A 56,797-nucleotide genomic window follows, 5' to 3' on the forward strand; every position below is an offset into this window, starting at 1 on the left:
AGGCCTGGAACACCTTGCGCACGATCGCCAGCGCTTCCGGCGAGGTCACCCGCAGGCCGTTGACGGTCTGCTTCTCGATGCCGGCGGCCGACAGCTCCGCATCCAGCTGCGGGCCGGCGCCGTGCAGCACGATCGGGGTCAGCCCGACTTCCTGCAGGAACGACAGCGAGGAGGTCAGCGCCTCCAGATCGTCGCGCAGCACCGCGCCGCCGACCTTGACCACGGCGAAGCGCTTGGCATCCAGCTGCGAGAAGCGCTTGAGGTACTGGCTGATCTCCTTGGCGCTGGCCATGCTCGAGAGCAGGCGGACGATGGTCTGGCGGGTTTGCTTGTTGGCGTGCATGGCGGTGATGGCGGTTCCGTGATCCGGGATGGAAGGGCCGTGGCCCCGGCGGCGCGTGCTCAGCGCACGCCGTTGATGATGCGGTCCACCGAGGTGGCGTAGCGCTGCAGCTGCTGCAGCGTCACGAACTCGTCGGCGGTGTGCGCCTGGGCGATGTCGCCCGGGCCATAGACCAGCGCGGTGTAGCCGCCGGCCGAGAACAGCGAGGCCTCGGTCCAGAAGTCCACCGCATTGCCGATGGGCAGGTGCAGCGCATCGGCGACGTCGCGCGCGGCCAGGCGCTTGTCCTCGGCGCGGGCGATCTCTCCGGAAGGCAGGCTCGGCCCGCGGAAGGTCTCCTCGAAGTGCGCGGCGGCCGGATCGGCGAAACCGGCGAAGGTCGCCAGCAGCGCGTCCACGTCCATCGACGGCAGCGGCCGGAAACCGAACCGCAGCTCCGCGGCCGGCGCGATCATGTTGGCCTTGATCCCGCCCTCGACCCGGCCGATGTTGAAGCGCAGGCCGGTCAGGCCGCCGAAGCGCGCATGCGCCAGCGACTCGACATGGTCCAGGGCCTTGCCGCCCCAGCGCATCGCCTGGTGCAGCGCGCTGGCCGACGGATCCTGCTTGCCCGACGCATGTCCGGCGCGGCCGGCGAAGCGCATCAGCACCGAGCTGATGCCGCGATGCGCCAATACCGCTTCGCTCATCGTCGGCTCGGCCACCAGCACCGCCTCGTAGGGAATGCGGCGTTGCAGGAACGCGGCGATGCAGCGCGGATCGTTGGCTTCCTCGTCGCTGGAGAACAGGAACGCGGCATCGCCGTCGCCGGCATTGGCCGCCGCGACCAGCGCCGCGGCCGCGCCCTTGATGTCGCACACGCCCAGGCCGATCACCCGGTCGTCGGTCCGCCGCATCAGGTGCGGGTCGGCGCTCCAGTGCGGCGAGTCCGGCACCGTGTCCAGGTGCACGTTGAACAGGTACTGGGGCGCGCCGCGCACCGCGTACAGGCTGACCGCCCCGGCGCCGTGGTCGATCACCTCGACCTGGAACCCGGGCAGCTGCGCGCGCAGGTAGTCGAAGATGCCGCCGGTGCCGATCGCGCGCGGCGGATTGCGGGTGTCGAAGGACACCAGCTGGTGCAGGTGCGCGAGGGTGGGTTCGAGCAGATCGGTCATGGCGGGTCAGGCAGCCGTGGCGCTGGTGCGGTAGAGGTCGGGATAGGCGATTTCCATCAGCGACTGCGGCCGCGCCGGCGCGGCGAAGCCGTGCCGGGCGTACAGCGCATGCGCGTCGGAGGTGGCGAGCATGAAGCGGCGCAGGCCCTGCAGCTGCGGGTGGGCCATGATCGCCGCCACCAGCTGCTTGCCGTAGCCGCGGCCGCGGTACGCATCGAGCACGAACACGTCGGCCAGGTAGGCGAAGGTCGCCCCGTCGGTGATCACGCGCGCGAACGCCACCTGCCCTGCGCCCTCGACGTAGCCGCCGAAGCACAGCGAGCCGGCGATCGCCCGCTGCACCGTGTCCAGCGGGATGCCCAGGCACCAATAGGCCTGTTCGCTGAGGAAGCGATGGATCAGCGGCAGATCCAGTTCCTGCTTGTCGATGCTGATGCGCAGTGCGTGCATGGGTTCCATCAAGCCAGTTCCTTCTCCCACCGGGAGAAGGTGCCCCGAAGGGGCGGATGAGGGTACGGGCGAAGCCTAGTGAATCGAATTTCGCGCGAGCGGGTGAAGGTGCGGGGAAGCTTGCAGGTCGAAATGTTGCGAGGCTTCGCCCGCACCCTCACCCCAACCCCTCTCCCGAAGGGAGAGGGGCTCTATCCTCAGCGGTTGACCTGCGCGTACAGCGTGGAGCTCATCCCGAACAGCTTGATGAAGCCTTCCGCCTCGGCCACGCCCCAGTCCGCCGACTGCGCGTAGGTCGCGCCCTTGGCGTTGAGCAGGTGCGGCGACTTCACCGCCACCGCATCGACGCGGCCGCCGCGGGTTTCCAGCGTGACTTCGCCGTTGACCTTGGCCTGCGAGGAATCCAGGAACGCCTCCAGGTCGGTCTTCAACGGATCGTGGTAGAAGCCTTCGTAGACCAGCTCCACCCACTTGCGCGCCACCTCCGGCTTGAAGCGGTTCTGCTGCTTGGTCAGCACCGCATCTTCCAGCGCGCGATGCGCGGCCAGCAGCGCGATCAGGCCCGGCGCCTCGAACACGATGCGGCCCTTCAGCCCGATCACGGTGTCGCCGGTGTACATGCCGCGGCCCACGCCGTACGGAGCGAACAGCTTGTTGAGCTTGGCCAGCAGCTTGGCGCCTTCCAGCGGCTTGCCGTCCACCGCCACCGCTTCGCCGCGCTCGAACTTCAAGGTCACCGTCAGCGGCTCGATCGGCCACGCGCTGCGCGGCGCGCACCAGCCGCGGGTGCCCTCGCCCGGCGCTTCCCAGCGGTCGATCTCGCCGCCGGACATGGTCACGCCCAGCAGGTTCTCGTTGATCGTGTACGCCTTCTGCTTGGCGCGCACGCCGAAGCCGCGCTCCTCCAGATACTTCTGCTCGTAGGCGCGGGTCTGGGTGTGCTCCTTCTGGATCTCGCGGATCGGCGCGACGATCTCGTAGTCGCCCAGCGCCTTGACCGCCAGGTCGAAGCGCACCTGGTCGTTGCCCATGCCGGTGCAACCGTGCGCGATGATCTTGGTGCCCAGCTCGTCGGCGCGCTTGAGCGCGGCATCGACGATCAGGTACCGGTCGGACACCAGCAACGGGTACTGGCCCTGATAGCCCTCGCCGGCCCACACGAACGGCTTGACGAAGCCGCTCCAGATCGCCGGGCCGCCATCGACGGTGACGTGGCTGGCCGCACCCAGCTCGGCGGCGCGCTTCTCGATGAAGTCGCGCTCCTCGTCGTCCACACCGCCGGTATCGGCGAACACCGTGTGCACGGCGTAGCCCTTGGCCTGCAGATAGGGAATGCAGAAGCTGGTGTCCAGGCCGCCGGAGAAGGCCAGGACGATGTCCTTGGTGCCGGGATTCGGGATTGGGGATTCGGGATTGGTGGAAGCGGTTTGCTGCGACATGGGGGAATCTCTCTGCGGTTGACTAAATGGGAGCGGGGGCGGGATTCGACGTTGCGAATCCCCACTCCCGAATCACGAATCCCGGCGGCCCTGGCCTACCAGGGCCGCCATGATCGCCTTCTGCACATGCATCCGGTTCTCGGCCTCGTCGATGGCGATGCAGTTCGGCGAATCCATCACCGCGTCGGTGGCCTTGACGTTACGGCGCAGCGGCAGGCAGTGCGAGAACACGCCGTTGTTGGTCAGCGCCATCTTGCGCTCGTCGACGATGAAGTGCTGGTACTGGTCGCGGATCGGCTTCTCCGGCGCCCAGTTGCCGAAGAACGGCAGCGCGCCCCAGCTCTTGGCGTAGACCACGTCGGCGCCGGCGTAGGCGCTGTCGATGTCGTGGCTGACCTGCAGCGAGCCGCCGCTCTCGGCCACGTTCTGCGCCGCCCAGTCCATGTAGCGCTGGTCCAGCACGTAGTCCGGGGTCGGGCACAGCAGGGTCACGTCCATCCCCAAGCGGGTGGCGATGGTCAGCGCCGAATTGGCCACCGCGGTGTTCAGCGGCTTGGGATGGTAGGTCCAGGTCAGCACGTACTTCTTGCCGCGCAGGTCCTGGGTGCCGAAATGCTCCTGCAGCGCCAGCGCGTGCGCCAGCTCCTGGCACGGGTGGGTAATGGTCTCCATGTTGATCACCGGCACCGGCGAGTACCTGGCGAAGCTCTTCAGCACCAGGTCCTCGCGGTCCTTGGACCAGTCCACGAACTTCGGGAACGCGCGTACCCCGATCAGGTCGACGTAGCGGCCCAGCACCCGCGCCACCTCGGCGATGTGCTCCTCGGTGTCGCCATCCATCACCGTGCCCAGGTCGAACTCGATCGGCCACGCGTCCTTGCCCGGCTGCAGCACCACCGCATGCCCGCCCAGCTGGAACGCGCCCAGCTCGAAGCTGGTGCGGGTGCGCATCGACGGGTTGAAGAACACCAGCGCGATCGACTTGCCCTTCAGCTCGCTGCCCAGCCTGTTGCGCTTGAACAGCGCGGCCTGGGTCAACAGCGCGTCCAGCTCGGCCCGGCTCCAGTCCTGGGTGTTCAAGAAGTGCTTCAGAGACATCGATCCATCCTTTGCTGCGTGGAGCCACCGCGGTGGTGGCGTGCGCGGGACGCGCTGTAGTTCTTTACGGGTGAAACCTTTCCGGGGTATGAAAACAAAAAAACCCAGCCTCGGGCTGGGTTTTTCAGAACGAACGGCACAGCGCTCCGGTTACCCAGCCAGGATGTGGGATTCCGGTCGACGCGCGCGCGACGTCATGCCCGAAGCCATGCGTGCGGCGCTGAGATCGTGCTGGGGCAGGTTCGCTTTCATCGGCGCGCATCCTCGCACGCGCACGCCGCAGGCGCAAGCGCGCGCGCTCATCGCGGCGGCACCACGACCGCGTCGGGCACGTACGGCGCCACCGACACGCGGATACGCAGCCGGTTGCCCGGATCCTCCGGCAGCCGCGAGCGGTACTTGGTGCCCTTGTAGACATAGTCCACGTCGTAGGCGATCGGACGCCGGAACTCGCGGCCGACCTCGACGGTGCGGCAGTTGCGCCCGCTCGACGCCGGCGCCGGCGCGGCGGCGGCCGGCGCCGGTGCCTCTTCGTGGCGGCGGCTGAAGATGTCCTTGACCGAATCCATCAGCCGGTTCAGGCGGCTGTCGTCCTCCGGCTTGGCCGGCGCCGGGGTCGGGGCCGGCGTCTGCACCGGGTCGCATTGCTGTTCGGTGCGGGTGGCGCGCAGGGTCTGGTAGACCGGCTCCACGTTCAACACCTGCGCGTAGTCGAGCTTGACGTTCTCGATCACCACCACGCGGTTGCGCGCCTCGCTGTCCTGCGCCCAGGCCGGCGCGGCGCATGCGAACAGGCCGACCAGCGGCAACAACAGGTACGGACGCATCGGCACCGGGCTTCGAAGGACAGATCGATCAGTGTAGGCATCGCAGCTTGCGTCGGGCTGAACGCAAGCCTACGGCCCCGTGGCCTGTCCCGGCCTGTCCCGGACAGCTCCATTTCCGGCGCAGTTCGCACCGATTTCGTGCGTATGCCGACAAGAAAGCGCTAGGAAGACGACACCTGCGATGGCGCGGCGGCCGGCGCGCGCAAGCGCGGTTCTTCGGGTCGGGCCAGGCAGGTCGCCAGCCGGCGCGGTGCGACTGGACCTGGCCATGTCCGTCGCACGGCGCGCCGCCGCCCGCTGGCGACCTGGCGGACACGACGCGGCCCAGCCCGGAAGGGATGAGACGCCCTGGGCCGCTGCCGGTAGAATCGCAAGGCTTCCCCACGCCCGATGCCGATGAGCCTGCGCCTGCACAACAACCTGACCCGCCGGGTCGATGTCTTCGAACCGCTCGATCCGGTCGCCGGTCCCACGCTGTATGTCTGCGGACCCACCGTCTACAACTATGCGCATATCGGCAACGCGCGCGGCCCGGTGGTGTTCGACGTGCTGGCCGCCCTGCTGCGGCGCCGCTACGGCGCGCTGCGCTACGCGCGCAACATCACCGACGTGGACGACAAGATCAACGCCGCCGCGCAGGCGCAGGGCGTGCCGATCGCCACCATCACCGACCGCTTCGCCGCCATCTATCGGCAGGACATGGCCGCGCTGGGCGTGACCCCGCCGGACCTGGAACCGGAGGCCACCGCGCACATCCCGCAGATCGTGGCGATGATCGAGCGGCTGATCGGCAGCGGCCACGCCTATGCCGCCGAGGGCCACGTGCTGTTCGCGGTGGCCAGCTTCGCCGGCTACGGCAAGCTGTCGCGGCGCGACCCGGAGGAGATGCTGGCCGGCGCCCGCGTCGAGGTGGCGCCGTACAAGCGCGACCCGGGCGACTTCGTGCTGTGGAAGCCGTCCAGCGACGACCTGCCGGGCTGGGACTCGCCGTGGGGCCGCGGCCGTCCCGGCTGGCACATCGAATGCTCGGCGATGGCCGCCGCGCACCTGGGGCCGACCATCGACATCCATGCCGGCGGCGTGGACCTGCAGTTCCCGCACCACGAGAACGAGATCGCGCAGAGCGAATGCGCCCACGGCGGCGCCACCTTCGCCCGGTTCTGGTTGCACAACGGCATGCTCAACTTCAGCGGCGCGAAGATGAGCAAGTCGCTGGGCAACATCGAGACCGTGCACGACCTGATCGCCCGGCATCCGCCGGAAGCGCTGCGCTATGCGTTGCTGAGCGCGCACTACCGGCAGCCGCTGGATTGGTCCGATGCGCTGATCGAGCAGTGCAAGAACACCCTGGACCGGCTGTACGGCACCTTGCGCGCGCTGGACGCGGTCCAGGCCACCGCGTCGATTCCGCAGGCGATCGAGGCTGCGCTGGAAGACGACCTCAACACGCCGCAGGCGCTGGCCGAAGTGGCGCGGATCGCCACGGCGGCGCGGCAACTGCTCGCGCCGGCCGGCGGTCCCGACGCAGCGCGCGACGCACAGCTGCAAGCGCAATTGCAGCAGGCGAAGTCCGAGCTGCTGGGTGCCGGCCTGGCGCTGGGCCTGCTGCAGCAGACGCCCGAAGCCTGGTTCAACCGCGGCGTCGGCGACGGCGACGACGCGCGCATCCAGGCGCTGATCGACGAACGCAGTGCCGCCAAGAAGAACCGCGACTTCGCCCGCGCCGACGCGATCCGCCAGGCGCTGGCCGACGAAGGCGTGGTACTGGAAGACACCGCGCAAGGCGTGCGGTGGAAGCGCGGCTGAGCTCTTCCCTTCTCCCATCGGGACCACGGCCCCCTTTTCGGGGGAAGGTGGCGCGTAGCGCCGGATGAGGGTACGGGCGAAGCAACCGGCGTCGATTTTTCACGAGGCTGCGCCCGTACCTTCACCCCAACCCCTCTCCCGGGGGGAGAGGGGCTTTACCGCTTGATCTTGGATTTGCGATGACCGATACCGATTTCCCGCTCGAACATGGCGCTCGAAGACACCGCGCAACGCTGAGTCCTCCCTTCTCCCATCGGGAGAAGGTGCCCCGAAGGGGCGGATGAGGGTACGGCAGCGCCGATAGGACGGCGGGCGAAGCGGCTGCCGTCGATTTCTCGCGAGGCTGCGCCCCTACCCTCACCCCAACCCCTCTCCCGGAGGGAGCGGGGCTTTACCGATTGATTCTGGATTTGCGATGACCGATACCGATTTCCCGCTCGAACCCACGCCCGCCGACGCGCAGGCCGCCATCGCCGAGGAATTCGGCTTCTTCGGCGACTGGTCCGAGCGCTACCAGTACCTGATCGACCTGGGCCGCAAGCTGCCGGCGTTCCCCGAGGAGTGGAAGACCGAGCAGCACCGCCTGCACGGCTGCCAGTCGATGGTGTGGATCGTGCCCGAGGGCGATGCGCAGCGGCTGGTGTTCCATGCGATCAGCGATTCGGCGATCGTCTCCGGCCTGATCTACCTGGCGCTGCGGGTCTACTCCGGGCGCAGCGCCGCGCAGATCCTGGCCACCGCGCCGGACTTCGTCGCCGCGATCGGCCTGGGCAAGCACCTGTCGCCGACCCGCAGCAACGGCCTGGCCGCGATCCTGGCATTCATCCAGGACAGCGCGCGCGCGCAGGCATGAGCGCCCCGCTCCCGCCCGCACAGAGCCTGCGCACGCTGCTGGCGCATCCCGGCTTCGCGCTGGTGCTGGCCTATCGCATCTGCGCGATGCTGTCCTACCAGATCGTCGCGGTCACGGTCGGCTGGCACATCTACGAGATCACCCGCAATCCGTTCTCGCTGGGGCTGATCGGACTCGCCGAGATCCTGCCGTTCTTCTGCATCGCGCCGTTCGCCGGTTACCTGGTCGATCACCTGCCGCGGCGCCGGCTGGGCATGCTCGCCAGCCTCGGCCTGGTCGCGACCGCGGGCGTGCTGACCGCGCTGACCCACGGCTGGCTGCCGGTGCAGGGCGTGTGGCCGATCTACGCGGCGATCGCGCTGACCGGCGCGGCGCGGGCGTTCCTGTCGCCGGTGTACAACGCGTTGTTCGCGCGCACGCTGCCGCGCGACGCGTATGCGCGCGGCGCCAGCATCGGCAGCGTGGTGTTCCAGACCGGCATGGTGATCGGTCCCGCGCTGGGCGGGGTGTTGGTCGGCTGGGGCGGCAAGGGCCTGTCCTATGGCGTGGCCATGGCGGTGGCCGGCGTGGCGATGCTGTCGCTGTTGCTGCTGCGCGTGGCCGAGCCGATCAACGACGGCCCGCGCGCGCCGATCTTCCGCAGCATCGCCGAGGGCGCGCAGTTCGTGTTCTCCAACCAGATCATGCTCGGCGCGATGGCGCTGGACATGTTCTCGGTGCTGCTCGGCGGCGCGGTGTCGATGCTGCCGGCCTTCATCCACGACATCCTGCATTACGGTCCGGAGGGCCTGGGCATCCTGCGCGGCGCGCCGGCGCTGGGTTCGGTGCTGGTCGGGCTGTGGCTGGCGCGGCGCCCGCTGCAGCGCAATGCCGGCCGCATCCTGCTGCTGGCGGTCACCGGCTTCGGCCTGTGCACCATCGCCTTCGGCCTGTCGCGGCATTTCTGGCTGTCGGCGGCGATCCTGCTGGTCTACGGCATGTGCGACGGGGTGTCGGTGATCGTGCGTTCGACCATCCTGCAGCTGGCCACGCCGGATGCGATGCGCGGGCGGGTGTCCTCGATCAACGGCATCTTCATCGGCTCGTCGAACGAATTGGGCGCGTTCTACGACGGGGTCATGGCGCGACTGATCACACTGGTGCCCGCGGTGGTACTGGGCGGATGCGTGACCTTGGTCGTGGCCGGCGTTACCGCCTGGAAAGCGCCGAAGCTGCGCAAACTGGACCTGCGCGAACTGCAGTGACGGCGCAGTAGCCGCCGCGGCGCGCTCAGCGCGCCGCGGCGGCGTCCACGCGCTCGTCGGCGTTCCACGCCGCCGCGCAATCGGGCACGTTCGCCGGCTGGGTCAACCCGCCCTTGCCGGCCAGGAACCGGCAGGTCGCCGCGAACACCGCCGGCACCGCCTTGGAGCGGATCGGCGAGGCCAGCACGTGATTGCCGGCGCCGGGAAAATCCACCGCCTGGCGCAGCGCCGGCGGCGTGCCCAGTCGCGCGAACATCGCCTGCATCGCCGCCACCGACACCGTCGCGTCCTGATGCTGCGCGTCGCGATAGTAGTAGCCGAGGAACACCGGCACATGGATCCGCGCATAGGTCGCCGGCAGCATGCCGCCGCGGGTCAGCGCGGCCAGCGCGCGGTAGCCGTCGACATGGGTGGCGTCGGCCCAGTAACCGCTGTCGACCGGGTAACGCATGACCGGATCGCCGCCGTTGCGCGACCACAGCAGCAGCTGCGCCCCCCACGGCCACAGCATCGGCTGCAGCTGCTCGCCGTGCTCGCGTACCAGCGGCGACCACAGCACCAGGGCCTGCACCTGTTGCGGGTGCGCGGCCACGGTCTGCAGCGCCAGTGCGCCGCCCATCGAATTGCCGATCACCACCACGCGCCGGCCCAGCACTCGCGCCACCGCCAACGCCTCGGCGGCGCCGCCGAGCAGGCGCGGTGCATCGATGCCGCGCAAGGCGTCGGCGGCGACCAGCCCGTGCCCCGGCAAGCGCGGCAGATACAGATTGCAGCCGAAGCTGCGCGCCAGGCGTTGGTGGGTCGGCGCGCCCTCGCCCTGGCTGGCGGTGAAGCCGTGCAGATAGACCATGGCGCAGTCGCGGCGTCCCGGGTGCGCCGGGTCGGCCCAGACGATGCGCGCCTGATTGTCCGCACGCAGGCCGGCAGTGGTCCGCTCGCGCGCGTCCAGCCAGGCCTGCAGCACGAGCGGATCCTGCGGCACCGCCGGCAACGCGACCTGCGGCAGCGCCGGGCTGACCCGCGGCCCCACTGCCAGCACCGCCAGCAGCACCAGCAGGAGCAACAGCGGCCAGCGCGCATAGCGCCAGACGCGGGACGTGCGCGCGCGTGGCGGCGGCGCCGCAACGGACACCGGTGCAGAGGTCATGCGCACCTGTCCGCAGCCTGCCGCGGATGGCGCCGCGCCCGCGGCGACCACAGCGGCGTGGCTTGCGTAGCGCCCTCGGCGCCGGCAGCACGGACCCGCCACGTCGCGAAAGCGTGCACGACCACGACGGCCACGTGCTGCGGCGGGCAGGAAAGGCGATTGGCGAGCATCGGCAGGCGGCGGCAGCGTGGCCGTCCGCCACGCGTCCAGTCTGCGGCGGCGGCATGACAGGCGCATTTAAACCCGGTCGCGGTCCGGCATGCGCGGCGAGGATGCAACGGCGCAACCTCGCCCTTTTCGGCTTGCGCCTGCACCGCCGCAGGCAGGTCCAGCGCATTTGTCTACAAGACGCGCAGAGCCCGCTCGCACACGCCCGCCTGCGCTGCAGCGACGTCGATTTGCTTGCGTCCCAGGGGCGAACTACGCACGCCGTCTCACTCGCCTGCAGCAGGCGGCGCATGCGCGCGCCATGGCCGGATCGCAGCGCCGCGCTGCCGAAAGGTTCGCGAAAGCCATGCCTGGAACCGTTGCGCCCGGACCAGCGGCAGGGTCCTTGACGGAACGCCAGGTTCGCCGCTTGCCTGCATTTTCCCGTGCGAAGTTCATACGGAGAGAAGTGAAATGGAAGGTTCGCTTTTTCGCAGCGAGGTGCTGGACGCACCCAGCCAGGCATGGCTGGGGACAGTGCGATTGGCCACGCCGGTCTCGACCCAGGCATGGACGGTCGCCGCGCTGCTCATCGGCGCCGCGATCCTCGCCTGGCTGTTCGCCGGACACTACACGCAGCGCGTCCACGTCACCGGCCTGCTGGTGCCGCGCGCCGGCCTGATCAGCCTGACCGCCAACACCGTCGGCGTGGTCGACCACGTCGCCGCCGCCGAAGGCGATCGCGTCGTCGCCGGGCAGATCCTGGTGTCCCTGTCCGGCGAACACACCAGCAAGGCGCTGGGCAATACCGCGGCCGGCGTCAGCACGCAACTGCAGCGGCAGGCCGTCAGCCTGCGCCAGGACATCGGCGATGCGCTCACCCTGCGCGACAAGCAGGCCGAGGACAACCGCGCCCAGCAAACCCTGCTGAAGGATCAGCTGGCGCAGATCGACGCGCAGATCGCGATCGAGAAGAAACAGATGGCGCTGGTCCAGGACCTGGTGAACAAGTGGTCCGGGCTGGTGGCCGGTGGCTACATCCCGGCGCTGCAGGTCGAGCAGGAACAATCGGCCCTGCTCGCCGACGAATCGCAATTGCGCTCGCTGCAGCAGCAGCACGCCGGCACGCGCCAACAACTGAGCGCGCTCGACGACCAGTTGACCCAGCTGCCGTTGGCGGTCTCGGCCAAGCTCAACGAACTGCGCCGGCAACTGGCGCAGGTCGAACAGGCGCTGGCCCAGAACGAAGCGACCCGCGCCAGCGAACTGCGCGCGCCGGCCAGCGGCATCGTGTCCTCGCTGCTGGTCAAGCCCGGCGCGTCGGTGTCGCTCGGGCAGCCGCTGCTGGCCATCGTGCCCGACGGTTCGCGGCTGCAGGCGCAGCTGCTGGTGCCCAGCCAGGCGGTCGGCTTCGTGCATCCGGGCGTGGAGGTCACCCTGCACTACCAGGCCTTTCCCTATCAGAAATTCGGCCTGCAGCATGGCGTGGTGCGCAGCGTCTCGCGCAGCGCGCTGATGCCCGGCGAGGTGACCCTGCTGCTCGGCGGCGGCACGCCGCCATCGACCGACTCGCTGTACCTGGCGCGCGTGGATCTCGCCAACCAGAACGTGCAAGCCTACGGGCAGCAGCAGCCGCTGCGCCCGGGCATGGCGCTGGAGGCGGACATGCTGCTGGACCGGCGCCGCATCGTCGAATGGATCTTCGAACCGCTGTACGGCATGGGGCATCGCTGGAGCAGCGGTTCGTGAGCCGCCACGCCGAGGATCGCAGCGCGAACGACGACAGCCTGCATGCCGCTCGCGCGCAGGGCACGCCGCGGCTGCGTTTCTGGCGCGCGCGCGGCCTGCCGAACGTGCTCCAGTCCGAAGCGGCCGAGTGCGGACTCGCCTGCCTGGCGATGATCGCCGGCTACCACGGCCACCATACCGACCTGGCCGCGCTGCGCCGGCGCTTCACCCCGTCGCTGAAAGGCATGACCGCGCGGCGCCTGATCGAAGTGGCGCACGCGCTGGGGCTGCAAAGCCGGCCGCTGCGGCTGGAGATGGACGAACTGGGCCAGTTGCAGACGCCGTGCGTGCTGCATTGGGATCTCGACCATTTCGTGGTCCTGCACGAGGTCGGCAGGAACAAGGTCACCCTGCACGATCCGGCCGTGGGCGTGCGCACCCTGCCGCTGGCCGAGGTCGCACGGCATTTCACCGGCGTCGCCATCGAGTTTTCGAAAGGCCCCACGTTCCAGCGCCAGCGCGAGGCGCCGCCGGTCTCGCTGCGCTCGCTCGCCGGTTCGATCCGCGGCCTGGGCCGCGGGCTCGCGCAGATCTTCGGCCTGGCGCTGGTGCTGGAGCTGTTCGCCTTGCTCGCGCCGCTGTTCATGCAACTGGTGGTGGACCAGGTCATCGCCGACGGCGACCACGACCTGCTGACCTTCCTCGGGCTCAGCTTCGCCCTGCTGATGGTGCTGGAAACGCTGGTCTCCGCGTTGCGCAGCTGGACGGTGATGTGGCTCAGCACCCACTTCAACCTGGGCTGGACCGGCAACGTGTTCCAGCACCTGATGCGGCTGCCGCACGCCTACTTCGGCGCGCGCCACCTCGGCGACATCGTGTCGCGCTTCGGCGCGATCGACGCGATCCAGCAGACCCTGACCACGCGCTTCGTCGAGATCCTGCTCGACGGGCTCATGGCCGGCATCACCCTGGTCGTGCTGTTCGTCTACAGCCCGCTGCTGTCGGCCATCGTGCTGAGCGCCGTGGCCCTGTATGCGGGCCTGCGGCTGCTGTATTTCCGCATCTACCGCGAAGCCAACCTCAGCCAGATCACGGTGACCGCCAAACAGCACAGCCGCTTCCTGGAAGCGGTGCGCGGGGTGCAGACGATCCGCCTGCACAACCAGGAAGCCGAGCAGACCGGGCGTTACCTCAATGCGGCGGCCGACACGCTCAACACCTCGATCGCGGTGCAGCGCCTGGACATGCTGTTCACCGCGCTGCAGGGCCTGGCCACCGGCGCGCAACGGCTGGGCGTGCTGTGGCTGGGCGCGTGGCTGGGGCTGAAGGGCCAGTTCACCGTCGGCATGCTGACCGCGTTCGTCGCCTACGGCGACCAGTTCAGCAGCCGCGTCGCCAGCCTGATCGATTACGCGATCGAGCTGCGCATGCTGCGCCTGCAGGCCGAGCGCCTGGCCGACATCGTGCTGACCGCGCCGGAAGCCTACGCCAGCAGCGAACACGTCGGCCCGCTGCCGGAACCTGGCGTGGCGTTCAACAAGGTCGGCTTTCGCTATGCCGAAGGCGAGCCGTGGATCCTGCGCGAGTGCAGCTTCGCGGTGCGGCCGGGCGAATCGGTGGCCATCGTCGGTCCGTCCGGCTGCGGCAAGAGCACCTTGATCCGGCTGCTGCTCGGCCTGCTCGACCCGCAGCAGGGATCGATCGAGATCGGCGGCATCGATCTGCGCCGGCTCGGCAAGTCGCGCTATCGCGCGATGACCGCCAGCGTGATGCAGGACGATCACCTGTTCACCGGTTCGATCGCAGAAAACATCAGTCTGTTCGACGCCCTCGCCACGCCGCAGGACATCGAGGACGCAGCGCGCCTTGCCGGCGTGCACGAAGACATCGTGGCCATGCCCATGGGCTATCACAGCCTGGTCGGCGACATGGGTTCCTCCCTTTCCGGCGGACAGCAGCAGCGTCTGTTCCTGGCCCGCGCGCTGTATCGCCGGCCGCAGATCCTGGTGCTGGACGAAGCCACCAGCCACCTGGACGTGGCCATGGAACGGCGGCTCAACCACGCCATCAAGGCGCTGAACATCACCCGCATCGTCATCGCGCACCGGCCCGAGACCATCGCGCATGCGGACCGTGTCATCGAGTTGTGCGAAGGGGCAGCCGTGACGCGTCCGCTGCCGCGCCACGCGGCTCCCATCGCAGCGACGTCGTCCATCGGAGACGCGCCATGAGACCACGCCGGCTCCTGGCGGGCGTCGGCGAGGACGCCGCGCCGCGGCCTCCGCCGGGAACGCGTGGCGCTCGCCCATCCCCGCTCCTTTCGCCCTCCACGAAACCATGAGGTAACGCCGTGTCGTCATCGGAAGCGTCATCCCTGAAGGTCGTCAACAACTTCGTCGACGTGCAGCATCTGCCGGAACTGGCCAGCGGTCGCGGCGGCTGGGCATACGGCGTCTACCCGGGCCTGCTCGGCGACGCGCATCCGTCCTGGCACATCCACCTGTGCGGCAGCCGCAACGCACAGGACCGGGCCATCCACGACGACGTGCTCAACGCCACGCCGGGGCTGGAATCGCTCAACGACGTGTGGCGGCACATCCGCGAAGAACTGGCGCCCGACTACGGCCTGGTCCGCGCCTACGCCAGCGGCCACACGCACGGACAGGACGGCGCCGCGCATCACTACGCCAAGCCGTCCGACCAGGAGCGGGTCGCCCTGCTCTACACCAGCACCGAATGGAAGGACGGCTGGGCCGGCGAAACCGTGTTCTACGATGCCGCGCGCGAATGCATCTCCATCCGTCCGCGTCCCGGCCGGCTGGTGCTGTTTGACGGGACCATCGTCCGTGCGTCGCGCGCCCCGGCCCGCGATTGCCCGACGCTGTGCACCACCCTCGCGTTCCACATGCGGCGCATCCGCCGCTAGACCAGCACAGCAAGAGACGACTTCCGATGCAGACCACCATGCCACGCAGCGCGCTCGTGGCGGCGCTCCTGGCCTTCGCCGTGGCGCCGCACGCGGCGAAGGCGGACGCTCTCGGCCGCAGCCGCGCCGACCTGGGCGAACCGTTGCGGATCCCGATCGCCGACGACAGCGGGCATCCATGGACGCTGCAAGGGCGCCTGTGCCGCCCCGAGGGCGTGCATCGCCCACGGCTGGTGGTGATCGCGCACGGCTCGCCGGCGAAAGCGTCGGAGCGGCCGGGCATGACGCTGGAGAGCTGCAGCGGCGAATCCGCGCAATGGTTCCTGCACCGGCACTACGCCGTCGCGCTGGTGCTGCGGCTGGGCTACGGCGCGACCGGCGGCCCCTGGACCGAAGGCTACGACGGCTGCGACCGCGCCGACTACGCCAAGGCCGGCCTGGAGACGGCGCGGCAGCTCAAGACGATCGTGGATTTCGTCACCGCCCTGCCCGGCCTCGACCCGGACCGCGCCATCGTCGTCGGCCAGTCCGCCGGCGGCTGGGGCACGCTGGCCTACGACAGCCTGCCGCATCCGAATGTCGCGGCCTTCGTCAACATGGCCGGCGGCCGCGGCGGCCACTTCCACGATCGGGCCAACAGCAATTGCGCGCCGGAAAAACTGGTCGAGGCGGCAGGCCGCTTCGGCACGACCGCAAGCACGCCGATGCTGTGGATCTACACCGGCAACGACAGCTTCTTCGACCCGGCGCTGGCCGCGGCGCTGCATCGCGCCTTCGTGCAGGCCGGCGGCCGTGCCGAACTGGTCGCGCCCGCCGCCTACGGCGACGACGGGCATCACCTGTTCTTCGGCCGCCGCGGCTCCGCGATCTGGGGACCGCCGGTCGATGCCTACCTCAAGACGCTGGACGCTGCGGCGTCCCCATGACCTCCCCGACCACCCGCGCAGAGCACACGATGACCATGCAATCGATCCGGGACATCATCCAGACCATCGGCCTGCACACCGCGGCCGAGAACATTCCGCTGATCACCAAGAAGGGCGGCGCCTACACCTGGCTGTTCGACCTGCGCCGGGTGTTCATGCAGCGCGAGGCGCTCGAGCAGATCGCCCACGCGTTCTGGGAGCGCAACGCCAGCCGCGAACCGTTCCAGCTCGGCGGCCTGGAGACGGCGGCGATCCCGCTGCTCACCGCATTGCTGCTGACCGCGCCGAAAGAACGCGGCGCGGTCAACGGCTTCATCATCCGCAAGGACCGCAAGACCACAGGCCTGGGCAATGCGATCGAAGGCGAGGTACTGGACCTGCCGATCGTGCTGGTCGACGACTCGCTCAACTCCGGCAACAGCGCCGAAAAGGCGCGCGCGGTCATCGCCATGGCCGGCCACCCGCTGGGCGAGGTGTTCGTGGTGGTCGATTTCCTGTCCAGGGCCGGCATGCAGTGGCGCAAGACCCACGGCATCGCCGTGCAATCGCTGTTCACCCTGAAGGACTTCGACCTTCCGCCGGACCACAGCACGCCGCACCCCACGCAGGCCTACCGCGAGCTGTGGCGAACGGCGACACCGGGCGGCTTCGCCTATCACGTGGTACCGAAGTCCGCGCCGCTGCTGGTCGGCGACACCATCTTCCGCGGCTGCGACGCGGCGAAGATGCAGGCGTTCTCCGCCGAGACCGGCGGGCTGCTGTGGGAATACCAGGTGACCGGCGCGGCCTATACCAAGAAAGGCATCTGGTCGTGCCCCGCCCATCACGACGGGCGCCTGTACTTCGGCGCCTACAACGGCACCGTCTATTGCCTGGACGCGCAGAGCGGCGAGGAGATCTGGACGCATCCGGACGGCGACTGGATCGGCGCCTCGCCACTGCTGCTGCCGCAGCACAACCTGCTGTATGTCGGCATCGAGTACGTCCGCCCCTGGGCGCAGGGCAGCCTGGCCGCCTACGACATGGGCACGGGCGAGAAGGTCTGGGAACATCAGGTCGAAAAGCTGCAGCACGGCTCGCCGGGCTATTGGGAAGGCGGCGACCTGGTGATCTGGGGCAGCGCCGATCACGAGACGCTCGCGCTCGAGGCCAAGACCGGCCGCATCGTGTGGCGCTTCCCGACGCGGCGCTCGGTGAAATACGCGCCCGCCGTCGACGAACAGCGCCGGCTGACCGCCTTCGCCTCCTTCGACAAGTCGATCTACCTCCTCGACGTGGCCACCGGCGAGAAGCGCGGCGAATGGCAGACCGACGAGATCTGCTACACCACGCCGCTGTTCGCCGGCAACAAGCTGTTCTGCGGCTCCGGCGACCGGCATCTGTACGTCATCGACGTGGACACCATGCAGCTGCTCAAGAAGATCAATCTGCGCGCGCGGGTGTATGCCTCGCCCAAGCGCGTGGGCAATCGGGTCATCGTCGGCAGCAATGGCGGCCGCGTCGTGGAGATCGACATCGACACGCTCGAAACCAAGGGCGTGCTGCAACTGCCGGATGCGGTCACCAACGGCGTCGCGGTCTCGCCGGACGGCCGGCGCATCTTCGTCTCTACCTACATGAACCATCTCTACGCGTTCGAGCGCTTGCGCGAGGCCGGGGAAGGCGCGGCCGGCCAGGCGCTTGCCGCGTCGTCGTAGCGCAACGCGCGCGGCAGGATCGATCCGGACGCGCGGCCAGAAACGGCGTGCCGCCGGATCAGCCGAAGCGAGGACGGTTTTCCCCGCAAAACATGTCAAAGGATCAACATGAGAACGCTCGATATCATCGAAATCGACATGGTCGCCGGCGGCACGCGCGCTTCGATCGGCGCGCACCCGTTGTCCACCTCGATCCATCACGCCAAGGCACACAAGAAAGTGCACCACGCCAAGGCCAAGGCCCATCACCACCACGCGGCGATGCACAAGTCGGCCGCGATGCAGACGGTCGCGGAGTTCGATGCGCCGATCGAGGCCGAAGGCGGCGAAGGCGGCGAAGGTGGCGAAGGTGGCGAAGGTGGCGAAGGTGGTGAGGGTGGTGAGGGTGGTGAGGGTGGTGAGGGAGGCGAAGGCGGTGAGGGTGGCGAGGGAGGCGAAGGAGGCGAAGGCGGCGAAGGAGGCGAAGGCGGCGAAGGTGGCGAAGGCGACGGCGGCGGCGGTTACGACGACGGCAACGATGCGGACGGCAACGGGCCGGCCGATACCAACATAGGCAGCAGCCACCAGACCAGCGATGGCAGGACGGTTTCGATCACCTACCAGAACACGCAAGACGGTTCGAGCAGCGACAATCCGGTCACGTCCAAGATGGCCTCGGCGCTGAACTCGGTGCTCGACAACGACGATGGCGTCAACAGCATCGACATCTCCGCCACGACCAACGGCAGCCACACTCCCAACTCCGCCCACTACACCGGCAACGCCGTCGACATCAACATCATCAACGACGTGCACGTCGGCACCAGCGGCACGGGCTTCGACAACGCGCAGGCGCTGGAGAATGCCGCGATGAACGATCCCAACGTCAGCTACGTGGAAGGCCCCGCCGGCAATTTCATCAGGTCGAGTCCCACCGCAGACTGGACCGCCGCCAGCCGGGAAAGCGGCGACACGACGCACGTCCATATCAGCGTCTTCAAGTAACCCGGATCCCAGTCCCCTCTTCCGGGCCGGAACCGCTCCGGCCCGGAAGACAATCACCTATCGGAGATTCCCCATGAAGTCCTCCTGGCTGCCGCGCATGTGCATGGCGTCGCTTCTCGTCTTCGCCGCGCAAGGGTCGTTGCAGGCGATGCAACCCGCACCCGGCAACGAAGCTCAACAGGCGCTCGCCTACGTCCTGAAGAACGACATCGTCCTGGCGAGGACGTTCGGGGAGTGCCCGAACCTGACATTCACCCGTAGCGCCGCAAAGGGAGCCCACACGTTCCTGATCGAGGGTAGCTGCGACATCAAGGACAATCCCGAGGAAGATGCGGACTGTCCCGCCTACCACGTGCACGCGAGCGGGACGATCGACACGCCGTCGCATTGGACCGTCCGCCAGTTGCAGTTGAAGCGGGTGTGTTCCAGCGAGGGAGAGCAGGCGCAACGCCGGATGTGATCGTTCGGCACGCTGCTCATCCTTGCGGAAAGCGCGATTGCCGGAGCCACGCGTGGCACGCGGCACGCAGTGCCGGCTACCACGTCGCGCCGGCCTGCGGCCGCAAGCGACCCTCGGCGTGGCGATGCTCTCCGGTTCCCGGGACGCATCCGTATGCCGCTCTGCATGAACCATCTCTACGCGTTCGAGCGTTTGCGCGCAGCCGAGGAGACCACGGCCGGCCGCACGCTTGTCGCGTCGCCGCAGCGCAGCGCGCGCGGCAGGATCGATCCGGGCGTGCGGCCATGCGCCGTGCGGCCGGATCAGCCGAAGCGAGGACGGCTCCTTCCCCGCAACATGTCAAAGGATCTACATGAGAACGCTCGATATCATCGAAATCGATATGGTCGCCGGCGGCACGCGCGCTTCGATCGGCGCGCACCCGCTCTCCAGCTCGATCCATCATGCCAAGGCGCACAAGAAGGCGCACCACGCCAAGGCCAAGACCCACCACCATCACCACGCGGCGATGCACAAGGCGGTGGCGATGCAGACCGCCGCCGAGTTCGACGCACCGATCGAGGCCGAAGGCGGGGAAGGCGGTGAAGGTGGCGAGGGCGGTGAAGGTGGCGAAGGTGGCGAAGGTGGTGAGGGAGGCGAAGGCGGAGAAGGCGATGGCGGCGAGGGAGATGGCGGCGACGGTGACGGCGATGGTGACGGTGACGGCGGCGATGGCGATGGCGATGGCGACGGTGGCGAAGGCGACGGTGGCGCCGGCAGCAACGCCAATCCGGCCACCTCCGCATCGGCCAGCGGCACCACGGTGACCTACACCGCGGCGGACGGCTCCACCCAGCAGGTCACCGGTACCCACCCGAACCGCGACAACAACCCGCTCGACATCCGTTCCGGCAGCTTCGCCGACGACCACGGCTCGCTCGGCAACGATCGCGGCTTCGCGATCTTCTCCAATCCCCAGGCCGGGCTCGACGCCGCAGTGGCCAACATGAACCGGATCAACGACAACAACAACGGCACCGCCACGCTCAGCCAGATCATCAGCACCTGGTCGCCGCCGAGCGAGAACCCGACCGCGGAGATGATCACCACCATCACCACCAATTCGGGCCTGAATCCGACCGACCAGTGGAGCTCGTTGACCAGCGCCCAGCAGAGCGCCTTCGTCACGGCCTACGGCCACCGCGAAGGCTGGCACGGCAACTGATTCACCCTGCGGTGAGGCCGGGATGCGCATCCCGGCCTCATTCACCACGACACGCTACGGAGATCCCCATGACACCCCGATCCCTTTCGCTGTTCGGCCTGCTCGCCTTCGGCATGGCCGTCGCGCAGGCCCACGCCGCCGGCAGCGACGCCGCTGCCTGCACGCGCGCGTTGCAGCAGGCCTTCGCCGCCTCCGCCAGCGCGGCCACCCTGCCCGCTCCGTGCACGCGCATCGGCCCGGTCGCGCTGGGCATGCGCAAGCAACAGGTCCTGGCCGCGCTCGGCCAGCCGGACGTCACCCGCGCCGATGCCGCACACCCGCAGACGCTCAGCGTCGTGTACCTGTACCCGCGCGAGCTCAACGCGCAACTGGCGCGCCATCCGCGTCCGGCGGGCACGCTCGTCCACAGCCAGTTGGCCGTGGGCTTCCGCAACGACCGGGTCACCAACCTGATCGCCTTCGCCGATCCGAACGTCCCCTTGCCCTTCGACCTGCTCGGCCAGCCGGCCGGCACCCACATCGACCGCCTGCTCCAGGCGATCGGCGGCCGCCCGCAATGGAACGACAGCCGCGACTACGTGCAGTTCGCCGCCATGCCGCTGGGCGTGGACGTGGATCCGGACACCTCGGCCATCGTCGGGCTGAACATCGCAGCGAGCAAGGCGGACCTGGACAGCTTCGGCCTGCCCGGCCTGCAACTGCTCAAGGATGCGAAGAGCGGCCTGGTCAACGGCGTCCGCTGAATGCCGGCGTCGTCCCCGCGGCGCGGTGAGCGGCGTGCGCCGCAGCGCGGCGCGGGTGGGCCGAATCGGGATCGGCGGCGTTCGCGAGACCTGCGCACGCGCCATGGCCGACGCACCAGGCGAAGCGGCCGCACGTGGCGCGGACGCCATCGCCACCGGGCTCCCGTCCACCGCCGCGGCACCGGCTCGCACGCCTGGCGGCCGGTCGACCGGGCCCGCCGGATCGGCGCGGACGGCCAGAAAGCACAAGGCCCCGCGCGAGCAGGGCCTTGGGCGAACGCAGACGCGGGTGTTGGCGAGTCAGTCGCCCTGCTGCTTCTGCAGGTGTTCCCAGCGCTCCTGCGCATCGATGGTGCGCTCGGCGGTCAGGCGCGCCTCCAGGCGCTCCAGGCCGATCTCTTCGCCGGTATCCACGCAGTAGCCGTAGTCGCCGGCATCCAGACGCTTGAGCGTGCTGTCGATCTTGCCGATCAGCTTGCGGTAGCGGTCGCGGGTGCGCAGTTCCAGCGAGTTCTCGGTCTCGCGGGTGGCGCGCTCGGCCTCGTCGCCGATGTCGCGGACTTCGTCGCGCAGGTTCTCGATGGTCTGCTTGGATTCCTCGACCAGGTCGGCACGCCAGTTGAGCAGGCGCTGGCGGAAGTACTCCTGCTGCAGCGTGCTCATGTACTCCTCGTCGCCGGCCGGCTTGTAGCCCTTGGGCAGGATCGGACGACCGGTCGCTTCGTCGGTCTTGTACTCGACCACCTTGTACTTGGCCGGCTTGGCGGGGGTGTTGGACTTGGCGGTCACCGCGACGGCGACCTTGCCGGTCGGCTTGGCGATCGGCGCCTTGGGGGTGGATTCGGATTTGGTGGGGGTTTTCGCGGAGGATTTCGAAACGGACACGGGATTCTTATGTGGCGGGGCCGAGGGCGCAGCGGGCTTGGCGGCGACCGGCTGGGAAACCGGTGCTGCGGCGGGCGTGGCGGCCTTGGCCGGGACAGACTTGGCCGGCGCCGGCTTGGCAGCCGGCTTCGGTACGGATTTGGACACCGCCGGGGCGACCGGGGCGGTGGCCTGCTTTGGCTTCACTGCGGGCGTGGCCTGCTTGGCTGCGGCTGCCGCCTGCTTGGCGACCGGCGCGGCGCTGGATTTGGCGGCGGCTTTCGCTGGCTTGGCGGCCGGCTTGGCCGGGGCCTTCTTGGCCGGCGCGGCGGCAACCGGCTTGGGCGCCGGCTTCTTCGCCACCGCCTTGGCTGGCTTGGCCGGGGCCTTCTTGGCCGGCGCCGGCTTGGCTGCCGGCTTGGCCACCGGTTTCTTCAGCGGCTTGGCAGCAGCGGACGCCGTCGCCTTCTTGGCAACGGGCTGGACGGGCTTCTTGGCGGCCTTGACGGCCTTCTTTGCAGGTTTTTTAGCAGCCACGAATCGCTCTTCCTTGGTTTCCCCGGGGCCCGGGAAAGCGGGCCTTTATAGCCTACCCTACCCCCAGCGGCAACCACACCGTCTACACGCCGGTGAACGACAGGCCGGTGAGCGACGGCCCGTTGCGCAACTGGCATATCATGGCCGGGTGATCGCCCGCGCTCTCATCGCCTTGCTGCACCTGTACCAGCGCTTCATCAGCCCCCTGCTGGGCCCGCGCTGCCGCTTCGTGCCCAGTTGCTCGGCCTACGCGGTCACCGCCATCGCCCGCTACGGCGCGCTGCGCGGGGGCTGGATGGCCGCCCGCCGCGTCGGCCGCTGCCATCCCTTCCATCCCGGCGGGTTCGACCCGGTGCCCGATCCCGCGGCGCCGCCGGCCTGCCGCTGCCCAGGAAAACACTGAATGTCCTCCTCCACCCTCATCGTCAACGCCCGCCTGGTCAACGAAGGCCAGGAAACCCAGGGCGACCTGCGCATCGCCGACGGCCGCATCGCCGCGATCGCCCCGCACCTGGCCGCCCGCGAGGGCGAGACCGTGGTCGACGCCGCCGGGCGCTGGCTGCTGCCCGGCATGATCGACGACCAGGTGCACTTCCGCGAACCCGGCCTGACCCACAAGGGCGACATCGCCAGCGAGTCCGCGGCCGCGGTGGCCGGCGGCCTGACCAGCTTCATGGACATGCCCAACACCAACCCGCCGACCCTGGACGCGGCGGCGCTGCAGGCCAAGTACGACGCCGCCGCCGGCCGCGCCTGGGGCAACTACGGCTTCTACCTCGGCGCCAGCAACGACAACCTGGCCGCGATCCAGACCCTGGACCCGAAGACCGCACCCGGGATCAAGGTGTTCATGGGCGCCTCCACCGGCAACATGCTGGTCGACAACCCGCAGACCCTGGACGCGATCTTCCGCGACGCGCCGACCCCGATCATCACCCATTGCGAAGACACCCCGACCATCGACGCGACCCTGGCCGCGTTCAAGGAAAAGTACGGCGACGCATTGACCCCGGACATGCATCCGGACATCCGCTCGCGCGAGGCCTGCCTCAAATCCTCGCAACTGGCGGTGTCGCTGGCGAAGAAGCACAGCACCCGCCTGCACGTGCTGCACATCTCCACCGCCGACGAACTGGCGCTGTTCGCGCCCGGCCCGATCCAGGGCAAGCGCATCACCGCCGAGACCTGCATCCACTTCCTGCGCTTCGACCGCGCCGACTACGCGGCGCTGGGCAACCTGATCAAGTGCAACCCGGCGATCAAGGACGCCAGCGACCGCGAAGCGCTGATCCGCGCGCTGGCCGAGGACGTGATCGACGTGCTCGCCACCGACCACGCGCCGCACACCTGGGAAGAGAAGAGCAAGCCGTATGCGCAGGCGCCGTCGGGCCTGCCGCTGGTGCAGTACGCGCTGGTCGCGGCGCTGGAGCTGGTGCACGAAGGCCGGCTCGGCGTGGCCCAGGTGGTGCACAAGTTCGCGCATGCGCCGGCGCTGCTGTTCGACGTGCACGAGCGCGGCTTCCTGCGCGAGGGCTATCACGCCGACCTGGTGCTGATCGACGATACGCCCTTCACCGTGCGCCGCGAGGACATCCTGTCCAAGTGCGGCTGGTCGCCGTTCGAAGGCCGCACGTTCCGCTCCAAGATCGCCGCGACCTGGGTCAACGGCGCACTGGCCTGGGACGGCGCGCGCCTGGTCGGCAGCCCGAACGGGCAGCGCCTGGCGTTCGACCGCTGATGCGGCGCGCACGCGTGCCGGGCGCCGCGCTGGCGCTCGGCCTGCTGGCGTCGGCGCTGGCGATCCCGTCGCTGCAGGCGCAGGCCGGGTCCGCCGCCAGCGCCGACACGCGCAGCGTGTTCCCCGCCAGCGCCTCGCAGGGCGCGCTGGTGATCGGCAAGGTGGCGCCCGGCAGCCGCGTGCAGTACGCCGGTCGCACGTTGCGGGTCAGCGGCTACGGCAGCGTGGTGTTCGGCATCGGCCGCGACGAACGCGGCCCGTTGCGGATCCTGGTGCAGCGCGCCGACGGCGGCAGCGAGAGCATCGACATCGCGGTGACCCCGCGCGACTGGCCGCTCGAACGCGTCAACGGCGTGCCGCCGAAGACGGTCAACCCGCCGCCGGCGATCGCCGAGCGCATCAAGCGCGAACAGGCGCAGGTCACCGCCGCGCGCGACCGCGACGACGACCGCACCGATTTCGCTACGCCCTTCATCTGGCCGGTGCAGGGCCGCATCAGCGGCCGCTTCGGCAATGCCCGCGTGTACAACGGGCAACCCGGCGCCGGCCACTCCGGCATGGACATCGCCGTGCCCACCGGCACCCCGGTCAAGGCGCCGGCCGCCGGCGTGGTCACCTTCGCCGCGCCGGACCTGTACCTGACCGGCGGCACCGTGCTGCTCGACCACGGCTACGGGGTCAGCTCCAACTTCCTGCACCTGTCGCGGATCGACGTGAAGGTCGGCGACCGCATCGCCCAGGGCCAGGTGCTCGGCGCGGTCGGCGCCACCGGGCGCGCGACCGGTCCGCATCTGCATTGGGGGATGAACTGGTTCGACGTGCGCATCGATCCGCTGTTGGTGCTGGAGCGGACGAAGTAACCACTGGCGGTTCGCCTGCTGCGGCGCGCGGCGGCGCGTTCTTCATCTCCGTAGCCGAGGCGTTCGTCTTGCGCGGTTCGACGTGCGCATCGATCCGCTGTTGGTGCTGGAGCGGACGAAGTAACCGTCTGGCGGTTCGCCTGCTGCGGCGCGCGGCGGCGCGTTTTCATCGCGCGGCCGAGAAGTTCGCCTGGCACGGCGCGTCTCGCGATGTGCGTATCGATCCGCTGCTCGTACTGAAGCGCACGAAGCGACTGCTTTTGTGGGAGCGACTTCAGTCGCGGTCGGCGCAGCGGTGAACCTTCCGGCTTCGGACATGGTCGCGGCTGAAGTCGCTCCTACAGTGCACGCGGCAAGTGCCCACGCACCTTGTAGGAGCGGCTTCAGCCGCGACAGACACCATCCGCAAACGCACTTTCGCAGCTTACGAAATTCCTGCGTCAACAGCCTGCGCTACGCCAGCGCATCCTCGGCCTGCAACAGCCGGCCCAGCACGACGTGCGAAGGGCTGTTGGCCAGGTCCAGCGGCATCACCAGCTTGGGATTGGGATGCGGCAGCGGCGTCGGCGTGGCGTCGGCAGCCGCCTCCAGCAGCAGCGAACCATCGTCCTCCGCCTGCGTGGTGACCGGCAGCGGCTCCAGGCCCAGCCCGGCGCGCACCGCATTGGCGCGCGCGGCCAGCGCGTCGTCGCCGACCGCGGTCAGCGACGCCGCCAGCATGCCCGCCGGCGCGCCTTCCACTGCGGCCAGGCGCTGCGCTACGTCGCCGAGCGCCTGCTGCCGCTGCGGATGCAACAGCTGCCACACCTCCTCCCACAGCGCCTTCCAGTCCATGTCCGGAAACGGCAGGTGGGTCGGCCCGCTGAGCACGATCTGCGGCGCCAGTCGTCCGCTGGGTTGCGCATCGCATTCGGCCAGGGCGCGATACACCACCTCGCTGCACACCATGTGCGAGGGGTTGTCGCGGACCAGATGATCCAGCGCCTCGCGCACCACGATCCGCGCCAGCCAGTGCTGCGGCCACTTGCCGCGGATCGCCACCAGCACGCCCAGCGTGGCCAGGCTGTCCAGCGGATACGGAACGCCGAGCAGCGACTGCGCCTTGGCCAGCACGCTGGCGCGATCGGCATCGTCCAGCGCGACGCCGGCATAGCTGAGCGGGCGATAGGCGTCGATCAGCAGATAGTTGCCGGTATCGGCCAACCGCTGCTGCAGCGGATAGCGGCGCACGCCCTTGGCCGCGGCCTCGATCAGGTCGCCCTGGTCGGCCACGATCGCGGCATGGCTGTAGATGCTGTCGCCGCACCAGGCGATCAGTTCCGAGACCGGCCCGCGGCCCAGTTGCAGCAGGATGTCGGCGACGCGCAGTTGCGCGGGATCGATCGGGGAAACGGCGGGACGTGCGGTCATGGCGGCGACTCCTCGTGGGGGGACGTGATGGGGGATACGCTGACCCGGTTGCGGCCGGCGGCCTTGCTGGCGTAGAGCGCGGCGTCGGCGCGCTGCAGCAGCGACTCGATGCTCTCGCCCGGCTGCCATTGGGCCACGCCGACGCTCAGCGTGCATGACAGCGTCTGCCCGCCATGCTGCAGCGGCTGTTCGTGCAGATGCCGGCGGATGTCCTCGGCCACGCGCTGCGCCGCGGCGAGCGTGGCGCCCGGGATCAACACCAGCATTTCGTCGCCGCCCTGGCGGCCGAGCGTGTCGGTGCTGCGCAGGCGCGCGCGGGCGCAGGCGGCGACCCAGCGCAGGCAGTCGTCGCCGGCGGCATGGCCATGCACGTCGTTGATGCGCTTGAAGTGGTCGATGTCGATATAGGCCACGGCCAGCGGCTGCGCGGCGGCCGCGGCGTCCAGCAGCGCCTGCGCCAGGCGCTGCTGCATCGCCGCGCGGGTCAGCATGCCGGTGAGGCCGTCCACCGTCGCCAGCCGGTTCACCCGGTCGCGGTCGCGGCGCAGTTCCAGCATCTGTTCGGCCAGGCCGATCGTCACCAGCAGGCACGAACTGGCCAGCGCCAGGCTGATGCCGTGCGCCACCCAGGGCGTGGCCTGGTCCAGGCGCAGCCATCCGCTCAGTTCCAGGCAGCGCAACACGCAGAACGTCAGCAGCGGCGCCCACGACGCCAGCAGGTGCCAGGCGTAGCGCTGCCCGCGCAAGGCGAGCAGCAGCGAGCACGGCAGCAGCAACATGGCGCCGACGATCAGCGTGAGGTTGCCGAGCAGGCTCAGCCACGCCGCCGTCGAGATCGCGCACGCCGCGGCGATGCACAGCAAGAGCATGGCGCAGGCCTGCAGCACCCGGTCCAGCCGCGGCAGGTGCCGGTGCATTTCCAGCTGCCGGCGCTGGAAATTGATGATGAAGAAGCCGCCGAGCGCCGCCACGATCCGTATCGGCGCCGGCGAAGAAGCGAACAGGATGTCCAGGCCCGGCACCGCCCGCGCTTCGCCGCCGATGCCCAGCAGATACAGCAGCACGCACAACACGTTGGCGGTGAAGTAGCCGTAGACCCGCTCGCGCAGGCGTGCCCACAGCGCGATCGCCAGGATCGCCAGCACCACGGTCGAGCCGATGATGAAGGCGCGCCAGCCGACGTAGTGCAGGTCGTCGCGGTGCACCTGCGCCAGCGGCGCGATCGACACCGGCATCGGGATCGCCGCCGGCGCATGCACCCGCAGCCACACCGAGGCGCCCTGCGGCAGGCCGTGCGGCAACGCGATGACCAGCGCGCGGGTCGAATAGCGCAGGTCGGCATCGGCGCCGTACAGCGCGTGCCTGGTCGGCGCGGCCTGGCCCGGCACCCAGGCCTCGACCTGGGTCAGGTACGGCGCCTGCAGCACCAGTTGCGGATCGCCGTCCGCGCCGCTCGCGCGGTCGGCGCGGCCGCGCCACCAGGTCGGCGTCTTCAGCGGCTCGTACAGGGCGCTGCCATGCGCACCGTCCTGCACTTGCGCCAGATGCGCGCCCGCCACCACCTCGGCGGCCGGCGGATCGGCCGGCAGGCGTTGCAGGTGCACGCGCTGCGCAAGCGCGCCTTCGGCCACGCACAGACACAGCAACAGCAGCCAGCGCGAGCAACGGCACAAACGCGTCATACGTCGATCAGGGCCGGCCGGCGCGATGGGGACGGGCCATGTGTCCGGCATGCAACCGCTGGCGCCTGGCGCCACGACGGGCGCGCCGCTCGCCAGCGGCGCCCTCCCCCGCCTGGACGACGGCCACGACAGAGCGACGGAACGCGCTTGAGCGCGCCCGGTACCGCGGCATCGTGCGCTCGCTCATCGGCCTACATCCACTCGGTCTTCCTCGTCGCGTCCGCGCCAACACGGCGTGGCCCGTCCCGCACCGGACTGACGGCCCCCTGAAATCTGCGCCCGAGGATAGCGCAGCCGCCGCCATCGATCGTATCCAAATGCGGCTGCGGAGCGAACCCGCGGCGCCATGCTGCTTTGCGGTATAACCGTGAGGCGGCCAGCGCAAAGGCGGCTGGCCCGGCGCCGGCAACGGCGCGCAATGCGCAATCGCAGTCCCCGCGGTGGTTCGCCGCGGCGTTCGCTCTCCCTCCCCCCGTCCAGGAGATGTGCGCAATGACGATCGACAAGCTCAAACCCACCCTCGGCACCCTGCACCTGTGGGGCATCGCCGTGGGCCTGGTGATCTCCGGCGAGTACTTCGGCTGGAGCTACGGCTGGGGCGCCGCCGGCACGCTCGGCTTCCTGGTCACCACCGTGCTGGTGGCGGTGATGTACACCTGTTTCATCTTCAGCTTCACCGAACTGACCACCGCCATCCCCAACGCCGGTGGCCCGTTCGCCTACAGCCTGCGCGCGTTCGGTACCGCCGGCGGCATGATCGCCGGCATCGCCACCCTGATCGAGTTCGTGTTCGCGCCGCCGGCGATCGCGATGGCGATCGGCGCCTACCTCAACGTGCAGTTCCCGACCCTGGACCCGCGCCTGGCCGCGGTCGGCGCCTATGCCATCTTCATGACCTTGAACATCCTCGGCGTCGGCATCGCCGCCACCTTCGAACTGATCGTCACGGTGCTGGCGGTGATCGAGCTGCTGGTGTTCATGGGCGTGGTCGCGCCGGGCTTCAGCGTGGCCAACTTCGTGCGCGGCGGCTGGGCCGGGTCGGACACGTTCGGCGTGGCGGCGATCGGCGGCATCTTCGCCGCGATTCCGTTTGCGATCTGGTTCTTCCTGGCGATCGAGGGCGCGGCGATGGCCGCCGAGGAGGCCAAGGACCCCAGGCGCACCATCCCGCGCGCCTACATCGCCGGCATCCTCACCCTGGTGACGCTGGCGTTCGGGGTGATGATCATGGCCGGCGGCGTCGGCGACTGGCGCACCCTGTCCAACATCAACGATCCGCTGCCGCAGGCGATGAAGGCGGTGGTCGGGCACAACTCGACCTGGCTGCACATGCTGGTGTGGATCGGCCTGTTCGGTCTGGTGGCCAGCTTCCACGGCATCATCCTCGGCTATTCGCGGCAGTTCTTCGCGCTGGCGCGCGCCGGCTTCCTGCCGCACGGCCTGGCCAGGCTGTCGCGCTTCCGCACCCCGCACCGCGCGATCCTGGCCGGCGGCGTGGTCGGCGTGGCGGCGATCTACAGCGACGGGCTGGTGCAGGTGCAGGGCATGTCGCTGACCGCGGCGATGATCACCATGTCGGTGTTCGGCGCCATCGTCATGTACATCATGAGCATGCTCAGCCTGTTCAAGCTGCGCCGCGCCGAGCCGCAGCTGGAACGCAGCTACCGCGCGCCGGGCTATCCGCTGGTGCCGGCGCTGGCGTTGCTGCTGGCAGTGGTGTGCCTGGCGGCGATGGTGTGGTTCAACGCGCTGCTGGCGCTGCTGTTCCTGGGCCTGATGCTGCTCGGCGCAGGCTGCTGCGCGCTGAGCCTGCGCGGCAACGGCGGCGTCATCGCCGCCGAGGCCAGCGGCGAGGCATGATCGACGACACGGCGCCCGCCGCGCGCGGGCGCCTGCAGGAGGATCCGGCATGAGCGGTTTCGCACACAGCGTCGGCGGCCAGACCTGGCGCTTCGACGACCTCAAGGACCTGCTGGCCAAGGCCACGCCGGCGCGCTCGGGCGACCGCCTGGCCGGGCTGGCCGCGGCCAGCGAGCCGCAGCGGGTGGCGGCGCAGATGGCATTGGCCGATCTCCCGCTGCGGCACTTCCTGCACGAGGCGGTGATTCCCTACGAGGACGACGAGGTGACCCGGCTGATCGTCGACAGCCACGACGCCGCCGCGTTCGCGCCGGTGGCGCACCTGACCGTCGGCGGCTTCCGCGACTGGCTGCTCGGCGAAGCGGCCGACGCAGCCGCGCTGGCCGCGCTGGCCCCGGGCCTGACTCCGGAGATGGTCGCGGCGGTGTCCAAGCTGATGCGCATCCAGGACCTGATCCTGGTGGCGCAGAAGATCCGCGTGGTCACCGCGTTCCGCAACACGCTCGGCTTGCGCGGGCGGCTGTCCACCCGCCTGCAACCCAACCATCCCACCGACGACCTGGCCGGCATCGCCGCCAGCGTGCTCGACGGGCTGCTGTACGCCAACGGCGATGCGGTGATCGGGATCAACCCGGCCAGCGACAACACCCAGACCATCTGCGAACTGCTGAAGATGCTCGACGCGGTGATCGCCGGCTACCAGATCCCGACCCAGGCCTGTGTGCTGACCCACGTCACCACCTCGATCGAGGCGATCGAACGCGGCGTGCCGCTGGACCTGGTGTTCCAGTCCATCGCCGGCACGCAGCAGGCCAACGCCAGCTTCGGCATCGACCTGGCGCTGCTGCAGCAAGGCTACGAAGCCGGACTGAGCCTCAGGCGCGGCAGCGTCGGCGACAACGTGATGTATTTCGAGACCGGCCAGGGCAGCGCGCTGTCGGCCGACGCGCACCACGGCGTGGATCAGCAGACCTGCGAGGTGCGCGCCTACGCGGTGGCGCGCCGCTTCAAGCCGCTGCTGGTCAACACCGTGGTCGGCTTCATCGGCCCCGAATACCTGTACGACGGCAAGCAGATCATCCGCGCCGGCCTGGAAGACCACTTCTGCGGCAAGCTGCTCGGCGTGCCGATGGGCTGCGACATCTGCTACACCAACCATGCCGAGGCCGACCAGGACGACATGGACGTGCTGCTGACCCTGCTCGGCACCGCCGGGATCAACTTCATCATGGGCATCCCCGGCTCCGACGACGTGATGCTCAACTACCAGACCACCTCGTTCCACGATGCGCTGTACGCGCGCCAGGCGCTGGGCCTGCGCCCGGCGCCGGAGTTCGAGGCGTGGCTGGAGCGGCTGGACATCCTGCGCCTGGACAACGGCCGCTTCCGCCTCGGCCACGAGCCGCCGGCCGCGTTCCGGCGCGCGCTGGCGCAACTGAGCTGAGCGGGCCGCGCATGCACGACGACAGCGAACGTTCCTCCCGCGCCGATTCCTGGGCCGCGCTGCGCCGGCTGACCCCGGCGCGCATCGCCCTGGGCCGCACCGGCACCAGCCTGCCGACCGCGGCGCAACTGGACTTCCAGTTCGCGCATGCGCAGGCGCGCGACGCGGTGCACCTGCGCTTCGATCCGGCGCCGCTGGCCGCGGCGCTGGACGCGCGCGGCCGCGCACACGTCGCGCTGCGCAGCGCCGCGGCCGACCGCCACAGCTACCTGCAACGGCCCGACCTGGGCCGCCGGCTGAGCGAGGATGCGGTTGACGAACTGCGCGGCCGTATCGCCATGCAACACCGCAGCTACGACCTGGCCGTGGTGGTGGCCGACGGCCTGTCGGCGCTGGCGGTGCATCGCCACGCCACGCCGATGCTGGAACGCATCGACGCGCTGGCCGCGGCCGAAGGCTGGACGCTGGCGCCGGTGGCGCTGGTCGAACAGGGCCGCGTGGCGATCGGCGACGAGATCGGCGAACTGCTGGACGCGCGCATGAGCGTGGTGCTGATCGGCGAGCGCCCCGGCCTCAGCTCGCCGGACAGCCTCGGCCTGTACTTCACCTACGCCCCGCGCGTGGGCCTCAACGACGCCTGCCGCAACTGCATCTCCAATGTGCGCGAGGCCGGCCTGAGCTATGCGCAGGCCGCGCACAAACTGGCCTGGCTGATGCGCGAGGCGTGCCGACGGCAGCTGTCCGGCGTGCAGCTGAAGGACCAGGCCGACACGCCGGCGCTGTCGGCCGACGACGATCCGCCACGCAAGCCGCTGGGCAATTTCCTGATCCCCGAGTAAGTCGGCTCCGGGACTGAGCCCCGCCCCGACTGTCCACGCCATGGACAGCGCCGCCGCAGACACATAGCTGCGCGCGCAACCGGCGGTCCCGGCAAGCGCAGGCGCTGCACGCGGCCCCGTTTCGGCAACGCGCCCTCACCCACGCTGCCGGCGTCGGGCCTCCGCCTGAAAACGTGGCCTGCGATCCTGTCGGGCATCGCGCAGCGCCGTGGCGCAACGCAGCAGCCTGCGCGACGCGCGCACGGGGCCGCCGACTGGCCTGGGATCCGATTCCGCGCAGGCGCTGCAACCGATCACACAAGCCGCGCCGACGACGACAGCGGCCGGGTCGCGTCCGGCGCCAAAGCGTGATCGCTCCGCCACAACCGGGATTTGGCTGCGGCATCGAACGGCAGCGCGCCAAGGCGCGCCTAGCATTCGCGCCGGCCACGCCATGGCCACCGATCGCCACCATGCGGCCACCGGATGACACCGGTATCAATCGCCTGTCGGCGACGGTATGCCGCTGTGGCGCAGGCCCCATCCCAACCGAGAGAGCACCGCCATGACCGCATCGCGCTGGTTCCAGATCCCCGCCACCCTCGCCCTGGCCGGCGGCGCCATCGCCACCGCCTGGGCGCTGACCGGTACCGCCTCCAGGCCGCAATTGACCAGCTCGGAGGCGACCAACCAGACCGTCGCCAAGCACCTGGCCCAGGCCGGCACCATCGGCGCGCTGACGACCGACAACTGGAACCCCAGCGCCGGCGTCGCCCTGCTCACGGCCGACTACGCGGTCGCCGCCGACGGCTCCACCCGCTACCGCACCGTGCAGGCCGCGGTCGATGCCGCGGTCGCGGCTGGCGGCACGATGCGGCGCTACATCAGCGTCAAGCCCGGCACCTACAAGGAGGTGGTCTGCGTCCCAGCGGCGGCGCCGCCGATCACCCTGTTCGGCCTGGGCAGCGCGCCGGCCAACACCACCATCAGCTTCGGCAACGCCAACCCGACGCCGAAACCCAGCGGCAGCGCCACCCACCCCTGCGCCAGCAACGCGGCCAGCACCACCGTCGGCACCTCCGACAGCGGCACCGTCACCGTGCGCGCGGCGCAGTTCCAGGCGCGCAACCTGGCGATCGTCAACAGCTACGTCGAGGACACCTACGCCAGCAGCAACCAGTCGGCGGTGGCGCTGGCGCTGCGCGGCGACAAGGCGGTGCTGGAGAACGTGGCGCTCACCGGCAACCAGGACACCCTGCTGGTCAGCGCCGGCAGCGCCAACACGGTGATCCGCGCGTTCTTCAAGGGCGGCAGCATCGAGGGCGACACCGACTTCATCTTCGGCTCCGGCGTGGCGGTGTTCTCCGGCAGCACCATCCGCTATACCGCCGCGCGCCGCGGCGCTGGCAACGGCGGGGTGATCTTCGCCCCCAGCACCCGCCCCGGCAGCGGCTACGGCTTCCTGGCCGTCGCCAGCACCTTCGACGCGGTCGGCAGCCCGTCGGCGAACACCGTGTACCTGGGCCGCGCCTGGGACGAGAGCGTCGGCAGCCTGTCCAACTACGTCAACGGCAGCTCGCCCAACGGCAAGGTGGTGATCCGCGAATCCAGCCTGGGCGCGCACGTGCGCAAGAGCGCGCCATGGAACGCGTCCACGGTCGGCCGGCCGTATTGCAGCAGCGGCTGCACGCAATCGGCCAACCGCTTCTACGAGTACGCCAACAGCGGCGCCGGCAGCGCCGACTAGGGCGCGCCGCCGCTCCAGGAGCGGGGCGCGCCGCAGGAAGCCGACCTGCGTCTGCGCCCGGGGACGACGCGGCCCCGGGCGCGCGCAGGAACGGGGCTGCGGACCGGCCCGGCGCTCAGCCCAGGCCGGCCCACCAGGCGCGCCACAGCGTGGCCATCGCGCTCGGCGGCTTGCGCACGGCGCGGGCCTGCTGCGCGATCCGCGCACGCGCCAGCGCCGACACGATGCGCCGCGGCCGCGGCCCGTGCACGCGCCGCGGCCAGCGCTGCAGCAAGGCCTGCGCCCAGCGCTGCTGCGCCTGCGCCGCCTCGCCGCCGCGCAGCGACAGCGGCACCGCGGCGATGCCGGCGTCGGCCAGCCGCTGCGCCAGCACCTGCGTGGCCAGCGCCGCTGCCGCGTCGCGCTGTCCTTCGAACACCGCGCATTCGACCTGCGCCGCGGCCAGCGCGAACGCCTCCAGGCGCTCGTAGGCATGCGCCGGATCGGCCGCGGCCGCGCGCGAGGCGAGCAGCCCCGGCAAGGCCTCGGCCAGCTGCGCCCATGGCGCGGCGACCGGCTCCAGCACCCGCCCCAGCGGATGCCGCGAGCGGCGACCGGCCCAGCTGCGCAATTCCTCGCCCCACCACGCCAGCTTGGCGTCGGCCGGCAGCGGATCGCCGGCGATGTTGAGGATGTCGTCGAATTCCTGCAGCAGCGCGAACCAGGCCACCGCGCGCGCGCGCTGCGGCGCCGGCACGAAGGTCTCGGCCACCGTCCATTCCGGCCAGCGGCTGCGCCATTTGTCGAGGAAGGCATCCAGGGCGGAGGTGCTGCTCATGCGATCGGGAAGTCCGGAAGGTCAGGGAAGCTGCGGCGCGCCCGGCCAGGCGCGCGCATCAAACAAGTCGGCGGGCGCGGCGACCAGCGCATCGGCGCGCCAGGCCAGCGGATCCTCGCCGTCCAGGCGGTAGCCCCACAGCACCGCCACCGAGGCCATGCCGGCGGCGCGCGCAGCGAGGATGTCGCGTTCGTCGTCGCCGACGTAGGCGACCTGCGCCGGCGGCACCTCGATGCGCTGTGCGGCCACCTGCAGCGGCAGCGGGTGCGGCTTGCGCTCGGCCAGCGTGTCGCCGCCGATCAGCACCGCGCAGCGCCGTTCCCAGCCCAGCTGCGGCAGGATCAGCCGCGCCAGATATTCGGGCTTGTTGGTGACGATGCCCCACAGGCAGCCGGCGTCTTCCAGCCGCTGCAGCAACGCCGCGATGCCGTCGAACAACTGCGAATGCCGGCCGATCAGAGTTTCGTACTGGCGCAGGAAATCGGGAATCAGCGCATCGCGCGCGGCGGCCGGCAACTCGGGAAAGGCGACGCCCAGCATCGCCCGCGAGCCCTTGGACACCACCGGGCGCAGCTGCTCCAGGGTCAGCGCGTCACGCCCGCGCTCGGCCAGCAGCGCATTGGCCGCGGCCAGCAGATCCGGCGCGCTGTCCAGCAGCGTCCCATCCAGGTCGAATAGCACCGCGCGCGGGAATCCGTCGCGCGGCGGCAGTGCCGATTCCCTACTCCCCATTCCCGATTCCCGGCTTCACCGCACACGCCAGGTAATTCACCTCGGTGCGCGTGGACAGCCGCGCGCGGTTGCGCCACGGCTCGTACAGCATGCCGCTGACGTCGTGCAGCTGCAGCTCGGCCTGGCGCAGCCACGCCGCCAGCTCGGCCGGCTTGATGAAATCCTGGTAGCGGTGGGTGCCGGTGGGCAGCAGCCGCGCCACGTACTCGGCGCCGACGATGGCCAGCGCGAACGCGGCCGGGGTGCGGTTGAGCGTGGACAGGAACAGCTGGCCGCCGGGCTTGAGCAGGGTCGCGCAGGCGCGCACGATCGCCGCCGGATCGGGCACGTGCTCGAGCATCTCCATGCAGGTGATCGCGTCGAAGCTGCCCGGGCGCTCGGCGGCCAGGTCCTCGACCGACTGCACGCGGTAGTCGACCTCCACCCCGGATTCGAACTGGTGCAGCCGCGCCACCTTGACCAGCTCCGGCGACAGGTCGATCGCGGTGACCTGCGCGCCCTCCTTGGCCAGCGCCTCGCTGAGCAGGCCGCCGCCGCAGCCCACGTCGAGCACGCTGGCGCCGCGCAGCGGCAGCCGCTCGGCGACGTAGCGCAGGCGCACCGGGTTCAGCGCGTGCAGCGGTTTCTGCGGGCCGTCGGCGTCCCACCAACGGGTGGCCAGCGCGCCGAACTTGTCCAGTTCGGCCTGGTCGAAGTTGGCGGACGTGTTGGAAGCGGAAGCGGTCATGGCGGCATCTCGGTTGGGCCGCGCGCGGATCGCGGCACGGCAGTAAAGCGGATCAGGCGTGCACGCTGCGGATGCGCTCGCGCCACTGCCGCGCGTTGGCGACCAGCGCGTCGGCGTCCATATCCACCAGCATGCGCTGCTCGAGCTTGCGCTGGCCGGCGATCCACACGTCGCTGACCTGCTGCCGGCCGGCCGCATACACCAGCTGCGACAGCACGTTGTGCAGCGGCTGGGTCTCCAGCGCCGACAGGTCCACGCAGATCAGGTCGGCCTGCTTGCCGACCTCGATCGAACCGATCTTCTCGCCGAAGCCCAGCGCGCGCGCGCCGCCCAGCGTGGCCGCGCGCAGCGTGGTGGCCGCGTCCAGCGCGGTGGCGTCGTTGGCCACCGCCTTGGCCAGGATCGCCGCGGTGCGGTTCTCGCTGAACATGTCCAGGTCGTTGTTGCTGGCGCAGCCGTCGGTGCCGATCGCCAGGTTCACGCCCGCCCGCTGCAATGCGCAGGCCGGGCAGAAGCCGGAGGCGAGCTTGAGGTTGGATTCGGGGCAATGCACCACGCTGACCCCGCGCTCGGCGCACAGGTGGATCTCCGCGTCGGTGAGCTGGGTCATGTGCACCGCGATCAGGCGGTCGTTGACCAGGCCGAGCCGGTCAAGCCGCGCCAGCGGGCGCTGGCCGTACTGCTTGAGCGAGTCGGCGATTTCCTGCGCGGTCTCGTGGGTGTGCAGGTGCACCGGCACGTCGAGCTGGTCGGACAGCATCCGCACCCGCTCGAAGTTGGCGTCGTTGACCGTGTACGGCGCGTGCGGGGCGAAGGCGATGCCGATCAGCGGATCGTCGCGCCACTGGTCGTGCACCTCGCAGGCGCGTTCGAAGTATTCGTCGGAGGTCTTGGCCCAGGCGGTCGGGAAATCGATGATCACCGTGCCCACCCGCGCGCGGAAACCATGCTGCTTGTACACCGCGGCCTGCACGTCGGAGAAGAAGTAGTTCTCGTTGGCGCAGGTGGTGCCGCCGCGCAGCATCTCGGCGATCGCCAGCGCGGTGCCGTCGGCGACGAACTCCGGGCCGATCACCGCGGTCTCCACCGGCCAGATGTGCTGCTGCAGCCACACCATCAGCGGCAGGTCGTCGGCGATGCCGCGCAGCAGCGTCATCGGATTGTGGGTGTGCGCGTTGACCAGGCCCGGCAGCAGCGCCGCGTCCGGACGCGACACGGTGCGCGCGGCGGCGAAGCGCGCGTGCGCCTCAGCGCGCGGCAGCACCGCGACGATCTCGCTGCCGCGCACCGCCACCGCGTGGTCTTCCAGCACCACCGCATGCGGCTCGATCGGGACCACGTAGCCGGCTTCGATCAGCAGGTCGCAGGATTCGGGAATGGAGGTCATCGCAAATGCTCTGGAAAAGGAAGAATCAAGTCGCCGCGGCTGCCAGCAGGATGCGCCGCCGGTACACGCGCATCACCACCCACTGCAGCACGAACACCGCCACGAAGCCCAGCCGCCCCAGCAGCGGGGCGACCATCGCCAGCGGGATGCACAGCGCGAACACCACCGGCGCGACCGCCACGCGCAGCGTCATCGCCCGCGCCTGCAGCGCGCCCAGCCGCTGCACCAGCCCTTCCTTGCGCACCGCGTAGGCGTGCATCAGATAGGCGGCCGCACCGATCGCGGCCAGATGCGCGCAATACACCGCGAACGCTTGCTGGCTGCCGAAATAGTCCGAATACAGCGCAGTGGAAAACGGCAGCAGGCCGATCAGCAGCAGTTGCAGCACGTTGAGCCAGATCAGCCGGTCGTCGAACTGGCGGATATGCCGGCACAACTGCAGGTGCGACTTCCAGAACAGCGCGGTGACCAGGAAGCTGACCGCGAAGCCGATGAACAGCGGCAACATCCGGTCCAGCGCGGCCAGGATGCCGCCGGCGGCCTCGACCTGGGCATGCCCCGGCACCTTGATCTCCACCGCCAGCAAGGTGATGGCGATGGCGAAGACCGCATCGCTGAAGAACACGACCCGGTCGTGCGGGTACTTGGCATCGGCGCTGTCGGCGTGGCTCATGGTCGCGGGAATTCCTGGAAACGGATCGGCCGCGATCGCCGCACGGCGATTCGGCATTGCATGGGCGTGGCGGCCGCACGCGGCGAACGCATGCGACCTGTTGCCGTCCACCGCGCCGCTGCCCGCGGGCGGCCACATGCCGCCCGGCCGCGCGGGCCGTCGGCTTACTTGACGCGCGAGAAGTACTCGCCCGAGCGGGTATCGACCTTGATGATTTCATCCTGGCCGACGAACAGCGGCACCCGCACCACCGCGCCGGTTTCCAGCGTGGCCGGCTTGCCGCCGCCGCCGGAGGTGTCGCCGCGCACGCCCGGGTCGGTCTCGACGATCTTCAGTTCGACGAAGTTCGGCGGGGTGACCTGGATCGGGGTGCCGTTCCACAGCGTCACCACGCAATCCTCCTCGCCCTTGATCCACTTGGCGGCGTCGCCGACGCCGACCTTGTCGGCCTGCACCTGCTCGAAGGTCTCCTGCTGCATGAAGTGCCAGTACTCGCCGTCGGTGTACAGGTACTGCATGTTGGTATCGACCACGTCGGCCGCTTCCACGCTGTCGGTCGCCTTCATGGTCATTTCGACCACGCGCCCGGACTTGATGAAACGGTACTTGATGCGGGTGAAGGCCTGGCCCTTGCCCGGCTTCACGTATTCGGTCTCGGTGATGATCGCGGGTTCGTTGTTGACCAGGATCTTCATCCCGGTCTTGACGTCGTTCATGCCGTAGCTGGCCATCTGAAACTCCTCGGGTAAGGCAAACCCGCCGCGTTCGGCGGCCGGCCGGATAGAATGGAAAGCCCCGCCGCAACCGGCGGGCACTCGTTTTATGACCGCATATGATAACCGCAGCCCCCCGCCCGATGCAGCCGTCCCCGTCCCCCGCCGTCCTTGCCCCGCCGCGCTGGCAGCAGCTGTGGCGCGATGCCGTGCGCGACCCGCGCGAGTTGCTGGCACTGCTGGGGCTGGACCCGCAGGCGCTCGGCGTCTCCGAACAGGCTGCGACGCAGTTCGCGCTGCGCGTGCCGCGCGGCTTCGTCGCACGCATGCGCCATGGCGACCCGCACGATCCGCTGCTGCGCCAGGTGCTGCCGATCGACGCCGAGCTGCGCCGGGTGCCGGGCTTCGCGCTGGACGCGGTCGGCGACGCCGCGGCCAAGAAGGCCGACGGGGTGATCCAGAAATACCGCGGCCGCGCGCTGCTGGTGGCCACCGGCAGCTGCGCGGTGCACTGCCGCTACTGCTTCCGCCGCCACTTCCCGTATGCCGAGGAGACCGCGGCGCGCGACGGCTGGCGCGAGGCGGTGGCGGCGATCGCCGCCGATCCGGACATCGACGAGGTGATCCTGTCCGGCGGCGACCCGCTGTCGCTGGCCACCTCCAAGCTGGTCGAGCTGAGCGAGGCGCTGGCGGCCATTCCGCACCTCAAGCGCCTGCGTCTGCATAGCCGCCTGCCGGTGGTACTGCCCGAGCGCGTCGATGCGCCGCTGCTGGCCTGGCTGCGCACGCTGCCGTGGCCAGTGGCGTTCGTGATCCACGCCAACCACGCCAACGAATTCGACGCCAGCGTGGATGCCGCGCTGGCGCAGCTGCGCGGCACCGGCGCGCAACTGCTGAACCAGGCGGTGTTGCTGCGCGGAGTCAACGACAGCGTCGCCGCGTTGGCCGCGTTGAGCGAGCGCAGCTTCGCCGCCGGCGTGCTGCCCTACTACCTGCACCAATTGGACAAGGTCGAAGGCGTGGCCCATTTCGAAGTGGACGACGCCACCGCGCGCGCGCTGCACCAGGCCCTGGCTGCGCGGCTGTCCGGCTATCTGGTGCCGAAGCTGGTGCGCGAGATCCCTGGCGATACGGGCAAGCGCGCGTTGTAGGTTGAGCCGGGACTCGGGACGCGGGACCGGGGACCCGGAACAGCAAAAGCCGGGACGCCGGGAACGACGGCGACATCCCATTCCCCGGCACCCTTTACCGAATAAAAAAGCCGCTATCTACGCGGCCAATTTTATTAAGAGCCTTGCAGTACTGGCCCCCCACTCCTCCGAGTCCCGAGTCCCCAGTCCCGGCACTTCAGTTAGGCTGCGCATGCGGCCGCCGCTGCGCCGCGATGCTAGCGCTACCAAAGGGAGACCTCGATGCATGCCTTGACCAAGACCTGGCGCCGCCGGCGATGCCGTCTCGGACTCATGACGCTGCTTGCCGCGGCCGCCGCCGCAGCGGTCGCGGCGGAGCCGCCAGCGGCCGCCGGCTCCAATCCGATCGTCCGCGACCGGTTCACCGCCGACCCTGCGCCCCTGGTGGTCGGCGACACGCTGTATCTGTACGTCGGCCACGACGAGGCGCAGCGCGACGAGATGTTCACCATGCGCGAGTGGCTGGTCTATTCGACCAGGGACATGAAGACCTGGACCGCGCATGCGCCGATCATGAACGTCAAGGATTTCAACTGGGCCAAGCAGGATGCGTGGGCATCGCAGGCCATCGCGAAGAACGGCAAGTTCTATTTCTACGCGGCGGTGGAGCACGACGCCACGCATCCGGGCAAGGCGATCGCGGTGGCGGTCGCGGACACGCCGACCGGCCCGTTCGTGGACGCGCGCGGCTCGGCGCTGATCACCAATGAGATGACGCCCAAGGGCACGCACAGCTGGGAAGACATCGACCCGACCGTGCTGACCGACGACGACGGCAGCACCTGGATCGCCTGGGGCAACCGCCAGTGCTATCTGGCCAAGCTCAAGCCGAACATGATCGAACTCGACGGCCCGATCCGCGAGATCACCCCGCCGCATTTCGAGGAAGGTCCGTGGCTGCACAAGCGCGGCGATCTGTACTACCTGACCTACGCCTCGCTGGACCGGGCCACGCAACGCGACGAGCACGTGTCCTACTCGACCGCGCCGGCCATCACCGGGCCGTGGACCTATCGCGGCGAACTGACCGGCTCGGGCAAGTACAGCTTCACCATCCACCCGGGCATCGTCGAGTTCAAGCGGCACTGGTACCTGTTCCTGCACAACGCGACCCTGGCGATCGGCGACTTGAACGGCGCCATCGGCCGGCGCGCGGTGACGGTGGAGTACCTGCATTACAACCCGGACGGCACCATGCAACCGGTGCGGCAGAGCCAGGCCGGGGTGTCGATTCCCGACGTGGCGCGGTGAGGCACCGCCTTTCGTAGGAGCGGCTTCGGCCGCGACAGGCGTTACCGACAATGCCTGTCGCGGCTGAAGCCGCTCCTACAAAAAACGCGCGCGATCGTCCGAATCGGCACCGCGCCTAGTCGCGCGGCATGCCCTCGTTGGCCAGCAGTTGCCGGAACTCGGTGGCGCTGAGCGGATGGCTGAGCCAGAACCCCTGCCCCAGTTCGCAGCCGCGCTCGCGCAGCAGTTCGAACTGCACTTCCTGCTCGATGCCCTCGGCGACCACGGTGATGCCCAGCGAATGCGCCATGGCGATGATCGCGGTGGTCAGGGCCAGGTCGTCGGGATCGCGCTGCAGGTCGGCGACGAAGCTCTTGTCGATCTTGACCCCGTCCACCGGCACCTGGCGCAGGTGGCTCAGCCCGGAGAAGCCGGTGCCGAAGTCGTCCAGCCACACCTTGACCCCGGTGCGATGCAACCGCGCCAGCATGCTCGCGGCCTGCAGCTCGTCGCCGATCACCGCGGTCTCGGTCAGTTCCAGGTGCAGCTGCGCCGCCGGCAGCCCGGATTCGCGCAGGCAGTCGGCGACGATTTCCGGCAGGTCGCCGCTGCGCAGCTGCCGCGGCGACACGTTGACCGATACGAACAGGTCGCGGCTGCCGTCGAAGCGCTGCCATTGCGTGGCCTCCATGCAGGCCGCACGCAGCACCTTGGGGCCGATGCTCTCGATCAACCCGCTCTGCTCGGCCACGTCGATGAACACCGTCGGCGAGATCGTGCCCAGCGCCGGATGCTGCCAGCGCAGCAGCACTTCCACGCCGACCATGCGCCGGTCCAGGGTGCGGAAGATCGGCTGGTACACCAGCTTCAGTTCGTCGCGGTCCCAGGCGCCGCGCAACTCGTGCTCCATGTGCACGCGCCGTTCCACCGCATAGTCCATCGCGCGGCTGTAGAAACGGTGGCAGTTCTTGCCGGCCAGCTTGGCCTGGTACATCGCGATGTCGCCGTTCTTCAACAGCGCCGAGGCGTCCTCGGCATCGCCGGGGTAGACGGTGATGCCGATCGAGGTGCCCATGAACACCTCGCGGTCCTGGATCCGCAGCGGCTCGCGCAGTTCCTGCACCAGGCGCTCGGCCAGGCCGGTGGCGACCTGCACCACGTGCTCGTCCTCGACCAAGATCACGAACTCGTCGCCGCCGAAGCGCGCCAGCAGCGCGTCGTGCCCGCCCAGCTGATCCACCGCCAGCTGGATGCGCCGCGCGAACTGCAGCAGCGCCTCGTCGCCGGCCTCGTGGCCGAGGGTGTCGTTGATCCGCTTGAAGTCGTCGATGTCGGCGAACAGCAGCGCCAGGCGCCGATGCGAGGCGCGCGCCGACAGCATGCGGTGGTCCAGCGCTTCGCGGAACGCGAGCCGGTTGGTCAGCCCGGTCAGGGCATCGGTATAGGCCATGTGGCGCACGTCGCGGTCGTGGCGCGCGATCGCCTCGCTCATGCGCCCGAACGCGCGCAGCAGTTCGCTGACCTCGTCGTGGCGGCCGCTGTCGCGGCGCTCCACCACGTAGTCGCCGGCCTCGATCTGGCGCGCGGCCGCGGCCAGCCAGCGCACCGGCGCCACCAGCGTGCGCTGCACATAGATCGCCACCATCACCGCGGTCAGCCCCAGCGCCGCCAGCAGCAGCAACAGCCAGCCCAGATGGCGCTTGCCCAGCGCATCCAGGCGTTCGTCCAGGTTCTCGCCGGCCTTGCGCTCGTAGACCAGCGCCCGCGTCCAGGACATGCCCACGCGCACCCCGCCCACGCGCTGGTCGCCGATCATGATCGGCATCGACACGTCCAGGATCTCGTCGGATTCCTGCGCCAGCAGGCCGTTGGCCTTGATCGCCGCATCGGCCATCGGGCCGCGCATGCGCTGGCCGTAGCCGGGTAGATCGTCGCTGCCGTCGTGGATCAGGCGGCCGTCGGCGTCGTACACCAGCACGTAGGCCACCGCCACGTAGCCCAGCGCCGCGCGCACCTGGGTGCCGATCGCGTCCAGGTCCGAGTAGTACACCGGATTGGCCAGCGAATCGGACAGCTGCCGCGCCAGGGTTTCGCCGCGGGTGCGCATGCTGCGGTCGAACAGGCCATGGATCACGTTGCCGCTGAGCGTGCGCACCTCGTTCTGCATCGCCGCCTGCCGCTCCAGCATCAACGCCAGGATCGCCATGATCAGCAACGCGGCCACGCCCATTGCCAGCAGGAACCTGGCCTGCAGTCCGAAACGCAGCCTCTTCATTCGACTTCCAGCTTGACCTGCGCAACGCCGGCACGCAGCTGGTCCAGCCGCTTCTGCGAGGCCGGATCGACCGGGTAGAAGCCGGAGGTGCCGAAGAACTTGTGCAGCGCGGCGCTGCCCTGCGGGTCGTCGGCGGCTTCCAGCAACACCTCGCGCAGACGCGCCTCCACCGGCGAGGCCAGGTCGCTGCGCACCATCTCCACCGCGCGCGGGAACGGCTCGGTGCGGTAGATCACCCGGAAATCGCGGCGGAACGCGGGCGGCACGCGGCGGTCGTCGTCCCAGTCCAGGTTGCTCAGCGCGCCGGCGTCGACCAGGTGCTTGTGCACATAGGAGGCGATGTTGAGCTCGGAGCGCGCGAACACGTAGCCGACCGTGTTCGCCGAGGCCTGATCCTTCGGCGAGAGCAGGATCTCCGGATGCAGATCGTGCTCGAACAGGGTCATCATCGGCACCAGGTAGGCGCTGGTGGACAAGGTGCTCTGCAGTGCCAGGGTGCGGCCCTGCAGGTCGTGCAGGGTGTGCACCGGCCCGTCGCGGCGCACGAAGAACACCGTGCGGTACTCGCGCACGCCGTTGCGCTCGGTCAGCAGCAGCGGCCGCACCCCGCCGCGCTGTTGCAGCGCCATCGCGGTGGCCGCGGTCTCGGTGACCCAGTCGACGCGGCCGCGGCGCAGGTAGCTGCTCATCTGCTGGCTGTCGCGGGCCATCAGGATCTGCCCGGAGGTGATGCCGACATCGCGCATGCGCGGCACCACGTAGTCCAGCAACGGCTTCAACTGCTCGTAATGGGCCTTGGGGTTGTCGCTGATGCGGCCCAGGACCAGCACCGTCGGACGCGCGTGCGCCAGCCCAGGCCAGCAGATCGCCAGCGCCAGCCACACCATGACGAAACGCCACCGCGGATTTTGCAAACCACATTCCCCATGTAGAGGCTGTAAGCCTAGCCGAAAGCGTCAGCCGGCGACAGCTGGTGACGCCGGGATTGGGGATTTGGGATTTGGGATTCGGGGCGGTCATGGCGCAGCAAGGGAGAGAACTTGCGGTGCGCTGCGACAAGCGATCCGTCGCCGACGACCGGAATCCCCGCTTTGCCGGGTCCCGAGTCCCGAGTCGCGAAACTAACTGCGCGCCTGGCCCGCCAGCCGCGCCATGCGCTGCGCATCGGACAGGATGCCGCGCAGCAGCCGCACTTCCTGCTCGGTCAGCGCGTTGCGCAGGAACAGCCGGCGCAGCTTGCGCATCGCCGAATCCGGCGCGCGGCCCTTGTGGAAGTCGATGTCGTCCAGGGTGTCGGCCAACTGCCCGAACAGGCCCTCCAGCTGCGCATGGCTGGCCGGCGCCTCGCGGAAACCGGGTTCCGCGGCGGCCGGCGCCGCGGCCTCGCCGCGCAGCAGCGCCAGACGCAGTTCGTAGGCCAGCACCTGCACCGCCGCGGCCAGGTTGAGCGAACTGAATGCGGGATCGGAGGGAATGTGCACCGCCGCGTGGCACAGCTGCAGTTCCTCGTTGGTCAGGCCGGTGCGCTCGCGCCCGAACACCAGCGCCACCTCGGCCTGCTCGGCGGCGGCGCTCACCAGCCGCTGCGCACCGTCCGCCGGCAGCAGTTCTTCCAGCGACACCCGCCGGCTGCGCGCGGTGCAGCCGAGCACCAGTTGGCAGTCGGCGACCGCCTCGGCCAGGGTGGCCAGCACCGGCGCCTGCTGCAGCACGTCCTCGGCGCCGGCCGAGCGCCGGTAGCCGTCCTCGTCGAGCGCGCGCTCCGGCGCCACCAGCACCAGCCGCGCCTGGCCCATGGTCTTCATCGCCCGCGCCGCCGCCCCGATATTGCCGGGGTGCTGGGTACCGACCAGGACGAAGCGGATGCGGGCGGATGCGGTCATGGCAGGAAGATGCGGAGCGAACGGGGCGTAGATGGTAAACTGTGCGGCCGGCCTTCGCGCCGGACTGTTCTTTTCCTCCGCCAGATCCTTCTCCGCCCTCTCGGGAGCCGTTGCCATGCAAAAACCCGCCGTCACCGTCATGGTCAAGGCCGCCCGCCTCGCCGGCAATGTGCTGTTGCGCCACATCAACCGGCTGGAAGCGCTGAACGTGGTGCAGAAGGACCGCATGGACTACGCCAGCGAAGTCGATGCCGACGCGGAGAAGGTGATCGTCAAGGAACTGCGCCGCGCCTATCCCGATTACGGGGTGATGGGCGAGGAAGGCGGCGTGCAGGGCGGCGGCCGCTACATGTGGGTGATCGACCCGCTCGACGGCACCAGCAACTACCTGCGCGGCTTCCCGCATTACTGCGTGTCGATCGCCCTGGTCGAAAACGGCGAGCCGATCGACGCGGTGATCTTCGATCCGCTGCGCAACGAGCTGTTCACCGCCAGCCGCGGCAACGGCGCGGTGCTCAACGACCGCCGCATCCGCGTCAGCGAGCGCAAGGAACTGAACGGGGCGATGGTCAACACCGGCTTCGCCCCGCGCGAACGCAAGCGCACCAGCGCCCAGCTCAAGTGCGTGGACGCGCTGATGGTCCAGGCCGAGGACATCCGCCGCACCGGCTCGGCCGCGCTGGACCTGGCCTACGTGGCCTGCGGCCGCACCGACGCCTACTTCGAGGCCGGGGTGAAGGCCTGGGACATCGCCGCCGGCGTGCTGCTGGTGCGCGAGGCCGGCGGCCGCATCACCGACTTCAAGGGCGCCACCCCGGGCCGCATCGACGACCGCGGCACCCCGCAGTACCAGATCGTGGCCGGCAACATCAAGGTCAGCGAAGCGCTGCAGAAGCTGATCGTCAATACGGGGTATGCGGCGGAGTTCGACGCGAAGTTTTGAGGGCTGGGAATGGGGAGTCGGGAATGGGGAATCGGAAAAGCGGTTTGCCGCCGACGTTGAGACGCTGAGAAATCCCCCCACAGCAACAAAAAAGCCGCGCAGATGCGCGGCTTTTTTTATGGGACTGTTTGAGGGCCAGGGAATCACGCCTTTGCGATTCCCCATTCCCGACTCCCCATTCCCAGCTTCTCAGGGCCTACGCGCCAACGCCTCGACGTCCTTGGTCTTGGGCAGCAGGTCCTGCTTGGTGACCTGGAACGGGCCGATCGACAGCAGCGGCACCGCCACGATCACCGAGGACACCACCACGATGATCGCGCCGATCATGTGGGTCAGCGCCAGGCCTTCCATCGAGTTGCCGCCGTACAGGTACAGCGCCAGCGCCGACAGGAAGAACATCACCGCGGTGATCACGGTGCGCGACAGGGTCTGGTTGATCGAGCGGTTCAGCACTTCCACCGGCTCCACGCGCAGGCTGCGGAAGTTCTCGCGCACGCGGTCGAACACCACGATGATGTCGTTGATCGCAAAGCCCATCACCGACAGCAGGCCGGCCAGCACGGTCAGGTCGAACTCGCGGCCGGTGAGCGAGATGTAGGCCACCGTCACCAGCAGGTCGAACAGCGCGGTCAGGCTGGCCACCACCGCGAACTTCCACTCGAAGCGGAAGCCGATGTAGATCAGGAAGCCGACCAGCATGAACAGGGTCGCGTAGACGCCGTTCAGCGCCAGGTCCTTGCCGACCTGCGGGCCGACGAATTCGCCCGGCTTCACCGTCGCCGGGTTCTCCGCGGTGGTCACCGCCTTGCGCACCTGCTCGGCGAGGTTCTTGGTCACGTCCTCGTTGTTGTGCTCGCCCTGCGGCTGCAGGCGGATCACGATCTCGTTGCCGCTGCCGACGTTCTGCACCTGCGCGTTCTCGAAGCCGGCGGTGGCCAGCTGCTCGCGCACATGGTCGATGTCCACCGGCTTCTGGAAGCTGGTCTGCACCAGCGCGCCGCCGGTGAATTCCAACGCGTAGTTGAAGCCCTTGGCGAAGATCACCCCGAGCGACGCCACCGCCAGCACCAGCATCAGCACCAGGGTCGGACGCCGCCAACGCATGAAGTCGATCTTGGTGTCGTTCGGGATCAGATGAAGCGGGAAGATTTTCATGGAGACATGCTCTTCAATTTTTTGGACCCCGCACATCGATGGGCGGGCTCTTGCGAAGGACTCGCATTGTTCATCCCCTGCGCAGCGATGCGCAGGGTCGTGCGAAGGATTCGCGTGCGGCTCAGATCGCCAGCGACTTGAGTTTCTTGCGACGGCTGTAGATCAGCGTCGCCAGCGCGCGCGACACGGTGATCGCGGTGAACATCGAAGCGAAGATGCCGATGATCATGGTCAACGCGAACCCCTTCAGCGGGCCGGTCCCGAACGCGTACAGGGCCACGCCGACGATCAGGCCGGTGAGGTTGGCGTCGAGGATGGTGCCGCCCGCCTTGTCGTAGCCGGCCACGATCGCCGATTTCGGCGGGACGCCCAGCCGCAGCTCCTCGCGGATACGTTCGTTGATCAGCACGTTGGCGTCCACCGACAGGCCGACCGACAGGGCCAGGCCGGCGAAGCCGGGCAAGGTCATGGTGGCGCCGAACAGCGACATCACCGAGACCACAATCAGCAGGTTCATCAGCAGCGCCACCGAGGTGATCGCGCCGAACATGCGGTAGTACACGCCGAAGAACACCAGGGTGAACAGGAACGCGTACAGCACCGCGGTGACGCCGCGTTCGACGTTCTCCGCACCCAGGCTCGGGCCGATCACGTATTCCTCGACGAAGTCCATCGGCGCGGCCAGCGAACCGGCGCGCAGCAGCTTGGCCAGGTTCTCGGCCTCGACCTTCTCCAGGCCGGTGGTCTGGAAGTTCTTGCCGAACACGCCGGCGATGCGGGTCGGCGCCAGGGCTTCTTCCTTGACCCGCACGCTGCGCACTTCCTTGCCGTCGACCATGCTCACGGTCGGGATGCGCTCGATGTAGACCACCGACATCAGCTTGCCGGTGTTGGCGCTGGTGTAGTCGAACATGCGCTGGCCGGCGACGTTGTTGAGCGTGACCGACACCGCCGGCAGGCCGTTCTGGTCGTTGCTGACGGTGGCGTTGACCATCTGGTCGCCGGACACCAGCACGCGCTTGTTCAGCAGCACCGGGGCACCGCTGTCGCGCAGGCGGAACACCTTGGCCTCCGGCGGGATGTTGCCGGTGCGCACTGCGTCCTCGGCATTGCCCTCGACCACGCCGCGGAACTCCAGCGTGGCGGTGGCGCCGATCATGCGCTTGGCCTCGGCGGTGTCCTGCACGCCCGGCAGTTCGACCACGATGCGGTCTTCGCCCTGGCGCTGGATGATCGGCTCGGCCACGCCCAGCTGATTGACGCGGTTGCGCAGCGTGGTCAGGTTCTGCTCGATCGCGCCGGCGGCGATCTGCTTGAGCTCGGCGTCGGGCACGCTGACCGCGATGGTCTGCCCGGATACGGCATAGCTCAGCGTCGGCTGCGCCTTGGCCAGCGCGGCACGCGCGGCGTTGACGTCGGCGCCCTCGCCCAGGCCGACCTGGATGCTGTTGTCGGCACGGCGCTCGACCGAGCGGTAGGCAATGCGGCTGTCGCGCAGCGTGGTGCGGATGTCCTCGGCGAAGGCGTCCAGGCGCTTGTCCAGCGCCGCCTTCTGGTCCACCTGCAGCGCGAAGTGCACGCCGCCGACCAGGTCCAGGCCCAGCACCATCGGCTTGCCGCCGATCGCCGACAGCCACTGCGGCACGGTCGAGGCCAGGTTCAGCGCCACCGTGTAGTTCTCGCCCACCTGCTGGCGCAGGATGTCGTTGGCGCGGGTCTGCGCCTGCAGGCTCGGCAGGCGCACCATCAGGCTGTCGCCCTCCTTGGCCACCGACTTGGGAGTGATCCCGGCCGCCTTCAGTTCGGCGCTGACCCGCTCGCGCAGGGCCTCGTCGAGCTGGCCGCCGCGGCTGGCGGTGATCTGTACCGAGGGGTCCTTCTGGTAGACGTTGGGCAGCGCGTACAACGCACTGAACGCCAGCACGATCAGGATGAGGAAATACTTCCAGCGCGGAAACTCGAGCATTGCAGGACCCCGCGCGACGCCACGCCGGCGCCGCGCCTAGCAGTAAGAGAAATGGATCAGGCGGACTTCAGCGTGCCCTTGGGCAGCACGTTGCCGATGGCGCCCTTCTGCACGCGGATGCGCACGTTGTCGGCGATTTCCACGGTGATGAAGTTGTCGCCGATGTCGGTGACCACGCCGGCCACGCCGCCGGAGGTGATGACCTCGTCGCCGCGGCCGAGCTTGTCCAGCATCGACTTGTGCTCCTTCTGCCGCTTCATCTGCGGGCGGATCATCACGAAGTACATCACCGCGATCAGGATGATCGGCAGCAGGAACATCTGCATGCCGCCGCCAGCGGCAGGAGCGGCACCGGCGGTCTGCGCCTGGGCTACGGGAATCAGGAAATCGAGCGGGTTCATCGGTGTGTCCTATGGTTTGGGCAGCCCGTCGCCGGTGAAGGCGCGGACTGCTGGTTTGTCGCCGGAGGCGGCAAGCAGCCGCCGATTATGCCACGATCTCCCCTTACGCCCGGAACGACCGTCGCGCCCTGCCTTCTCCCACCGGCAGCAAGCCCCCTTCTCGGCGGAAGGTGCTGCGCAGCGGCGGATGAGGGTACGGGCAAAGCTTCCTGTGCTTTCGATGCTCGCGAGGCTGCGCCCGTACCCTCACCCCAACCCCTCTCCCGACGGGAGAGGGGCTTATTCCCGCTACGACAGGCCGCCGCCACTTACTGAAGCAGGCCGCAGCCCCCCCCCTTCTCCCACCGGGAGAAGGTGCCGCGCAGCGGCGGATGAGGGTACGGGCGCAGCCTCGTGTGCTTTCGATGCCCGCGAGGCTGCGCCCCGTACCCTCACCCCAACCCCTCTCCCGGGGGGAGAGGGGCTTTATCCCTGCTCCGATGGGAGTGGCGTTGCTTCCACTCCGCGTGCCGCATAGAAGGACCGCCGGAACTGGGCAAAGGTTCCCGCGGCGATCGCCGCGCGCATGTCGGCCATCAGCTTCTGGTAGTACCAGAGGTTGTGCAGGGTGCCCAGCATCGGCGCCAGCATCTCGTTGCAGCGGTCCAGATGGCGCAGGTAGGAGCGGGTATAGCCGCCGCTGCAGGCGTGGCAGCCGCAGCCCGGCTCGATCGGCGCCAGGTCGCGCTCGTAGCGGGCGTTGCGGATGCGTACGGTGCCGAACGAGGTGAAATAGTGGCCGTTGCGCGCGTTGCGGGTCGGCATCACGCAGTCGAACATGTCCACGCCGCGGGCCACGCCCTCGACCAGGTCCTCCGGCCGCCCTACCCCCATCAGGTAGCGCGGCCGGTCGGCCGGCAGCCGCGGATGCAGGTGTTCGAGCATCGCGTTGCGCTCGTGCTCCGGCTCGCCCACCGCCAGCCCGCCGATCGCGTAGCCGTCGAAGCCGATCGCCTGCAGGCCCTCGATCGAGCGCGTGCGCAGGTCCGCATGCACGCCGCCCTGGACGATGCCGAACAGCGCCGCGTCGTTGCTCAAGGCCTCGTGCGCATCGCGCGAGCGCTGCGCCCAGCGCAGGCTCAGCTCCATCGAGCGGCGCGCCACGTCCTCGGTGGCCGGGTACGGGGTGCACTCGTCGAAGATCATCACGATGTCCGAGTCGAGCACCTTCTGGATCCGCATGCTCTCCTCGGGCCCCAGGAACACCTTGGCGCCGTCGGTCGGCGAAGCGAAGGTCACCCCCTGCTCGCTGATCTTGCGCCGGTGCGCCAGCGAGAACACCTGGAAACCGCCCGAATCGGTCAGGATCGGCCCGTCCCAGCGGGCGAAGCCGTGCAGCCCGCCATGGTCGCCGATCACGTCCAGCCCCGGCCGCAGGTACAGGTGGAAGGTATTGCCGAGGATGATCTGCGCGCCCAGCGCCTTGATCTGCTCGGGCAGCACGCCCTTGACCGAACCGTAGGTCCCGACCGGCATGAACGCCGGGGTTTCCACCGTGCCGCGCGGAAAGGTCAGGCGGCCGCGGCGCGCGGCGCCGTCGGTGGTGTCTAGCTGGAACTGCAATCGGGACATTGAAAGGCCGGGAATGGAGAATCGGGAATCGGGAGTGGCAACGGCAACGGACGGAGCAATGGTTTGTGCTTTTTACGATTCCCCATTCCCCATTCCCGTTTCCCCGCTCCACAGCAACATCGCATCGCCGTAGCTGAAGAAGCGGTAGCGCTGTTCGATCGCATGCCGGTACGCGTCGAAGATGCGTTCGCGGCCGGCGAAGGCCGAGACCATCATCAGCAGCGTGCTTTCCGGCAGATGGAAGTTGGTGACCATCGCATCGACGCTGCGGATGCGATAGCCGGGCAGGATGAAGATCTGGGTTTCGCCGGCGAACGGATGCAGCTCGCCGTCCTTCGATGCGCTCTCCAGCGCGCGCACCACCGTGGTCCCGACGGCGATCACGCGGCCGCCGGCGGCGCGCGTGCGCCGCACCTGCTCGACCAGGCTGGCGCCGACGTTGAGCCATTCGCGGTGCATCACGTGCTGCGCGAGCGCCTCAACCCGCACCGGCTGGAAGGTGCCTGCGCCCACGTGCAGGGTGACATGGCCGACGCTCACGCCGCGCGCCTGCAGCGCCTCCAGCAACGGCGCATCGAAATGCAGGCCGGCGGTCGGCGCGGCGACCGCGCCGGCCTCGCGCGCGAACACGGTCTGGTAGCGTTCGCGGTCGTCCAGTCCGGGGTCGCGGCGGATGTACGGCGGCAACGGCAGGCGCCCGGCCTGTTGCAGCCACGCTTCCAGCGTGTCGGGCACGTGGAATTGCAGCACGTAGAACTCGCCATCGCGGTCCAGCACCTCGGCCTCGCCACCGGCATCCAGGGCGATGCGCGCCCCGGCCTTGGGCGACTTGCTCACGCCCAGCTGCGCGCGCGCGCGCTGGCCGCCCAGCAGGCGCTCGATCAGGATCTCCACGCGACCGCCGCTGCTCTTGTTGCCGAACAGCCGCGCCGGGATCACCCGGGTATCGTTGAACACCAGCAGATCGCCCGGCTGCAACAGCTCGGGCAGATCGCGCACCTGGCGATCGGCGAACGGCGCCGGCGCCGGCGGCACCAGCAGCAGGCGGCTGGCGGAACGTTCGGCCAGCGGCGCCTGCGCGATCAGTTCCTCGGGCAGCTCGTAGCGGAAATCGGACTTCTTCAAGGCCGGCGTATCACAGTGCAGGTGGCCGGTCATTGTAGCTGGAGGGCCGGGATTGGGGATTCGGGATTGGGGATTCGCAAAAGCGCGGCGCCTGGCTCCGCTTTGCCGAATCCCCAATCCCGAATTCCGAATCCCCGCCTATCAGCGCTCGAATTTGGTCGAAAGAATGATCGACGACGTCGTCCGCTCCACCCCGTCGACCGCGCCGATGCGGTCGGTCAGCACGTCCATGTCGTTGACCCCCGGCACCACGCCCAGTGCGATCAGGTCGTAGGAGCCGCTGACCGAGTGCAGCACGCGGATCTCGTCGATCTCGCGCAGCGCCTTGACCACCGAGGTCATCTTCTTCGGCAGCACGGTGATCAGGATGTGCGCGCGGATGTGGCCCTGCTCGAAGTCGCCGCGGGTGCGCACCGTATAGCCGCAGATCACCCCCTCGCGTTCCAGCCGCTCGATCCGGCTCTGCACGGTGGTGCGCGACAGGCCGAGCTTGCGGGCGATCTGCGCGGTGGAGGCGCGGGCGTCCTCGCGCAGCAGCGAGAGCAGGCGTTCGTCGGAGGACGTGATCTTCATGCGCGGCCGGATTTCGTCGAATCGACGAAATTATCCGATTTCCTGCACAAATCAACTCTGCCAATCGACGATCCGGTCCTGATAATAGAAGGTCTATCGCTAGACGACCCGCCTCCAGGAGATCCCGCATGTCCGTACTCGGCCCCCTCGCCCCGCTGCGCGCCCATGCCGGCGAACGCCTGACCGCCGGCCTGGACGATGCCAGCATCGACCGCCTGGCCGCCTCGCACCCGCAGTTGGGCGCCGCGATCGCCGCCGCCGGCGCGGACCATGCGCGCCTGGCCGCGGAGTTCGCCGACCTGCTCGAACTGGACGAGGTCGAGCAGATCCGCACGCTGCAGGCCGGCTTCGTCAATTTCTACGCCGACGACGCGGTGACCCCGTACGTGGCGCTGGCCGCGCGCGGGCCGTGGGTGGTCACGCTGAAGGGCGCGGTGCTGTACGACGCCGGCGGCTACGGCATGCTCGGCTTCGGCCACACCCCGGACGCGGTGCTGGAAGCGATGGCGCGGCCGCAGGCGATGGCCAACGTGATGACCCCGAGCCTGTCGCAGCTGCGCTTCGACCGCGCGCTGCGCGCCGAGATCGGCCAGCAGCGCGGCGGCTGTCCGTACAGCAAGTTCATGTGCCTCAACTCCGGCTCCGAAGCGGTGGGCCTGGCCGCGCGCATCGCCGACATCAACGCCAAGCTGCAGACCGATCCGGGCGCGCGCCATGCCGGCGCCAGGATCAAGCGCATCGTGGTCAAGGGCAGCTTCCACGGCCGTACCGACCGGCCGGGTCTGTATTCCGATTCCAGCCGCAAGGCCTACGTGCAGCACCTGGCCAGCTATCGCGGCGAGGATTCGGTGATCGCGATCGCGCCCTACGACGTGGAGGCCCTGCGCCGCGCGTTCGCCGACGCCGAGCAGCACGGCTGGTTCGTCGAGGCGGTGTTCCTGGAGCCGGTGATGGGCGAAGGCGACCCGGGCCGCGCGCTGCCGCCGGCGTTCTACGCCGCGGCGCGCGAACTCACCCGCGCCCACGGCAGCCTGCTGCTGGTCGATTCGATCCAGGCCGGGCTGCGCGCCCACGGCGTGCTGTCGGTGGTGGACTACCCCGGCTTCGAACAGCTCGATCCGCCGGACATGGAAACCTATTCCAAGGCGCTCAACGCCGCGCAGTACCCGCTGTCGGTGCTGGCGGTGACCGAACATGCCGCGCAGCTGTACCGCAAGGGCACCTACGGCAACACCATGACCAGCAACCCGCGCGCGCTGGACGTGGCCAGCGCCACGCTGGCGCAGCTGACCCCGCAGGTACGCGCCAACATCCGCGCGCGCGGCGCCGAGGCGGTACAGAAACTGGAGAAGCTCAAGAGCGAGCTCGGCGGACTGATCACCCAGGTGCAGGGCACCGGCCTGCTGTTCTCCTGCGCGCTGGCCCCGCAGTTCAAGTGCTACGGCGCCGGCTCCACCGAGGAATGGCTGCGCCAGCACGGGGTCAACGTGATCCACGGCGGCGAGAACTCGCTGCGCTTCACCCCGCATTTCGCGATGGACAGCGACGAGCTGGACCTGCTGGTCGGCCTGATCGGCCGCGCGCTGCGCGAGGGCCCGCGCCTGGCGCAGGCCGCCGCCGCTTAAGGCCGGCTGGCACATGGTGCAGGAACTGGCCGAGGCGATCGCCCGGCCGCTGTTCGAACTCGTCCTGCAACTGTTCGGCTACTGGAGCGGCCGCCTGCTGCTGCCGGTGCTGTCGCTGGGCTGGATCCGCGCCGAAGCCCGCCGCGACCGGCCACCGCGGCGGCCCGGCAAGCGCCGCCACGGCCAACCGCTGTTCTACCGCAACGCCAGCGGCAGCCTGATCGCCAGCGACGACGCGGTGATCGGGGTCGGCCTGCTGTGCTGGGCGCTGCTGGCGCTGGCGGCGTTCCTGCTCTACCGCCTGGCGCAGTGAGTCGCGCGAGCGCGGCATCCCCCGGACGATTCGACCGCACCTCATAGCGCCACCGATCCGAACGAAACCGATCGATCGGCTACGGCCGCGCGCGTGGTGCCGGCGAAGGGCGATCTGCGCGCGGGTTACGCGGCAGATCGCCATCCACCTCAGCGCGCGCACTCCTTCAGCCGCAAGCTGCGCGCGATGTCGCGCCAGTCGAACGCGGCCACCGCCTGGTCGTCGTGCAAGGCATAGAACACGCCCTGCGGGAAGCGCTTGTCGCCGCGCTGATCCAGCCACACGCCGTCGGTGTTGGCGGTGACCTTGCCGGCGAAGGCGCCGACATGCGCCAGCGTCTGCCGGTCGAACACGTGGAACAGGCTGCGGTCCTTGAACTGGTCGGTGCCGATCCAGTAGCCGCTGCCGTCGGCGCAGCTCAGCAGCGCGATGCCCTCGGCCTGCGCCTTGTACAGGTCGGCGCCGATGTCGCGTCCGCGGTACTTGCCGTCGGCCAGGCCGTATTCGCGCAGGCGGGTGCCGCTGGCCACGTCTTCCTCGGCCAGCAGCAGGCGGTCGTGCGCCGGATCGGCGTACACCGATTCGGCGATGCGGATCGCGCCGGCCGCCGAGGTCTCGCCGAAGGTCTGGGTCAGCGTCGCGGTCCAGGCCTGGCCTTGCCTGCGCAGCTGGTAGCGGCGGAAGCGCTGGCCCAACTGCGCCAGCGGCGGCACGGTTTCCTCGTCCGCGCCGAGCATGTAGTTGTCGCTGACGACGACCTCGATGCCGCCGTCCTTCGGCTGCGCCCACAGCCCGTACGGCTTCTTCAGATCCTCGGCGCCGAACAGCGCGACCGAGGCGAAGTCCGGCAGCGAGAAGGCCTGCACGCGATGGTTGTCGCGCTCGACCACCAACGCCAGGTCGCCGACCACGGCGATGCCGTTGGGCCGGTCCATCTGCCCGGGCGCGGCGCCCTTGCCGCCGACGGTGCGCAGGCGCTGGCCGCTGTCGCCGTCGAACACCACCAGCTCGCCGCTCTTCTTGGCGGTGGTGATGATCCAACGCTGGCCCTGCGGCGTGGTCCAGCTGGCCGGCGAATCGAGGTTGTCGGCCGGGGTGGACGCGGTGAGGAACGCTTCTGCGATCACCTCATGCGGCAGCTTGGCCTCGCTCAGCAACGGATCGTGTTGCGCGCCCTCGTCCGGTTCGCGGTCGGCCGCTGCCGGCTTGGCGACGGGCGTAGCGACAGGTGCCGCCGCCGCGCCGGTCGACGGCGTGTTGGCACAGGCCACGAGCAGCCCGCAGGCCAGTGCGAGCGCCCCCAGGCGCAGCATCGAATG

At 69.5% G+C, this 56,797-nt stretch carries 50 protein-coding genes (1 of these 50 running past the window's edge); 24 read left to right on the forward strand and 26 right to left on the reverse strand.

Annotated features, from left to right (window positions below):
- The 6 genes from H9658_RS05375 to H9658_RS05400 form a co-directional block, all read right to left on the reverse strand.
- Positions 1-343: the start of an acetylglutamate kinase gene (locus H9658_RS05375; RefSeq protein WP_191824632.1), read on the reverse strand. The gene continues 974 nt to the left of window position 1, outside the view; 343 of the gene's 1,317 nt are visible here — the first part of the coding sequence; its start codon is at positions 341-343; its stop codon lies beyond the left edge, outside the window.
- Positions 344-402: 59 nt separating this feature from the next.
- Complete coding sequence (locus H9658_RS05380) at positions 403-1,500, reverse strand: acetylornithine deacetylase (RefSeq protein ID WP_179563945.1); 1,098 nt, start codon at positions 1,498-1,500, stop codon at positions 403-405.
- Positions 1,501-1,506: 6 nt separating this feature from the next.
- A complete protein-coding gene (locus H9658_RS05385; RefSeq protein ID WP_191824633.1) occupies positions 1,507-1,959 on the reverse strand; it encodes a GNAT family N-acetyltransferase in 453 nt (150 codons plus the stop codon).
- A 188-nt stretch (positions 1,960-2,147) separates the two neighbouring features.
- Positions 2,148-3,389 (reverse strand): argininosuccinate synthase, encoded by a 1,242-nt coding sequence (locus tag H9658_RS05390; RefSeq protein ID WP_191824634.1) that lies wholly within the window; start codon positions 3,387-3,389, stop codon positions 2,148-2,150.
- Positions 3,390-3,461: 72 nt separating this feature from the next.
- Positions 3,462-4,487 (reverse strand): N-acetylornithine carbamoyltransferase, encoded by a 1,026-nt coding sequence (locus H9658_RS05395; RefSeq protein WP_191824635.1) that lies wholly within the window; start codon positions 4,485-4,487, stop codon positions 3,462-3,464.
- Between the two features lie 299 nt (positions 4,488-4,786).
- Positions 4,787-5,314: a hypothetical protein gene (locus H9658_RS05400; protein ID WP_191824834.1), complete on the reverse strand. Its 528-nt coding sequence runs from the start codon at positions 5,312-5,314 to the stop codon at positions 4,787-4,789.
- A gap of 396 nt (positions 5,315-5,710) precedes the next feature.
- On the opposite strand from H9658_RS05400, the gene cysS reads away from it, so the two are divergent.
- From cysS to H9658_RS05415, 3 genes are all read left to right on the forward strand, one after another.
- The gene (cysS, locus tag H9658_RS05405; RefSeq protein ID WP_191824636.1) at positions 5,711-7,120 is read left to right on the forward strand and encodes a cysteine--tRNA ligase; all 1,410 of its coding nucleotides are present in this window, start codon (positions 5,711-5,713) and stop codon (positions 7,118-7,120) included.
- A 415-nt stretch (positions 7,121-7,535) separates the two neighbouring features.
- Positions 7,536-7,973: a SufE family protein gene (locus H9658_RS05410; RefSeq protein WP_179563940.1), complete on the forward strand. Its 438-nt coding sequence runs from the start codon at positions 7,536-7,538 to the stop codon at positions 7,971-7,973.
- Entirely contained in the window at positions 7,970-9,217 is a 1,248-nt protein-coding gene (locus tag H9658_RS05415) for an MFS transporter (RefSeq protein ID WP_191824637.1), read from the forward strand. Before H9658_RS05410 ends, H9658_RS05415 begins: the two co-directional genes overlap by 4 nt.
- A 25-nt stretch (positions 9,218-9,242) precedes the next feature.
- Here the strand turns inward: H9658_RS05415 and H9658_RS05420 are convergent, their stop codons facing one another.
- Positions 9,243-10,364: an alpha/beta hydrolase gene (locus H9658_RS05420; RefSeq protein ID WP_191824638.1), complete on the reverse strand. Its 1,122-nt coding sequence runs from the start codon at positions 10,362-10,364 to the stop codon at positions 9,243-9,245.
- Positions 10,365-10,985: 621 nt separating this feature from the next.
- Here H9658_RS05420 and H9658_RS05425 point away from each other — a divergent pair.
- From H9658_RS05425 to H9658_RS05465, 9 genes are all read left to right on the forward strand, one after another.
- Positions 10,986-12,260: an HlyD family efflux transporter periplasmic adaptor subunit gene (locus H9658_RS05425; protein WP_225209777.1), complete on the forward strand. Its 1,275-nt coding sequence runs from the start codon at positions 10,986-10,988 to the stop codon at positions 12,258-12,260.
- A 38-nt stretch (positions 12,261-12,298) separates the two neighbouring features.
- Complete coding sequence (locus tag H9658_RS05430; protein WP_406848110.1) at positions 12,299-14,470, forward strand: peptidase domain-containing ABC transporter; 2,172 nt, start codon at positions 12,299-12,301, stop codon at positions 14,468-14,470.
- 119 nt (positions 14,471-14,589) lie between these two features.
- Positions 14,590-15,165: a 2OG-Fe(II) oxygenase gene (locus H9658_RS05435; RefSeq protein WP_003470112.1), complete on the forward strand. Its 576-nt coding sequence runs from the start codon at positions 14,590-14,592 to the stop codon at positions 15,163-15,165.
- Positions 15,166-15,191: 26 nt separating this feature from the next.
- Positions 15,192-16,091, forward strand: a complete 900-nt coding sequence (locus H9658_RS05440) for an alpha/beta hydrolase family protein (RefSeq protein ID WP_225209778.1) — start codon at positions 15,192-15,194, stop codon at positions 16,089-16,091.
- Positions 16,088-17,788: an outer membrane protein assembly factor BamB family protein gene (locus tag H9658_RS05445; protein WP_225209779.1), complete on the forward strand. Its 1,701-nt coding sequence runs from the start codon at positions 16,088-16,090 to the stop codon at positions 17,786-17,788. Before H9658_RS05440 ends, H9658_RS05445 begins: the two co-directional genes overlap by 4 nt.
- A 108-nt stretch (positions 17,789-17,896) precedes the next feature.
- Complete coding sequence (locus H9658_RS22875) at positions 17,897-18,772, forward strand: hypothetical protein (RefSeq protein WP_225209780.1); 876 nt, start codon at positions 17,897-17,899, stop codon at positions 18,770-18,772.
- Between the two features lie 73 nt (positions 18,773-18,845).
- A complete protein-coding gene (locus H9658_RS05455) occupies positions 18,846-19,232 on the forward strand; it encodes a hypothetical protein (protein WP_191824640.1) in 387 nt (128 codons plus the stop codon).
- 352 nt (positions 19,233-19,584) lie between these two features.
- Positions 19,585-20,436, forward strand: coding sequence for a hypothetical protein (locus H9658_RS05460; RefSeq protein WP_191824641.1), 852 nt, complete (start codon positions 19,585-19,587; stop codon positions 20,434-20,436).
- 68 nt (positions 20,437-20,504) lie between these two features.
- Entirely contained in the window at positions 20,505-21,179 is a 675-nt protein-coding gene (locus H9658_RS05465; RefSeq protein ID WP_003470093.1) for a hypothetical protein, read from the forward strand.
- 300 nt (positions 21,180-21,479) lie between these two features.
- Here H9658_RS05465 and dksA read toward each other — a convergent pair whose 3' ends face one another.
- Entirely contained in the window at positions 21,480-22,580 is a 1,101-nt protein-coding gene (dksA, locus tag H9658_RS23175) for an RNA polymerase-binding protein DksA (RefSeq protein ID WP_191824642.1), read from the reverse strand.
- Between the two features lie 130 nt (positions 22,581-22,710).
- On the opposite strand from dksA, the gene yidD reads away from it, so the two are divergent.
- Genes yidD through H9658_RS05485 form a run of 3 tightly spaced genes read left to right on the forward strand, consistent with a single transcriptional unit; the run spans position 22,711 to position 25,178 of the window.
- Positions 22,711-22,983, forward strand: coding sequence for a membrane protein insertion efficiency factor YidD (gene yidD, locus H9658_RS05475; protein WP_179565541.1), 273 nt, complete (start codon positions 22,711-22,713; stop codon positions 22,981-22,983).
- The gene (locus tag H9658_RS05480) at positions 22,984-24,318 is read left to right on the forward strand and encodes a dihydroorotase (protein ID WP_191824643.1); all 1,335 of its coding nucleotides are present in this window, start codon (positions 22,984-22,986) and stop codon (positions 24,316-24,318) included. It abuts the gene before it with no gap.
- The gene (locus H9658_RS05485; protein WP_191824644.1) at positions 24,318-25,178 is read left to right on the forward strand and encodes a M23 family metallopeptidase; all 861 of its coding nucleotides are present in this window, start codon (positions 24,318-24,320) and stop codon (positions 25,176-25,178) included. The genes H9658_RS05480 and H9658_RS05485 overlap by 1 nt, the downstream gene beginning before the upstream one ends.
- A gap of 453 nt (positions 25,179-25,631) precedes the next feature.
- On the opposite strand, the gene H9658_RS05490 is transcribed toward H9658_RS05485, so the two are convergent.
- The gene (locus H9658_RS05490) at positions 25,632-26,588 is read right to left on the reverse strand and encodes a C40 family peptidase (protein ID WP_225209781.1); all 957 of its coding nucleotides are present in this window, start codon (positions 26,586-26,588) and stop codon (positions 25,632-25,634) included.
- The gene (locus H9658_RS05495) at positions 26,585-28,270 is read right to left on the reverse strand and encodes a sensor domain-containing diguanylate cyclase (RefSeq protein WP_191824645.1); all 1,686 of its coding nucleotides are present in this window, start codon (positions 28,268-28,270) and stop codon (positions 26,585-26,587) included. Before H9658_RS05495 ends, H9658_RS05490 begins: the two co-directional genes overlap by 4 nt.
- Before the next feature lie 492 nt (positions 28,271-28,762).
- Here H9658_RS05495 and eat point away from each other — a divergent pair, with 492 nt between their 5' ends.
- From eat to H9658_RS05515, 4 genes are all read left to right on the forward strand, one after another.
- A complete protein-coding gene (gene eat, locus H9658_RS05500; RefSeq protein WP_406848106.1) occupies positions 28,763-30,130 on the forward strand; it encodes an ethanolamine permease in 1,368 nt (455 codons plus the stop codon).
- 49 nt (positions 30,131-30,179) lie between these two features.
- Positions 30,180-31,574 (forward strand): ethanolamine ammonia-lyase subunit EutB, encoded by a 1,395-nt coding sequence (locus tag H9658_RS05505; protein WP_191824647.1) that lies wholly within the window; start codon positions 30,180-30,182, stop codon positions 31,572-31,574.
- Between the two features lie 11 nt (positions 31,575-31,585).
- Entirely contained in the window at positions 31,586-32,413 is an 828-nt protein-coding gene (eutC, locus tag H9658_RS05510; RefSeq protein ID WP_191824648.1) for an ethanolamine ammonia-lyase subunit EutC, read from the forward strand.
- A gap of 544 nt (positions 32,414-32,957) precedes the next feature.
- Complete coding sequence (locus tag H9658_RS05515; RefSeq protein ID WP_191824649.1) at positions 32,958-34,139, forward strand: putative acyl-CoA thioester hydrolase; 1,182 nt, start codon at positions 32,958-32,960, stop codon at positions 34,137-34,139.
- Positions 34,140-34,254: 115 nt separating this feature from the next.
- On the opposite strand, the gene H9658_RS05520 is transcribed toward H9658_RS05515, so the two are convergent.
- From H9658_RS05520 to efp, 6 genes are all read right to left on the reverse strand, one after another.
- Positions 34,255-34,956, reverse strand: coding sequence for an isoprenoid biosynthesis enzyme family protein (locus H9658_RS05520; RefSeq protein ID WP_191824650.1), 702 nt, complete (start codon positions 34,954-34,956; stop codon positions 34,255-34,257).
- A 21-nt stretch (positions 34,957-34,977) separates the two neighbouring features.
- Positions 34,978-35,688 carry a phosphoglycolate phosphatase gene (locus H9658_RS05525; protein ID WP_191824651.1) on the reverse strand — a complete coding sequence of 237 codons (711 nt, stop codon included), beginning with the start codon at positions 35,686-35,688 and terminating at the stop codon, positions 34,978-34,980.
- Complete coding sequence (gene ubiG / locus H9658_RS05530) at positions 35,678-36,415, reverse strand: bifunctional 2-polyprenyl-6-hydroxyphenol methylase/3-demethylubiquinol 3-O-methyltransferase UbiG (RefSeq protein ID WP_179563924.1); 738 nt, start codon at positions 36,413-36,415, stop codon at positions 35,678-35,680. Before ubiG ends, H9658_RS05525 begins: the two co-directional genes overlap by 11 nt.
- 52 nt (positions 36,416-36,467) lie before the next feature.
- The gene (locus tag H9658_RS05535) at positions 36,468-37,802 is read right to left on the reverse strand and encodes a TRZ/ATZ family hydrolase (protein ID WP_191824652.1); all 1,335 of its coding nucleotides are present in this window, start codon (positions 37,800-37,802) and stop codon (positions 36,468-36,470) included.
- A 25-nt stretch (positions 37,803-37,827) separates the two neighbouring features.
- A complete protein-coding gene (locus H9658_RS05540) occupies positions 37,828-38,475 on the reverse strand; it encodes a TMEM175 family protein (protein ID WP_191824653.1) in 648 nt (215 codons plus the stop codon).
- A 164-nt stretch (positions 38,476-38,639) separates the two neighbouring features.
- Complete coding sequence (gene efp, locus H9658_RS05545; protein WP_179563921.1) at positions 38,640-39,206, reverse strand: elongation factor P; 567 nt, start codon at positions 39,204-39,206, stop codon at positions 38,640-38,642.
- A 101-nt stretch (positions 39,207-39,307) separates the two neighbouring features.
- Here efp and epmB point away from each other — a divergent pair, with 101 nt between their 5' ends.
- On the forward strand, positions 39,308-40,339 hold the full coding sequence (epmB, locus tag H9658_RS05550; RefSeq protein WP_179563920.1) for an EF-P beta-lysylation protein EpmB: 1,032 nt from the start codon (positions 39,308-39,310) through the stop codon (positions 40,337-40,339).
- Positions 40,340-40,651: 312 nt separating this feature from the next.
- On the forward strand, positions 40,652-41,629 hold the full coding sequence (locus H9658_RS05555) for a glycoside hydrolase family 43 protein (RefSeq protein ID WP_225209782.1): 978 nt from the start codon (positions 40,652-40,654) through the stop codon (positions 41,627-41,629).
- A 115-nt stretch (positions 41,630-41,744) separates the two neighbouring features.
- Here the strand turns inward: H9658_RS05555 and H9658_RS05560 are convergent, their stop codons facing one another.
- The 3 genes from H9658_RS05560 to H9658_RS05570 form a co-directional block, all read right to left on the reverse strand.
- Positions 41,745-43,883 carry a putative bifunctional diguanylate cyclase/phosphodiesterase gene (locus H9658_RS05560; protein ID WP_191824655.1) on the reverse strand — a complete coding sequence of 713 codons (2,139 nt, stop codon included), beginning with the start codon at positions 43,881-43,883 and terminating at the stop codon, positions 41,745-41,747.
- Positions 43,880-44,770 (reverse strand): phosphate/phosphite/phosphonate ABC transporter substrate-binding protein, encoded by an 891-nt coding sequence (locus H9658_RS05565; protein WP_191824838.1) that lies wholly within the window; start codon positions 44,768-44,770, stop codon positions 43,880-43,882. The genes H9658_RS05560 and H9658_RS05565 overlap by 4 nt, the downstream gene beginning before the upstream one ends.
- 234 nt (positions 44,771-45,004) lie before the next feature.
- Positions 45,005-45,766, reverse strand: a complete 762-nt coding sequence (locus H9658_RS05570; RefSeq protein WP_179563917.1) for an RNA methyltransferase — start codon at positions 45,764-45,766, stop codon at positions 45,005-45,007.
- Between the two features lie 115 nt (positions 45,767-45,881).
- Between H9658_RS05570 and H9658_RS05575 the strand changes: the two genes are divergently transcribed.
- Complete coding sequence (locus H9658_RS05575) at positions 45,882-46,709, forward strand: inositol monophosphatase family protein (protein ID WP_179563916.1); 828 nt, start codon at positions 45,882-45,884, stop codon at positions 46,707-46,709.
- A 189-nt stretch (positions 46,710-46,898) separates the two neighbouring features.
- On the opposite strand, the gene secF is transcribed toward H9658_RS05575, so the two are convergent.
- The 6 genes from secF to H9658_RS05605 form a co-directional block, all read right to left on the reverse strand.
- A complete protein-coding gene (gene secF / locus H9658_RS05580; protein WP_179563915.1) occupies positions 46,899-47,864 on the reverse strand; it encodes a protein translocase subunit SecF in 966 nt (321 codons plus the stop codon).
- Positions 47,865-47,985: 121 nt separating this feature from the next.
- A complete protein-coding gene (secD, locus tag H9658_RS05585) occupies positions 47,986-49,830 on the reverse strand; it encodes a protein translocase subunit SecD (protein ID WP_179563914.1) in 1,845 nt (614 codons plus the stop codon).
- Between the two features lie 56 nt (positions 49,831-49,886).
- Positions 49,887-50,231 (reverse strand): preprotein translocase subunit YajC, encoded by a 345-nt coding sequence (gene yajC / locus H9658_RS05590; RefSeq protein WP_145700623.1) that lies wholly within the window; start codon positions 50,229-50,231, stop codon positions 49,887-49,889.
- 465 nt (positions 50,232-50,696) lie between these two features.
- Entirely contained in the window at positions 50,697-51,842 is a 1,146-nt protein-coding gene (gene tgt, locus H9658_RS05595; protein ID WP_179563913.1) for a tRNA guanosine(34) transglycosylase Tgt, read from the reverse strand.
- 72 nt (positions 51,843-51,914) lie between these two features.
- Positions 51,915-52,967: a tRNA preQ1(34) S-adenosylmethionine ribosyltransferase-isomerase QueA gene (gene queA / locus H9658_RS05600; protein WP_191824656.1), complete on the reverse strand. Its 1,053-nt coding sequence runs from the start codon at positions 52,965-52,967 to the stop codon at positions 51,915-51,917.
- Positions 52,968-53,108: 141 nt separating this feature from the next.
- Entirely contained in the window at positions 53,109-53,540 is a 432-nt protein-coding gene (locus tag H9658_RS05605) for an Lrp/AsnC family transcriptional regulator (protein WP_179563911.1), read from the reverse strand.
- Between the two features lie 128 nt (positions 53,541-53,668).
- Here H9658_RS05605 and H9658_RS05610 point away from each other — a divergent pair, with 128 nt between their 5' ends.
- Positions 53,669-55,165: an aminotransferase class III-fold pyridoxal phosphate-dependent enzyme gene (locus H9658_RS05610; RefSeq protein ID WP_191824657.1), complete on the forward strand. Its 1,497-nt coding sequence runs from the start codon at positions 53,669-53,671 to the stop codon at positions 55,163-55,165.
- 13 nt (positions 55,166-55,178) lie between these two features.
- Positions 55,179-55,478: a hypothetical protein gene (locus tag H9658_RS05615; protein ID WP_179563909.1), complete on the forward strand. Its 300-nt coding sequence runs from the start codon at positions 55,179-55,181 to the stop codon at positions 55,476-55,478.
- A gap of 149 nt (positions 55,479-55,627) precedes the next feature.
- Here H9658_RS05615 and H9658_RS05620 read toward each other — a convergent pair whose 3' ends face one another.
- The gene (locus tag H9658_RS05620; RefSeq protein WP_191824658.1) at positions 55,628-56,791 is read right to left on the reverse strand and encodes a phytase; all 1,164 of its coding nucleotides are present in this window, start codon (positions 56,789-56,791) and stop codon (positions 55,628-55,630) included.
- Positions 56,792-56,797: the final 6 nt, after the last annotated feature.

Origin of the sequence: Xanthomonas bonasiae, from assembly GCF_014836395.1 — a bacterium.
Classification (GTDB): Bacteria; Pseudomonadota; Gammaproteobacteria; order Xanthomonadales; family Xanthomonadaceae; genus Xanthomonas_A; species Xanthomonas_A bonasiae.

Bases quoted from the DNA above. Each gene is read 5' to 3' on its own strand.
- H9658_RS05455 (WP_191824640.1), top strand. From the start codon at position 18,846: ATGAAGTCCTCCTGGCTGCCGCGCATGTGCATGGCGTCGCTTCTCGTC.
- epmB (WP_179563920.1), top strand. From the start codon at position 39,308: ATGATAACCGCAGCCCCCCGCCCGATGCAGCCGTCCCCGTCCCCCGCC.
- H9658_RS22875 (WP_225209780.1), top strand. From the start codon at position 17,897: ATGAGAACGCTCGATATCATCGAAATCGACATGGTCGCCGGCGGCACG.
- H9658_RS05560 (WP_191824655.1), bottom strand. From the start codon at position 43,883: ATGAAGAGGCTGCGTTTCGGACTGCAGGCCAGGTTCCTGCTGGCAATG.
- H9658_RS05415 (WP_191824637.1), top strand. From the start codon at position 7,970: ATGAGCGCCCCGCTCCCGCCCGCACAGAGCCTGCGCACGCTGCTGGCG.
- H9658_RS05570 (WP_179563917.1), bottom strand. From the start codon at position 45,766: ATGACCGCATCCGCCCGCATCCGCTTCGTCCTGGTCGGTACCCAGCAC.
- H9658_RS05380 (WP_179563945.1), bottom strand. From the start codon at position 1,500: ATGACCGATCTGCTCGAACCCACCCTCGCGCACCTGCACCAGCTGGTG.
- secF (WP_179563915.1), bottom strand. From the start codon at position 47,864: ATGAAAATCTTCCCGCTTCATCTGATCCCGAACGACACCAAGATCGAC.
- H9658_RS05480 (WP_191824643.1), top strand. From the start codon at position 22,984: ATGTCCTCCTCCACCCTCATCGTCAACGCCCGCCTGGTCAACGAAGGC.
- tgt (WP_179563913.1), bottom strand. From the start codon at position 51,842: ATGTCCCGATTGCAGTTCCAGCTAGACACCACCGACGGCGCCGCGCGC.
- H9658_RS05555 (WP_225209782.1), top strand. From the start codon at position 40,652: ATGACGCTGCTTGCCGCGGCCGCCGCCGCAGCGGTCGCGGCGGAGCCG.
- H9658_RS05460 (WP_191824641.1), top strand. From the start codon at position 19,585: ATGAGAACGCTCGATATCATCGAAATCGATATGGTCGCCGGCGGCACG.
- H9658_RS05505 (WP_191824647.1), top strand. From the start codon at position 30,180: ATGAGCGGTTTCGCACACAGCGTCGGCGGCCAGACCTGGCGCTTCGAC.
- yajC (WP_145700623.1), bottom strand. From the start codon at position 50,231: ATGAACCCGCTCGATTTCCTGATTCCCGTAGCCCAGGCGCAGACCGCC.
- secD (WP_179563914.1), bottom strand. From the start codon at position 49,830: ATGCTCGAGTTTCCGCGCTGGAAGTATTTCCTCATCCTGATCGTGCTG.
- ubiG (WP_179563924.1), bottom strand. From the start codon at position 36,415: ATGACCGCTTCCGCTTCCAACACGTCCGCCAACTTCGACCAGGCCGAA.
- eat (WP_406848106.1), top strand. From the start codon at position 28,763: ATGACGATCGACAAGCTCAAACCCACCCTCGGCACCCTGCACCTGTGG.
- eutC (WP_191824648.1), top strand. From the start codon at position 31,586: ATGCACGACGACAGCGAACGTTCCTCCCGCGCCGATTCCTGGGCCGCG.
- H9658_RS05615 (WP_179563909.1), top strand. From the start codon at position 55,179: ATGGTGCAGGAACTGGCCGAGGCGATCGCCCGGCCGCTGTTCGAACTC.
- H9658_RS05425 (WP_225209777.1), top strand. From the start codon at position 10,986: ATGGAAGGTTCGCTTTTTCGCAGCGAGGTGCTGGACGCACCCAGCCAG.
- H9658_RS05565 (WP_191824838.1), bottom strand. From the start codon at position 44,770: ATGGTGTGGCTGGCGCTGGCGATCTGCTGGCCTGGGCTGGCGCACGCG.
- H9658_RS05575 (WP_179563916.1), top strand. From the start codon at position 45,882: ATGCAAAAACCCGCCGTCACCGTCATGGTCAAGGCCGCCCGCCTCGCC.
- H9658_RS05605 (WP_179563911.1), bottom strand. From the start codon at position 53,540: ATGAAGATCACGTCCTCCGACGAACGCCTGCTCTCGCTGCTGCGCGAG.
- H9658_RS05490 (WP_225209781.1), bottom strand. From the start codon at position 26,588: ATGACCGCACGTCCCGCCGTTTCCCCGATCGATCCCGCGCAACTGCGC.
- H9658_RS05610 (WP_191824657.1), top strand. From the start codon at position 53,669: ATGTCCGTACTCGGCCCCCTCGCCCCGCTGCGCGCCCATGCCGGCGAA.
- H9658_RS05620 (WP_191824658.1), bottom strand. From the start codon at position 56,791: ATGCTGCGCCTGGGGGCGCTCGCACTGGCCTGCGGGCTGCTCGTGGCC.
- H9658_RS05410 (WP_179563940.1), top strand. From the start codon at position 7,536: ATGACCGATACCGATTTCCCGCTCGAACCCACGCCCGCCGACGCGCAG.
- H9658_RS05525 (WP_191824651.1), bottom strand. From the start codon at position 35,688: ATGGGGAGTAGGGAATCGGCACTGCCGCCGCGCGACGGATTCCCGCGC.
- cysS (WP_191824636.1), top strand. From the start codon at position 5,711: ATGAGCCTGCGCCTGCACAACAACCTGACCCGCCGGGTCGATGTCTTC.
- H9658_RS05390 (WP_191824634.1), bottom strand. From the start codon at position 3,389: ATGTCGCAGCAAACCGCTTCCACCAATCCCGAATCCCCAATCCCGAAT.
- H9658_RS05420 (WP_191824638.1), bottom strand. From the start codon at position 10,364: ATGACCTCTGCACCGGTGTCCGTTGCGGCGCCGCCGCCACGCGCGCGC.
- H9658_RS05385 (WP_191824633.1), bottom strand. From the start codon at position 1,959: ATGGAACCCATGCACGCACTGCGCATCAGCATCGACAAGCAGGAACTG.
- H9658_RS05440 (WP_225209778.1), top strand. From the start codon at position 15,192: ATGCAGACCACCATGCCACGCAGCGCGCTCGTGGCGGCGCTCCTGGCC.
- H9658_RS05520 (WP_191824650.1), bottom strand. From the start codon at position 34,956: ATGAGCAGCACCTCCGCCCTGGATGCCTTCCTCGACAAATGGCGCAGC.
- H9658_RS05515 (WP_191824649.1), top strand. From the start codon at position 32,958: ATGACCGCATCGCGCTGGTTCCAGATCCCCGCCACCCTCGCCCTGGCC.
- H9658_RS05395 (WP_191824635.1), bottom strand. From the start codon at position 4,487: ATGTCTCTGAAGCACTTCTTGAACACCCAGGACTGGAGCCGGGCCGAG.
- H9658_RS05445 (WP_225209779.1), top strand. From the start codon at position 16,088: ATGACCTCCCCGACCACCCGCGCAGAGCACACGATGACCATGCAATCG.
- efp (WP_179563921.1), bottom strand. From the start codon at position 39,206: ATGGCCAGCTACGGCATGAACGACGTCAAGACCGGGATGAAGATCCTG.
- H9658_RS05400 (WP_191824834.1), bottom strand. From the start codon at position 5,314: ATGCGTCCGTACCTGTTGTTGCCGCTGGTCGGCCTGTTCGCATGCGCC.
- H9658_RS05485 (WP_191824644.1), top strand. From the start codon at position 24,318: ATGCGGCGCGCACGCGTGCCGGGCGCCGCGCTGGCGCTCGGCCTGCTG.
- H9658_RS05540 (WP_191824653.1), bottom strand. From the start codon at position 38,475: ATGAGCCACGCCGACAGCGCCGATGCCAAGTACCCGCACGACCGGGTC.
- H9658_RS05495 (WP_191824645.1), bottom strand. From the start codon at position 28,270: ATGACGCGTTTGTGCCGTTGCTCGCGCTGGCTGCTGTTGCTGTGTCTG.
- H9658_RS05465 (WP_003470093.1), top strand. From the start codon at position 20,505: ATGACACCCCGATCCCTTTCGCTGTTCGGCCTGCTCGCCTTCGGCATG.
- H9658_RS05535 (WP_191824652.1), bottom strand. From the start codon at position 37,802: ATGACCTCCATTCCCGAATCCTGCGACCTGCTGATCGAAGCCGGCTAC.